This window comes from Xanthomonas sp. 3058 (genome assembly GCF_014199765.1).
GTDB lineage: Bacteria > Pseudomonadota > Gammaproteobacteria > Xanthomonadales > Xanthomonadaceae > Xanthomonas > Xanthomonas campestris_B.
In genome coordinates, this window is sequence record NZ_JACHOF010000013.1 from 1 (window position 1) to 57,671 (window position 57,671).

General features: G+C 64.0%; 48 protein-coding genes (1 of these 48 running past the window's edge). 27 read left to right on the forward strand and 21 right to left on the reverse strand.

Annotation, left to right across the window (positions count from 1 at the left end; genetic code table 11):
- Positions 1–156: 156 nt before the first annotated feature.
- Together GGR61_RS14975 and GGR61_RS14980 are read right to left on the reverse strand one after the other, a co-directional pair.
- Positions 157–2,661, reverse strand: coding sequence for a prolyl oligopeptidase family serine peptidase (locus GGR61_RS14975; protein WP_184622354.1), 2,505 nt, complete (start codon positions 2,659–2,661; stop codon positions 157–159).
- 113 nt (positions 2,662–2,774) lie between these two features.
- Positions 2,775–3,662, reverse strand: coding sequence for an alpha/beta hydrolase (locus tag GGR61_RS14980; protein ID WP_326520635.1), 888 nt, complete (start codon positions 3,660–3,662; stop codon positions 2,775–2,777).
- A gap of 393 nt (positions 3,663–4,055) precedes the next feature.
- Here GGR61_RS14980 and GGR61_RS14985 point away from each other — a divergent pair, with 393 nt between their 5' ends.
- The 11 genes from GGR61_RS14985 to GGR61_RS15035 all read left to right on the forward strand — a co-directional run bounded on the left by GGR61_RS14985 (position 4,056) and on the right by GGR61_RS15035 (position 16,174).
- A complete protein-coding gene (locus GGR61_RS14985; RefSeq protein ID WP_184622467.1) occupies positions 4,056–4,946 on the forward strand; it encodes a LysR family transcriptional regulator in 891 nt (296 codons plus the stop codon).
- Between the two features lie 578 nt (positions 4,947–5,524).
- A complete protein-coding gene (locus GGR61_RS14990) occupies positions 5,525–6,796 on the forward strand; it encodes an allantoate amidohydrolase (RefSeq protein WP_184622358.1) in 1,272 nt (423 codons plus the stop codon).
- Positions 6,786–8,042 carry an alanine--glyoxylate aminotransferase family protein gene (locus tag GGR61_RS14995; RefSeq protein WP_184622360.1) on the forward strand — a complete coding sequence of 419 codons (1,257 nt, stop codon included), beginning with the start codon at positions 6,786–6,788 and terminating at the stop codon, positions 8,040–8,042. The genes GGR61_RS14990 and GGR61_RS14995 overlap by 11 nt, the downstream gene beginning before the upstream one ends.
- Positions 8,039–8,929 (forward strand): allantoinase PuuE, encoded by an 891-nt coding sequence (gene puuE, locus GGR61_RS15000; protein WP_184622362.1) that lies wholly within the window; start codon positions 8,039–8,041, stop codon positions 8,927–8,929. Before GGR61_RS14995 ends, puuE begins: the two co-directional genes overlap by 4 nt.
- On the forward strand, positions 8,926–9,321 hold the full coding sequence (hpxZ, locus tag GGR61_RS15005; RefSeq protein WP_184622364.1) for an oxalurate catabolism protein HpxZ: 396 nt from the start codon (positions 8,926–8,928) through the stop codon (positions 9,319–9,321). Before puuE ends, hpxZ begins: the two co-directional genes overlap by 4 nt.
- Positions 9,318–9,809: a 2-oxo-4-hydroxy-4-carboxy-5-ureidoimidazoline decarboxylase gene (gene uraD / locus GGR61_RS15010; RefSeq protein ID WP_184409477.1), complete on the forward strand. Its 492-nt coding sequence runs from the start codon at positions 9,318–9,320 to the stop codon at positions 9,807–9,809. The genes hpxZ and uraD overlap by 4 nt, the downstream gene beginning before the upstream one ends.
- A complete protein-coding gene (gene hpyO / locus GGR61_RS15015) occupies positions 9,806–11,227 on the forward strand; it encodes an FAD-dependent urate hydroxylase HpyO (protein ID WP_184622366.1) in 1,422 nt (473 codons plus the stop codon). The genes uraD and hpyO overlap by 4 nt, the downstream gene beginning before the upstream one ends.
- Positions 11,197–11,556: a hydroxyisourate hydrolase gene (gene uraH, locus GGR61_RS15020; RefSeq protein WP_326520636.1), complete on the forward strand. Its 360-nt coding sequence runs from the start codon at positions 11,197–11,199 to the stop codon at positions 11,554–11,556. The genes hpyO and uraH overlap by 31 nt, the downstream gene beginning before the upstream one ends.
- 104 nt (positions 11,557–11,660) lie before the next feature.
- Positions 11,661–12,134, forward strand: coding sequence for a DUF1456 family protein (locus GGR61_RS15025; RefSeq protein WP_184409474.1), 474 nt, complete (start codon positions 11,661–11,663; stop codon positions 12,132–12,134).
- Between the two features lie 642 nt (positions 12,135–12,776).
- Positions 12,777–15,278, forward strand: a complete 2,502-nt coding sequence (hrpB, locus tag GGR61_RS15030) for an ATP-dependent helicase HrpB (protein ID WP_184622370.1) — start codon at positions 12,777–12,779, stop codon at positions 15,276–15,278.
- Between the two features lie 464 nt (positions 15,279–15,742).
- On the forward strand, positions 15,743–16,174 hold the full coding sequence (locus tag GGR61_RS15035) for a hypothetical protein (RefSeq protein ID WP_184409472.1): 432 nt from the start codon (positions 15,743–15,745) through the stop codon (positions 16,172–16,174).
- A 355-nt stretch (positions 16,175–16,529) separates the two neighbouring features.
- Here the strand turns inward: GGR61_RS15035 and GGR61_RS15040 are convergent, their stop codons facing one another.
- Complete coding sequence (locus GGR61_RS15040; protein ID WP_184622372.1) at positions 16,530–17,102, reverse strand: pseudouridine synthase; 573 nt, start codon at positions 17,100–17,102, stop codon at positions 16,530–16,532.
- A gap of 325 nt (positions 17,103–17,427) precedes the next feature.
- Positions 17,428–18,282: a class I SAM-dependent methyltransferase gene (locus GGR61_RS15045; RefSeq protein ID WP_184622374.1), complete on the reverse strand. Its 855-nt coding sequence runs from the start codon at positions 18,280–18,282 to the stop codon at positions 17,428–17,430.
- Positions 18,283–18,514: 232 nt separating this feature from the next.
- On the opposite strand from GGR61_RS15045, the gene GGR61_RS15050 reads away from it, so the two are divergent.
- The 4 genes from GGR61_RS15050 to GGR61_RS15065 all read left to right on the forward strand — a co-directional run bounded on the left by GGR61_RS15050 (position 18,515) and on the right by GGR61_RS15065 (position 21,964).
- Positions 18,515–19,486, forward strand: a complete 972-nt coding sequence (locus GGR61_RS15050; RefSeq protein ID WP_184622376.1) for an aldo/keto reductase — start codon at positions 18,515–18,517, stop codon at positions 19,484–19,486.
- Positions 19,487–19,603: 117 nt separating this feature from the next.
- Entirely contained in the window at positions 19,604–20,632 is a 1,029-nt protein-coding gene (locus GGR61_RS15055; RefSeq protein ID WP_184409468.1) for an NADP-dependent oxidoreductase, read from the forward strand.
- Positions 20,633–20,704: 72 nt separating this feature from the next.
- Entirely contained in the window at positions 20,705–21,508 is an 804-nt protein-coding gene (dkgB, locus tag GGR61_RS15060) for a 2,5-didehydrogluconate reductase DkgB (protein WP_184622378.1), read from the forward strand.
- A 153-nt stretch (positions 21,509–21,661) separates the two neighbouring features.
- Positions 21,662–21,964 carry a hypothetical protein gene (locus GGR61_RS15065; protein ID WP_184409466.1) on the forward strand — a complete coding sequence of 101 codons (303 nt, stop codon included), beginning with the start codon at positions 21,662–21,664 and terminating at the stop codon, positions 21,962–21,964.
- 186 nt (positions 21,965–22,150) lie between these two features.
- Here GGR61_RS15065 and GGR61_RS15070 read toward each other — a convergent pair whose 3' ends face one another.
- The 7 genes from GGR61_RS15070 to GGR61_RS15100 all read right to left on the reverse strand — a co-directional run bounded on the left by GGR61_RS15070 (position 22,151) and on the right by GGR61_RS15100 (position 29,751).
- Positions 22,151–22,567 (reverse strand): hypothetical protein, encoded by a 417-nt coding sequence (locus tag GGR61_RS15070; RefSeq protein ID WP_184409465.1) that lies wholly within the window; start codon positions 22,565–22,567, stop codon positions 22,151–22,153.
- 179 nt (positions 22,568–22,746) lie between these two features.
- Entirely contained in the window at positions 22,747–23,853 is a 1,107-nt protein-coding gene (locus tag GGR61_RS15075) for an SAVED domain-containing protein (protein ID WP_184622380.1), read from the reverse strand.
- Positions 23,854–24,629: 776 nt separating this feature from the next.
- Positions 24,630–25,796 (reverse strand): nucleotidyltransferase, encoded by a 1,167-nt coding sequence (locus GGR61_RS15080; protein WP_184622382.1) that lies wholly within the window; start codon positions 25,794–25,796, stop codon positions 24,630–24,632.
- A gap of 440 nt (positions 25,797–26,236) precedes the next feature.
- Entirely contained in the window at positions 26,237–26,665 is a 429-nt protein-coding gene (locus GGR61_RS15085; protein ID WP_102580170.1) for an organic hydroperoxide resistance protein, read from the reverse strand.
- Between the two features lie 105 nt (positions 26,666–26,770).
- Positions 26,771–27,232, reverse strand: a complete 462-nt coding sequence (locus GGR61_RS15090; protein WP_184409464.1) for a MarR family transcriptional regulator — start codon at positions 27,230–27,232, stop codon at positions 26,771–26,773.
- Between the two features lie 682 nt (positions 27,233–27,914).
- Positions 27,915–29,009 carry a cell division protein ZapE gene (gene zapE / locus GGR61_RS15095; protein WP_184622384.1) on the reverse strand — a complete coding sequence of 365 codons (1,095 nt, stop codon included), beginning with the start codon at positions 29,007–29,009 and terminating at the stop codon, positions 27,915–27,917.
- A gap of 79 nt (positions 29,010–29,088) precedes the next feature.
- Positions 29,089–29,751 carry an alpha/beta hydrolase gene (locus GGR61_RS15100; protein ID WP_184622386.1) on the reverse strand — a complete coding sequence of 221 codons (663 nt, stop codon included), beginning with the start codon at positions 29,749–29,751 and terminating at the stop codon, positions 29,089–29,091.
- 66 nt (positions 29,752–29,817) lie between these two features.
- On the opposite strand from GGR61_RS15100, the gene GGR61_RS15105 reads away from it, so the two are divergent.
- Complete coding sequence (locus GGR61_RS15105) at positions 29,818–30,699, forward strand: EamA family transporter (protein WP_184622389.1); 882 nt, start codon at positions 29,818–29,820, stop codon at positions 30,697–30,699.
- A gap of 75 nt (positions 30,700–30,774) precedes the next feature.
- Here the strand turns inward: GGR61_RS15105 and GGR61_RS15110 are convergent, their stop codons facing one another.
- On the reverse strand, positions 30,775–32,100 hold the full coding sequence (locus GGR61_RS15110) for a GTP-binding protein (protein WP_184409459.1): 1,326 nt from the start codon (positions 32,098–32,100) through the stop codon (positions 30,775–30,777).
- A 60-nt stretch (positions 32,101–32,160) separates the two neighbouring features.
- Between GGR61_RS15110 and GGR61_RS15115 the strand changes: the two genes are divergently transcribed.
- Positions 32,161–32,538 carry a MerC family mercury resistance protein gene (locus GGR61_RS15115; RefSeq protein ID WP_184622391.1) on the forward strand — a complete coding sequence of 126 codons (378 nt, stop codon included), beginning with the start codon at positions 32,161–32,163 and terminating at the stop codon, positions 32,536–32,538.
- Positions 32,539–33,216: 678 nt separating this feature from the next.
- Here GGR61_RS15115 and GGR61_RS15125 read toward each other — a convergent pair.
- The gene (locus tag GGR61_RS15125) at positions 33,217–34,935 is read right to left on the reverse strand and encodes an ExeM/NucH family extracellular endonuclease (RefSeq protein WP_184622395.1); all 1,719 of its coding nucleotides are present in this window, start codon (positions 34,933–34,935) and stop codon (positions 33,217–33,219) included.
- A gap of 276 nt (positions 34,936–35,211) precedes the next feature.
- Positions 35,212–35,730: a c-type cytochrome gene (locus tag GGR61_RS15130; RefSeq protein WP_184409455.1), complete on the reverse strand. Its 519-nt coding sequence runs from the start codon at positions 35,728–35,730 to the stop codon at positions 35,212–35,214.
- 279 nt (positions 35,731–36,009) lie between these two features.
- Here GGR61_RS15130 and GGR61_RS15135 point away from each other — a divergent pair, with 279 nt between their 5' ends.
- The 4 genes from GGR61_RS15135 to GGR61_RS15150 are packed head-to-tail and all read left to right on the forward strand — an operon-like array spanning position 36,010 to position 38,936.
- The gene (locus tag GGR61_RS15135; protein WP_184409454.1) at positions 36,010–36,654 is read left to right on the forward strand and encodes a DUF4198 domain-containing protein; all 645 of its coding nucleotides are present in this window, start codon (positions 36,010–36,012) and stop codon (positions 36,652–36,654) included.
- A 25-nt stretch (positions 36,655–36,679) separates the two neighbouring features.
- On the forward strand, positions 36,680–36,991 hold the full coding sequence (locus GGR61_RS15140; RefSeq protein WP_184409453.1) for a DUF3649 domain-containing protein: 312 nt from the start codon (positions 36,680–36,682) through the stop codon (positions 36,989–36,991).
- On the forward strand, positions 36,988–38,604 hold the full coding sequence (locus tag GGR61_RS15145; protein WP_184409452.1) for a PepSY-associated TM helix domain-containing protein: 1,617 nt from the start codon (positions 36,988–36,990) through the stop codon (positions 38,602–38,604). Before GGR61_RS15140 ends, GGR61_RS15145 begins: the two co-directional genes overlap by 4 nt.
- On the forward strand, positions 38,601–38,936 hold the full coding sequence (locus GGR61_RS15150; protein WP_184409451.1) for a DUF3325 domain-containing protein: 336 nt from the start codon (positions 38,601–38,603) through the stop codon (positions 38,934–38,936). The genes GGR61_RS15145 and GGR61_RS15150 overlap by 4 nt, the downstream gene beginning before the upstream one ends.
- Before the next feature lie 419 nt (positions 38,937–39,355).
- On the opposite strand, the gene GGR61_RS15155 is transcribed toward GGR61_RS15150, so the two are convergent.
- Entirely contained in the window at positions 39,356–39,976 is a 621-nt protein-coding gene (locus GGR61_RS15155; RefSeq protein ID WP_184622397.1) for a TetR/AcrR family transcriptional regulator, read from the reverse strand.
- 128 nt (positions 39,977–40,104) lie between these two features.
- On the opposite strand from GGR61_RS15155, the gene GGR61_RS15160 reads away from it, so the two are divergent.
- From GGR61_RS15160 to GGR61_RS15175, 4 genes are all read left to right on the forward strand, one after another.
- Complete coding sequence (locus GGR61_RS15160; RefSeq protein WP_184409449.1) at positions 40,105–41,268, forward strand: isovaleryl-CoA dehydrogenase; 1,164 nt, start codon at positions 40,105–40,107, stop codon at positions 41,266–41,268.
- A 10-nt stretch (positions 41,269–41,278) separates the two neighbouring features.
- Positions 41,279–42,889, forward strand: coding sequence for a carboxyl transferase domain-containing protein (locus tag GGR61_RS15165; protein ID WP_184409448.1), 1,611 nt, complete (start codon positions 41,279–41,281; stop codon positions 42,887–42,889).
- A 251-nt stretch (positions 42,890–43,140) separates the two neighbouring features.
- A complete protein-coding gene (locus GGR61_RS15170; RefSeq protein WP_184622399.1) occupies positions 43,141–45,168 on the forward strand; it encodes an acetyl/propionyl/methylcrotonyl-CoA carboxylase subunit alpha in 2,028 nt (675 codons plus the stop codon).
- 102 nt (positions 45,169–45,270) lie between these two features.
- Positions 45,271–47,355: a S9 family peptidase gene (locus GGR61_RS15175; protein WP_184622401.1), complete on the forward strand. Its 2,085-nt coding sequence runs from the start codon at positions 45,271–45,273 to the stop codon at positions 47,353–47,355.
- A 255-nt stretch (positions 47,356–47,610) separates the two neighbouring features.
- On the opposite strand, the gene GGR61_RS15180 is transcribed toward GGR61_RS15175, so the two are convergent.
- Entirely contained in the window at positions 47,611–48,777 is a 1,167-nt protein-coding gene (locus GGR61_RS15180) for a putative peptide maturation dehydrogenase (protein ID WP_260288017.1), read from the reverse strand.
- Positions 48,778–49,194: 417 nt separating this feature from the next.
- Between GGR61_RS15180 and GGR61_RS15185 the strand changes: the two genes are divergently transcribed.
- A complete protein-coding gene (locus tag GGR61_RS15185) occupies positions 49,195–49,560 on the forward strand; it encodes an NHLP-related RiPP peptide (protein ID WP_184622403.1) in 366 nt (121 codons plus the stop codon).
- A 538-nt stretch (positions 49,561–50,098) separates the two neighbouring features.
- On the opposite strand, the gene GGR61_RS15190 is transcribed toward GGR61_RS15185, so the two are convergent.
- A complete protein-coding gene (locus tag GGR61_RS15190; protein ID WP_184622471.1) occupies positions 50,099–51,283 on the reverse strand; it encodes a putative peptide maturation dehydrogenase in 1,185 nt (394 codons plus the stop codon).
- Positions 51,284–51,440: 157 nt separating this feature from the next.
- Between GGR61_RS15190 and GGR61_RS15195 the strand changes: the two genes are divergently transcribed.
- A complete protein-coding gene (locus GGR61_RS15195) occupies positions 51,441–51,746 on the forward strand; it encodes an NHLP-related RiPP peptide (protein WP_184622405.1) in 306 nt (101 codons plus the stop codon).
- Positions 51,747–51,779: 33 nt separating this feature from the next.
- Here the strand turns inward: GGR61_RS15195 and GGR61_RS15200 are convergent, their stop codons facing one another.
- The 4 genes from GGR61_RS15200 to aceB form a co-directional block, all read right to left on the reverse strand.
- A complete protein-coding gene (locus GGR61_RS15200; RefSeq protein ID WP_184622407.1) occupies positions 51,780–54,293 on the reverse strand; it encodes a putative peptide modification system cyclase in 2,514 nt (837 codons plus the stop codon).
- Between the two features lie 3 nt (positions 54,294–54,296).
- A complete protein-coding gene (locus GGR61_RS15205) occupies positions 54,297–55,361 on the reverse strand; it encodes a GGDEF domain-containing protein (RefSeq protein WP_184409442.1) in 1,065 nt (354 codons plus the stop codon).
- 303 nt (positions 55,362–55,664) lie between these two features.
- Complete coding sequence (gene aceA, locus GGR61_RS15210; protein ID WP_184622409.1) at positions 55,665–56,960, reverse strand: isocitrate lyase; 1,296 nt, start codon at positions 56,958–56,960, stop codon at positions 55,665–55,667.
- A gap of 192 nt (positions 56,961–57,152) precedes the next feature.
- A protein-coding gene (aceB, locus tag GGR61_RS15215) for a malate synthase A (protein ID WP_184622411.1) crosses the window boundary here: on the reverse strand, positions 57,153–57,671 show its 3' portion. The gene runs 1,098 nt beyond the window's last position; only the last 519 of its 1,617 coding nucleotides appear in the window; the start codon falls outside the window, past its right edge; its stop codon occupies positions 57,153–57,155.

A 57,671-nucleotide genomic window follows, 5' to 3' on the forward strand; every position in this document is an offset into this window, starting at 1 on the left:
GCGCATTCGACCCACTCAGTGTTTGATCTGGACTTCTGACGGCATCCACCAAGATACGGCCGACAAAACCACTGCACTCACTGACAGGCGCTCGCCAGGTTTTGTTGGCTGCTCTGAGCCCGGCAAGCTCGGCTTTGGTGTGAGGTGCTTGTCATCTCACATTTTCTGCTTGCCGCCCGCATCGCGCGGCGGTGCGTTTTTTACGTAACGGTCGAACCAGTCCAGCATCTCGGCGACCACGTCTTCGGTGGATTCGCGTGCGGTGTACCAATGCGGTTCGAACGGCAGCAATACCAGCCGCGCAGTGCCGCCGTTGCCACGGATCGCCTGGAACAACCGTGGTGCCTGGGTAGTTTCGGTCCCGGGGTTGGCGTCGTCCATGCCGTGCACGATCAACAATGGTTCGTTGATCTTGTCGGCGTGGAAGAACGCAGACGCCTGCGCATAGACCTGCGGCGCGGCCCAGAACGAACGGCGCTCGTTCTGGAAACCGAATGGCGTCAGCGTCTTGTTGTAGCTGCCGCTGGTGGCGGCACCGGCGCGGAACAGGTCGGTCTGTGCCAACAGGTTGGCCGTCATCAGCGCGCCGTGGCTGTGCCCGGTGACGCCGATGCGTTGGCGATCGACCACGCCCAGTTCAACCGCCTTGTCCACCGCAGCGGTGGCGTCGTCCACCAACTGCTGCAGGTAGGTGTCGTAAGCGGTCTTGGGGTCTCCCACAATGGGGAAGGCGGCATCGTCGATAATCGCGTAACCGGCCAGCAACAGCACCTGGTAGTAGCTTAGGCGGGTGAAGTCGCGCTCGCTGGCGCCGCTGACCTGGCCGGCCTTGGAAGGGTCGGCGTAGTCGAGAGGATAGGCATACAGGATCGCCGGCACGCGCGTGCCTTCTTTGTAGCCGGGCGGCGTGTACAGGGTGAACGACAGCTCCACGCCGTCCTTGCGCTTGTAGGTGACCAGCCGCTTCTTGATCTGCCGCACCAGCGGAGTCGGATCCGCAAAGTGGGTAAGCGGCGTGGCGGTCGAGGCAAGGGCTGCCTCGCCGGTAGCCGCCGTCGGCAGCGGCTGGCCAAGCGTGCGCACATACACGTTGGGCGGGTCGGTCAGCGACTGGTGCCAGGTCAACAGACGCGACACATCGTCGCCCGCAAAACCGAAGAACAGCTCGTCCACGCTGGCATCGCTGCGGAACAGCCGCTGGGTCTTGCCACTGGTCAGCTCATAGCGATCCAGAAACGGCCGGTCGCCCGCCGGCGAGGCGCCTTGGCCGCTCAGGAACAACGCACCCTGCTCTTCGCGCAGTACGGCTTGGCCGTTGGACAGCACACGCATCTTCGGCAGGCCCGGATCTGCGTACAGGTCGTCGGTGGACAGGTCGAACAACACACGTCCGGCAGTGCCGGGGCGGTCGGCATTCAACAAAGTGGTGCGACGCCAGTGGCGGTTTTCGTCGTACTCGTCCAACAGCGCTTGGCCGCCTGCAGCAAACCAGGACAAGCCGGCATACCGCTGCTGCACGCGCGTGAGTTCACGCGGTTTGGCAGTGAACGGTGCAGCCAGCGTCATCAACTTGTCGCGTGCGGGCACGCTGGTTTTCCAATCGCCACCATCCAGCGCTTCGGCCCAGACCAGCGTGGCTGGTTGGTTGGCGCGCCAGGAATACGCACGCGGGCCAATCGACACACCTTGCACCGGCACCCGGTCGGCAACCGGCAGATCGGCCAGCATGCGCTCGCTGCCATTGGCCATATCCAACACCGCCACAGTGTGAGCGAAACGTGCGTAGGTAGTGACGTAGGAGTACGGCTGCTTCAACCGTTCCACCAACACGTGGCGGCCATCGGGCGCGCCATCCACGTTGCTGTAGACCGCAGGCGTACCGAGCTTGCGCTGGCTGCCGTTGGCCACATCCACCGTGAGCAGCTGGGAGGTGGCGTAGTAGGTAAATAAGGCCTCGTCTTCGGGGCTGGAGAGCGTATCGCGCGCTTCATAGGTGCTGCTTTCGCCCTTGCCCTGGATGGTTTCCTTGACCTCCGGGCCAGGCGGCACCGCGGCCTTGCGCGGGGCGGCGCCCAGGTCTTGCGGTACCGTCTTCAGCAGCAGGGTGTCGCTGCCGCCCAGCCACTGGATCTCGCCACCCAGCACTGGATTGAGCTGCACACCGTCGATCCTGCGCACGTTGCCAGTGGCCACCTCGCCCACCCATAGCTCGACGCGGTCCGCGGCTGTGTTGTTGAAGGCGAAGCGGCGCCCGTCCGGCGACCACACCGGCGATGCCGGACAGGCACCAGCCGGCAGGCGCACGGCGGTCTGCTTGCCGCTTGCAACATCCACCAGGCTGAAGCCTTCCAGGCAGGAACGAATGCCGTAGCCGTTGGACATGTCGTGGCGGCTATGCGTGCGCGGCTCCACACGTACACCGGCCAGCTTCAGATACGGCTCGGCAACGCGTGCGATCGGCGGGTACTGGGTGCGCTGCACCAGCAACAAGGTCTTGCCGGTGGGGTCCAGGCGCGGCGATGGATTGAGCGGAGCGCGTAACACGCTCAGCAATGGCTCCGGTGGCTGCCGGTAACCGCCATCGGGCGTACCGGCAACCGCAGACACCGGCAAAAGGCTGGCAAGCACCAGTAACCCGCTCCATCGGTACGCGCTGAGCATCTCGGCATTTCTCGGGGAATGATCCCAGTAACCTAGCACGCCGACACAACGACTCAGATGCGCGCGGACGCAGCCCTGTCGCCGCGTCCGCAGTCCGCGTGCAAACGACGCAGTTACGCCGATGACTTGAGCGTGCGCGACAGGAAGTCGTGGATGTAATCCGCAATCTCCACCGCATGCGTTTCCAGCGCGAAGTGACCGGCATCCAGCAGATGCACTTCGGCAGCCGGCAGGTCCTTGCGATACGCCTGCGCACCCGGCGGAATGAAGGCGGGATCGTGCTTGCCCCACACCGCCAACAGCGGCGGCTGATGCTTGCGGAAGTACGCGTGGAAGGCCGGATAGGCCGCGACATTGCTGCGGTAGTCGAGAATCAGGTCGAGCTGGATCTCTTCGGCGCCCGGGCGGGCCATGTATGCGATGTCCAGGGTGTAGCCATCCGGCGACAGCCTGCTCGGGTCGGCACCGGTACCGTACTGCCAGTCGCGAATGGCCTGCGGCAGCAGCGAGGCACGGCATGCATCGCGGTTGGCTGCGGTTGGCTCACGCCAGTAGGCCTGCCACGGCCCCCATTGGTCGCTGAAGCCTTCCAGATAGGCGTTGCCGTTCTGGCTGATGATGGCGCTCACCTTGTGCGGGTTTGCCGCCGCCAGGCGAAAGCCGACCGGCGCGCCGTAATCGAAGACGTACAAACTGTAGCTGGTCAGCCCCAGTGCTTCGGTAAAGCCTTCGATGACCTTGTAGAGGTGTTCGAACGTGTAGTCGAAGCGTCCACGCGGTGGCGCGGTGGTGTTGCCGAATCCCGGCAAGTCGGGCGCGATCAAGCGGTACTGGCTTGCCAGCAGTGGCAGCAGATCGCGGAACATGTGGCTGGCGCTCGGAAAGCCGTGCAACAGCAACAGCACCGGCGCATCTTTGCGTCCTGCTTCACGGTAGAACACATTGACCTCGCCGACCTGTTGGGTTTTGTAGGCCACGTGCAGGGTGTCATCGTTCGACATGGTGTCTCCTTTGCTCGACGTCTTCTGATTGGAAGGCCCGCTTGCACCGACAGCGCCCGCGCCCAAGGCGACTGCGGTACCCACGCATGAGGCGAGCAATATCCTGCGGCGACTCGGGTCTGCTGCCGCGTTGCGGGCGTTGGCCGCGTTGGGTGAATCGGGGTGGGCCATGACAAATCCAGTAGGAGATCAGTGACCGGCAATGCTAGGTGGCGAGCGGCATCACCAGAACCACCAGCCGGCTCAATTCACCATTGCTGTCGCTGCAATGCTGCACGCCTTGCCGGATAGCGCCAACGCGAGCAAAGGGTGGAAGTCGCGTGGCTGCGACAGTCGGACTGCTACTCTCGCACCACACTTGATCGTGAGACGTCCGTGGATCGCATCCAGGAAATGACGCTGTTCGCCGCGCTGGCAGAGCAAGCAAGCTTTGCCGGGGTTGCACGGCGTCTGGGCATTTCCACCGCAACGGTCACCCGCGCCATCGCGCAGCTGGAAAACCGCCTGGGCGTGCTGCTGGTCGTGCGCACCACACGCAACATGCGGCTCACCGAGGCCGGGCAGCAGTACGCCATCGACTGCCGACGCCTGCTTGCCGATCTGGACGATGTCGAACACAGAGCGGCAGGGTTGCATGCGCTTCCCAGCGGCTTGCTGACGGTGACGGCGCCGCAGATGTTCGGCGCGCTGCATGTCACGCCGGTATTGACCAGCTTTCTCGGTCGCTATCCGTCGATGACCGCGCGCGCCATCCTGGTCGATCGCGTCGTGCCGCTGCTGGACGAAGGCATCGATGTGGCGGTACGCATCGGCGCACTGCCGGACTCATCACTGACTGCCATCCCGGTCGGCAGCGTGCGCCGCATGGTCTGCGCCTCGCCCGGCTATCTGGCAGAACACGGTGCGCCGCAGCAGCCGGACGATCTCCCGCAGCACGCCACCATCTCGACCTCATCGGCCGAACGCTCGCACAAATGGCCGTTCCGCATCGGTGGGCGCGAGCATCTGGTCGAAGTGGCATCTCGCCTCCACGTGACCTCGTTCAATGCCGCCATCACCGCCGCAGTGCAGGGCTGGGGACTGACGCAGGTGCCGTCCTACCAGATCCGCGAACACCTTCAGGGCGGCAAGCTCGCTTGCGTACTTGAGCCCTTCGAGATCGCGCCAGAACCGGTGCATGTCGTCTATGTGCAGGGCCGCCGGGGTTCTGCCAAGGTGCGTACGTTTGTCGACTATTGCGTGGACGCACTGCGACAGGACCTGGATGTCGACAGCAGCGTTTGAGCTGGCGACTCGAAGGCCACCTGCCCATCAAAAGCAGCGCTCGGGATTGATCGTGTGTTGCGATGACATGCGATGCATGAGCATCCATGTTGCCTGCGAGGCTCGGCAGCAACGGCGACGAACGGGAGATACGCAGGCATAGGGCGCTTTGGCGACGCGCAACCGACCACACACGCCTTTGCTACGCCTGCACCGCAAGCGCGGTCCGGGCACGGAGCGTGGGTTGGGGCAAGGGCTGCGGCCACTCAGTAGTCTCGACCCAGCCACTCTCGTCCACCTCTGCCGGTCACCTTCTCCCGGCGGGAGAAGGAACCAAAAGCGCAGCCACCGGCTGCCCCGTCGCATTTTTTGCAACGCACGACCCTAAAAAAACTGCTTTGGGGTGACGGGGGCGATTCGTATAGTCGATTCAACGCCGCCGTCCCCTGCGCACGTGCGTGTCGCCCCCTTCACCGGGAAACCCGTCGCCCGGCGTTGCCTCACCCTTTCCACACCGCCTGCGGAGGCTCCATGCACCAGTCCCTGTGGCATCGCGGTCCTGGCGGCACCGGCAGAACAGAACATCCACCCGGCGCTACATGCTGAGCGCGCAGCGTCCCTCACCCGCCACCGCCTCGGGCGCACGCGCAGTCGCGCGCTGCGATGCGTTGGGCCTTTCGCCCTACAGCGACGGGCCCAGCGGGCTGTTCCGCGCCTGGCTCAGCCCGGCGCATCGCGCCGCCACCGCGCAGGTGAGCGCGTGGATGCGCGAGGCCGGCATGCAGGTGCGACTGGACGCGGCGGCCAATCTGATCGGTCGCTACGAAGGCGCACGCGCCAACGCACCGGTGCTGCTGATCGGCAGCCATCTGGACAGCGTGCGCGATGCCGGCCGCTATGACGGCCCGCTCGGCATCCTGCTCGGTATCGAATGCGTCGCCGCGCTGCATGCGTTGGGGCGGTGCCTGCCGTTCGCCATCGAGGTGATCGCCTTTGGCGACGAGGAAGGCTCACGCTTCCCCACCTCGATGTTCTGCAGCCGTGCGGTCGCTGGCACGCTCGACCCGGCCACGCTGGCCGTCACCGATGCCACCGGCACCGACGTGGCCACCGCGCTCGCCGACTGGGGCCTGGAGATCGCGCACATCCAGCAAGCCGCACGCGCGCCCGGCAGCGTGCTGGCCTATCTGGAAACCCATATCGAACAAGGCCCGGTACTCGAGGCCAACGGCATGCCGGTCGGCGTCGTCACCGCGATTGCCGCGCAGCGACGCTTCGCCCTGCGCTTCGACGGGCGCGCCTGCCACGCCGGCACCACCACCATGACGCTGCGCCGCGATGCATTGAGCGCAGCCGCCGAAGCGCTATTGGCGATCGAACGCATCGCACGCGCCGGCAGCGCCGGTCTGGTCGCCACCGTTGGCAAGCTGCAGGTCGCACCCGGCGCCACCAATGTGGTGCCGGGCCGGGTGGACTGCACGCTGGATGTCCGCGCCGGCGATGACGCCAGCCGCGATGCGGCGGTGCTGGAGATCGAGCACGCGCTCGCACAGATCGGCGCACGCCGCGGCATCGCCATCGCCATCGACCCGTTGCAGACACTCGCTGCCAGCCCTTGCGCACCGGCATTGGTGACGCGTCTGGAACACGCCATCGCCGCACAAGGCATCGCGCCACGCCAACTGGTTTCCGGCGCCGGCCACGACGCGATGGTGATGGCCGCGCTGTGCCCCACCGCGATGCTGTTCGTGCGCTGTGCCGGCGGCATCAGCCATCATCCGGACGAACACGTCGACCCGGCCGACGCCGAGGTCGCCCTGGCGGTCATGCGCCACTTCATCGAACACCTGGGAGACCCCCTTGTCACCTGATCTGCGCCACCTGCACACCTTCGGCGAACTCGACCCGCCACAGCGCCTGTTGATGGGCCCCGGCCCGGTCAATGCGCACCCGCGCGTACTGCGCGCGATGGCGGCCGATCTGCTGGGCCAGTTCGACCCGGAAATGACCACCTACATGAACGAGGTGATGGCGCTGTACCGGCCGTTGTTCGGCACCGAAAACCGCTGGACCTTCCTGATCGATGGCACCGCGCGCGCCGGCATCGAAGCGGCGCTGGTATCGCTGGTGCAGCCGGGCGACCGCGTGCTGGTGATCAACTTCGGCCGCTTCGGGCTGTTGCTCACCGAAATCCTGCAACGCCTGGGTGCCGACGTGCACAGCGTGGATGCGCCCTGGGGCGAGGTGGTGCCGCTGAGCGCGATTGCCGACGCCATCGAGCGCGTGGCACCCAGGCTGGTGGCCACCGTGCATGGCGACACCTCCACCACCATGGCGCAACCGCTGGATGGCCTGGGTGCGCTGTGCCGCGCGGCCGGCGCGCTGAGCTACGTGGATGCCACCGCCAGCATCGGCGGCATGCCGATCGCCAGCGACCGCTGGGGCGTGGACGTGGTCACCGCCGGCCTGCAGAAATGCCTGGGCGGTCCGTCCGGCTCGGCGCCTATCACCATCTCCAAGGCAGCGGCCGAGGCGATCTTCGCGCGCCGCCATGTCGAACGCGGCATCGTGCGCGAGGACATCGTCAATGGCAGCGGCCCACGCATCGCGTCGAATTATTTCGACCTGGCGATGATCATGGATTACTGGTCGGACAAACGCCTGAACCACCACACCGAAGCCACCACCATGCTCTACGGCGCACGCGAATGCGCACGCGTGGCGTTGCAGGAAGGCCTGGACGCCCGCTTCGCCCGCCATGCCGCCGCCGGGCGTGCGGTGTGCGCCGGCATCCGCGCGTTGGGGCTGGAGGTCTTCGGCGACGATGTGCAGCGCATGACCAACGTCACCGGCGTGGTGATTCCGCACGGCATCGACGGCGATGCGGTGCGGCGGCGCATGCGCGAGGATTTCGAGATCGAGATCGGCACCGCGTTCGGGCCGTTGCAAGGCAGGATCTGGCGCATCGGCGCGATGGGCTACAACGCGATGAAGCACAAGGTGCTGATCACCCTGGCCGCGCTGGAAGCGGTGCTGCGCGCCGAAGGCTACGCCTGCACACCGGGCCTGGCGGTGGAAGCCGCATTGGCCGCCTGGCATGCGGAGCCACATGCATGAGCACAGCGCGCGACCTGGTCGGCTATGGCGCCACCCCGCCTGCGGCGCAGTGGCCCGGTGGCGCACGTGTCGCGGTGCAGTTCGTCATCAACTACGAAGAGGGCGCGGAACACTGCGTGCTCAACGGCGATGCCGGCTCGGAAGCCTTTTTGTCGGAAATGGTCGGCACGCAATCGCAACCCGGCGCACGCGCCATGGCGATGGAAAGCCTGTACGAATACGGCAGCCGCGCCGGCTTCTGGCGGCTGCATCGGCTGTTCGCCACGCGCAACGTGCCGGTGACCGTATTCGGCGTGGCGCAGGCACTGGCCTCCAATCCAGACGCGGTGGCCGCGATGCAGGCCGCCGGCTGGGAAATCGCCAGCCATGGGCTGCGTTGGATCGACTATCAACACGTGGATGAGACCGCCGAGCGCGCGCATATCTCAGAAGCCATCGCGGTGCACACCCGCGTCACCGGCAGCCGCCCGCTGGGCTGGTACCAGGGCCGCACCAGCCCCAATACCGCACGCCTGGTTGCCGAAGAAGGCGGCTTTGTCTACGACGCCGACAGCTATGCCGACGATGTGCCGTACTACGACCATCGCCACGGCCGCGCGCAGTTGATCGTGCCGTACACCCTGGACGCCAATGACATGAAATTCGTCGCCTACAACGGCTTTGCCGATGGCGAGCCGTTCTTCCGCTATCTGCGTGACAGCTTCGAGCAACTGCGCAGCGAAGGCGGCCGCATGCTCTCGATCGGCCTGCACGGGCGCATCGTCGGCAAGCCGGCGCGCGCGGCGGCGTTGGCACGGTTTGTCGATCACGTGCTGGCCAGCGGCGATGCCTGGATTGCGCGCCGCATCGATATCGCACGGCATTGGCAGCAGGTGCACCCGGCATGAGTATCGCCATAGCCGACATCGATCTGCCCGAGGTGATCGCGCAAGTGACCGCCGCCTTCCACGCCTACGAGAGTGCGCTCATGCGCGACGACATCGCCGCGATGGACGCGCTGTTCCACGCTGCGCCCAGCACGGTGCGCTACGGCGTGGGCGAAGTGCTGTACGGCATCGAAGCGATCCGCGCGTTTCGCAGCGGCCTCGGCGGCTCGCCGCAACGCCAGCTCATGCACGTGGAAGTACACAGCTACGGCCACGACTGCGCCACCACGCATGCCGAATTCATGCGCGAGGGCAGCAGCGCACGCGGCCGTCAAAGCCAGAGCTGGGTGCGCTTTGCCGATGGCTGGAAAGTGGTGGCCGCGCACGTGTCGCTGCAAGGCACGCACGCATGAGCGTGATCGATGCCAATGTGCTGGACGATGCCGCCTTCGTGGCGCGTTACCACGCGCTGTTCGAACATTCGCCGTGGGTGGTCGAGCGTGCCGCGCAACGGCGTCCGTTCGCCGAGGTGTATCGCGGGCTGATGCAGGTGGTGCTGGATGCCTCGCCGGAGGAGCAGCTCGCCTTGATCTGCGCCCACCCGGAGCTGGCCGGCAAGGCGGCGATCGACCGCACGCTCACCGCCGCATCGGCGGCCGAGCAGGCCTCGGCCGGATTGGACCGGCTCAGCGAAGACGAGTTCCAGCGCTTCCACGCGCTCAATCGCGCCTATCGCCACCGGTTCGGATTTCCATTCGTCATCTGCGTGCGGCTGCACGACAAGGCCGGCATTCTGGCCGCGCTGGAACGCCGGCTGGCGGCCTCGCGCAGCGAAGAGATTGCCACCGCCCTCGCCGAGATCGGCAAGATCGTGCACCTGCGCCTGGAGGCACTGCCATGAGCCTGGCCCAACTCGAACGCGAGCTCCACCACGATCTGCAGCGCCTGGCCCATGGCGGCGATGCGTGGACGCAGCCGCGCGTGCAGCCGGCAGGCCATGTGTACGACGTGGTGATTGTCGGCGCCGGCCAGAGCGGCCTGGGCGCGGCGTTCGCGCTGCAACGCGAGCGCGTGCACAACGTGCTGGTCATCGATGAAAACGCCGCGGGGCAGGAAGGGCCGTGGGTGACCTACGCGCGCATGCAGACCTTGCGCACGCCCAAGCAGATCACATCGATCGACCTGGGCGTGCCGTCTTTGACCTTCCGTGCCTGGTGGGAAGCGCAGCACGGCGTCGCCGGCTGGGACGCACTCGACAAGATTCCGCGCGGCAGCTGGATGGACTATCTGCGCTGGTACCGTGCAGTGCTGCGCCTGCCGGTGCGCAATGCCACGCAGCTGGCACGCGTGGAGCCGGACGTGGCGCCGGGCATCCACCGCCTGCATCTGGCAATGGGCGCACCGCTGCTGACGCGCAAGCTGATCCTGGCAACCGGCATCCAGGGCGGCGGCCAATGGATGGTGCCGGACTGGATCAGCCGCGCCCTGCCCGCGCAGCGCTATGCGCACACCTCCGGCCCGATCGACTTCGCCGCATTGGCCGGCAAGCGCGTGGGCATTCTCGGCGGCGGCGCGTCCGCGTTCGACAACGCCTGTTTCGCGCTGGACCAAGGCGTCGCCAGTGCCGACGTGTTCGTCCGCCGCAGCGCATTGCCGCGTATCAATCCATTCCGGCACATGGAACAGGCCGGCATCATTCCGCGCTTTCCAGCACTGCCCGATGCGGACAAGTACCGGATGATGGCCAGCTTCTTCGCGCACAACCAGCCGCCGACCAACGACACCTTCCAGCGCGCCTGCGCGCACGCCGGCTTCGCGCTGCACCTGGGCGCTCCGTGGCTGGAGGTGGCCGAACGCGAGGGCGCCGTGGTGGTGCGCACGCCGCAGGGCGAGCACCGTTTCGATTTTCTGGCGGTGGCCACCGGCCTGGTCACCGACCCGCAGCTGCGCCCGGAACTGGCCGCGCTGTCCGGGCGCATCGCCTGCTGGGCCGACCGCTATCAGCCACCGCCGGGCCAGGCCAATCCGGTGCTGGATGCGCACCCGTATCTGGGGCCGGGCTTCGAGCTGCTGCCGCGCACGCCCGACGACGCCGCGCTGTTGCACGGCTTGTTCGCGTTCAACTATTCGGCGCTGATCAACCACGGCCCCTCGGCGGCGGCGCTGTCCGGGCTCAAGGTCGCACTGCCACGGCTGGCCCGCGCAGTGGCCGATCAACTGTTCCTGGACGACCGCCAGGCCATCGTCGACAGCTATCTGGCCTACGACCAGCCCGAATTCGTCGGCCAGTGGCCGCAACCGACCCAGGCGGTGGCATGAGCACCCTATCCACGCACGTGCTGGATACCGCCAGCGGCCGCCCCGCCGCAGGCATCGCAGTGCGCCTGTTCGCCGGCACCACCCTGCACTTCGACGGCGTCACCAACCAGGACGGGCGCTGCCCCGCACTGGCCGCACTCACGCTGCAAACGGGACGCTACCGGCTGGAATTCGAGGTGGCCGGCTATTGGCGTGCAGCCGGCCTGGCGCTGACCGACCCACCGTTCCTGGAACAGGTGCCAATCGCCTTCGGCATCGCCGATGACGGCCATTACCACGTGCCGCTGCTGCTCTCGCCGTACGGATATTCCACCTATCGCGGCAGCTGAGCGGCCGCCGGTTCGGCAACGGATCGGCCCTGCAAACGCCGCGTTGCGCATCGCCCCCGTAGAATGGCGCCTTTCCGGCGACCGGCCGGGGCCCCGGAATTGCCATGATCCACAACGATGTACTGCGCAGCATCCGCTACATGCTCGACCTCAGCGACGACAAGGTGGTGGAAATCGTCCACCTGGCCGACCCGGAGTTCGCGCTCGACAAGCCGCAGGTACAGACCTGGCTGAAGAAGGAAGACGAGCCCGGTTTCGAGCCCTGCACCGATGCGATGCTGGCGCGCTTTCTCGACGGCCTGGTGTTGCGTTTCCGTGGCCGCGACGAAAGCCAGCCGGTGCGCCCGCTGGAAACCCGCGTCGGCAACAACCTGGTGTTGAAGAAACTGCGCGTGGCTTTCGAGCTGAAGGACGTGGACATGCACGCCATCTTCGCCAGCGCCGGCTTCCCGCTGTCCAAGCCGGAACTGTCCGCGCTGTTCCGCCAGCCCGGCCACAAGAATTTCCGCCCCTGCGGCGACCAGCTGCTGCGCGCCTTTCTCAAAGGCCTGACCGCCCGGATGCGCGAAGCGGGGTGATGGTGAGATTGGCTTAGAGCAGCTAACAAAACCTGGCGAGCGAGCGCCTGTCAGTGAGTGCAGTGGTTTTGTCGGCCGTATCTTGGTGGATGCCGTCAGAAGTCCAGATCAAACACGGAGTGGGTCGAATGCGCGGTGCCCTCACCGCTGGCGGGACACGCCGTGAACCCGTCCCTGGGGACTCGGTGGCGGCATCCATGCCGCCACACGGTCCCGCAAGCGGCGAGGACACCGCACCAGAGACTCCGCTGGTTGCTGTGTTTAAACCCATGCATGCCGACCATCTCGACTGGCCCTTGCCCGCCCAGCCAGGCCGCAGATGGCCGGCCTGCAGTAGGCTGACGCGAAGTCGTTTTGTTAGCCGCTCTTAGCCGTCTAACGACGCGGCGAGTGGAAGTCTCGGTTGTTTGGTCTCTTGAAATGGGTGGTCCGTGCGGATAGCCCCGTCGTAGAGCGGTTGATCCGGTGTTTGGTTGCAGGGTGCTTGCCGCTTGCGGGACCCTGCGGCGGCATGAATGCCGCAACGGAGACTCCAGGGACGAATTTCCTGCATGTCCTGTGAGCGGCGAGGGCACCGAGCCCTCGACACACCACGCTTCTGTCGGTCGCACCGCTTGCATGGGAACCGTATCCTTCCCGCGCATGACCGAGCCCGTTTTTCCGATTTCCCCGTTGTTGCCGCAGATCCGCGACAGCCTGGCCGCGCATCCGCGGCTGGTGCTGGAAGCCCCGCCCGGCGCCGGCAAGACCACCCAGGTGCCATTGGCGCTGCTGGATGCGCCGTGGCTGGCCGGTCGCAAGATCGTGATGCTCGAACCGCGCCGCGTGGCCGCCCGCAGCGCCGCCGTGTTCATGGCCCGCCAGCTCGGCGAGCCGGTCGGCGAGACGGTGGGCTACCGCATCCGCTTCGAGAACAAGACCTCCGCACGCACCCGCATCGAGGTCGTCACCGAAGGCATCCTGACCCGGCTGATCCAGGACGACCCGATGCTGGAAACCATCGGCGCGCTGCTGTTCGACGAATTCCACGAACGTCATCTGGCCGGCGACCTCGGCCTGGCGCTGGCGCTGGACGTGCAGGCGCAGGTGCGCGAGGACCTGCGCATCGTGGCGATGTCGGCCACGCTCGATGGCGAAAGGCTGGCCGGCTTTCTCGACGCGCCGCGCCTGAGCAGCGCAGGGCGCAGTTTTCCGGTGGACGTCACGCATTTCCCCGCACGCCGCGACGAAGCTCTGGAACCGCAAACGCGGCGTGCGGTGGAACAGGCCTTGGCCACGCATCCGGGCGATGTGCTGGTGTTCCTGCCCGGCCAGCGCGAGATCGCACGCGTGCACAGCGCGCTGCAGGACGTGCTGGATCCGGCGGTGCAGGTGCTGCCGCTGCATGGCGAGCTGGCGGTCGAAGCGCAGAGCCAGGTGCTGCAGCCCGATCCGCAGGGACGCCGCCGCGTGGTGCTGGCCACCAATGTCGCCGAATCCTCGGTCACCCTGCCTGGCGTGCGCGTGGTCATCGACAGCGGGCTGGCGCGCGAGCCGCACTACGACCCCAACAGCGGCTTTTCGCGGCTGGATATCGCCACCATTGCGCAGGCTTCGGCCGACCAGCGCGCCGGCCGCGCCGGGCGCGTGGCCAGCGGCTGGGCGTACCGGTTGTGGCCGCAATCGCAACGACTGGAGCCGCAGCGCCGCGCCGAAATCACCCAGGTGGAGCTGACCGGCCTGGCGCTGGAACTGGCTGCCTGGGGCAGTACCGCACTGCGTTTTGTCGATGCGCCGCCGGCCGGCGCACTGGCCGCCGCACATGAGCTGCTGCAACGGCTGGGCGCGCTGACCGAGCGCGGCGGCATCACCGCGCTGGGCCGGCGCATGCTCGCGCTCGGCACCCATCCGCGCCTGGCCGCGATGCTGGCGCTGGCCGGCGATGCAACCCGCGTGGCGCTGGCCTGCGATCTGGCCGCACTGCTCGAAGCGCGCGACCCGCTGCGTCAGGGCGGCGATGGACTGGCCGCACGCTGGCGCGCACTGGCTGCGTTCCGGCAAGGCCGCAGCGCGCATGACGCCAACCGCAGCGGACTGGCGGCGATCGACAGCGCCGCCAAACAATGGCGACGCCGGCTGCGCTGCGACAGCGCCGCGCCGGCCAGCGTGGAAGCGCACGCGCTCGGCGATCTGCTCTCGCACGCCTTTCCCGATCGCATCGCCGCACGCCATCCCACCGATCCGTTGCGCTACCTGCTCGCCAAAGGCCGCAGCGCACGCCTGTTCGACCACAGCGATCTGCGCGGCGAGCCGTGGCTGGTCGCCAGCGAATTGCGTTACGAACCCAAGGACGCGCTGCTGCTGCGCGCCGCTCCGGTGGACGAAGGCTATCTGCGCCGCAGCGTGCCCGAGCGCTTCGTGCAGCAGGATCTGGTGCAGTGGGACCCCGACAAACGCGCCCTGGTCGCGCGCCGGCAATCCAGCTTCGACCGCATCGTGCTCGACAGCCGCCCGGCCGGCCGCGTCGATCCGGCGCAGGCGGCCGGCGCACTGACCGAGGCAGTGCGTCAGCTGGGCCTGGATGCCTTGCCCTGGACCGACGGCCTGCGCCAATGGCGCGCACGCCTGCAATCGCTGCGCGCCTGGATGCCGGAGCTTGCGCTGCCCGACCTGTCCGATACCGCGTTGCTGGACACGCTGGACACCTGGCTGCGCCCGGCCTTCGCCGGCAAGACCCGCCTGGACACGCTGGACGAAGCCAGCCTGGGCGACGCGCTCAAGGCCGCCTTGCCGTGGGACCGGCGCCAGCTGATCGACCGCCACGCGCCCACCCGCATCAGCGTGCCCTCGGGCATGGAGCGACAGATCGTCTACGCCCTGGACCATGCCGAGCAGCCGTTGCCGCCGGTGCTGGCGGTCAAACTGCAGGAACTGTTCGGCCTGGCCGACACCCCGCGCATCGCCGACGGCCGCATTCCGCTGACCCTGCATCTTCTCTCGCCGGGTGGGCGCCCGTTGCAGGTCACACAGGACCTGAAGAGCTTCTGGGCGACCACCTATCCAGACGTGAGGAAGGAAATGAAAGGGCGATATCCCCGGCATCCGTGGCCAGATGACCCGTGGACGGCGACGGCGACGCACAGGGCGAAACCGCGCGGCACCTGATCGTTTTTGGCCGCAGCGGCGGCGAACCATGGCAGGTGCTCAACGGCTTGTGCGGCGCCGCCCAACCATCCATGGGACAGCGACGGCACAGGACGCAACCACGTGGCACTGGCAGCCTCTTGCTGCCGGGCGACAAGGCGCCGCTTGCGCGCCACTGGCAGGCGCGCCGTTGACGCCCGCGCTGTCAGCGCGGACCGCGACGCGTGAGGGGACGCAGCCGAGCCACTCAGCACTGCACGACACGAGGTTTCGCTCGCCCCTGATCCGCGCCTTTGGACACTTTCTTCCAAGGGGGGAAGGCACAGCCGCAGCCGAGATCGTCGCCGTGCCCCATGCGCTCACCATCGAAGCGGGCCTGCATTGCTTCCTAACCGCAAGCCAAACAAGTCCCGGCGCCGCTAACACCGTCTATACGCACCAGACCACACACTGCAGCCCACGTACTCGGAAAGGAAACGCCTCCAATGAGCAAGCTGACTGTGATCACCGAACGCGCCCTGGAGCGTGCCCTGGAGCTGGCGGGCAATGCGGGCGACCATCTGCGTCACGCTGCCTCCAATGCAGGCGACCAGGCCCGCAACGCCGGCAGCAGCCTGCGTCATCTGCGCCCGGGCGCCGGCGACTGGCTGAAGACCGGTGCTGCGCTGGGCGCCGTGCGCAGCGGCGGCAAGGCCGCCAGCAAGCTGGTCAAGCGCAATCCTGCGATCACCGTGGCGGCTGCCGTCGCAGGTCTCGGCCTGATCGGTTATGCGGTCTATCGCAAGCGCCAGCGTGACCAGCAGGTGCTCGGCGGCAACGTCCATCGTCTGGACCGCGAACACGCCGGCAACGCCAATGCACGCCGCGCGGCCTATCAGCGTCGCGGTGCGGTGACCCCGAGCGACGGCATCGAATAAGCCGCCGGTCTGACGGAAAAAACCAACAACGCCACGGCCCCGCGCCGTGGCGTTGTCGTCTGTGGATGGCGCCCGGTCACCCGGCAAATCACAACGGCATCGGTGCGGACGTGCGTGGCCGAACGATGTGGCGCGGCCCCGCGCGCGTGGCGGGCCACCATCGATCAAGTGTCATCGCCGCTATCCACTGTGGCGTCACTGCGATCACCACGCATCGCAGAACGCGCGGCTGGATACGCATCGCTGGGTGGCCGGGCGATCCAGGCACGCACGGGCTGCGGCGCTCTGCGTAACGGATCCCCGCGTGATGTCCGTGCACTGCAGTGAAGCGACGCAGGTACCGAATGCATCGGGCTCAGCGCCGCGTCCGACTCGGGCGCGCGCCATGGGTGTCTTCCCTGCGCCACTGACCGGGTGCGAGCGTGTCCAGTCTCCAGTCGCCGATGGCCACGCGCACCAGGCGCAAGGTCGGCAAACCCACCGATGCGGTCATGCGCCGTACCTGGCGATTGCGGCCTTCGGTGATTTGCAGTTCCAGCCAGGCATCGGGCACGGTCTTGCGCACGCGTACCGGCGGATCGCGCGGCCAGAGGTCCGGCGCCGGGTCGAGCATGCGCGCCTTGGCGGGACGGGTCGGGCCGTCATTCAGCAGCACGCCATCGCGCAAGGCCTGCAGGTGTGCCGGCTCCGGCGCGCCTTCCACTTGCACCCAGTAGGTCTTGGGTTGCTTGTGGCGCGGGTCGGTCAACCGGTGCGCCAGTGCACCGTCGTCGGTGAGCAACAGCAAGCCTTCACTGTCGTGGTCCAGACGGCCCGCCGCATACACGTCGGCAGGCAAGCCGAATTCGGCCAGTGTGCGCCTGGGCGGCTGCGAGCGGTCGCTGAATTGCGACAGCACGCCATAAGGTTTGTTCAACAGCACCAACATGCGAATCCTGTAGCGCGAGTTCACGGACACGCACGACAGCTGCGCATGGCCTCGTGCGGATGATGGATGCGGCGGACCGATAACGGAGCGAGGCGCGCAGCGCATTCGCTCGGCGGTTGCACTCTTGCGTGGTCAGCGGAGATCGCAGGCGCACCTGCGCATTGGATGCAGGCGATCGGCACCAGCTGCGATGGATGCACCCTCCACGACGCACGCGCCTGGATGGCGCGCGCGCGCGCATGCGGCCATCATCGTTTGCCCGGCACCACACTGTGGCCCCTGCATGCCGGACGCGCCGTGTGCGCGCCGGCATGCAGGCAATCGATCACCGTTTGACGAACTTCAAGGTCATGCGGTCGCTCTCGCCGATGGCCTTGTACTTGGCATCGTCGGCGGCCTCGTGCTTGTTGCTCGGCGGCAACGTCCACACGCCACCGGGGTAATCCTTGGTGTCGCGCGGGTTGGCATTGAGCTCGCTCTTGCCGGCCAGGGTGAAGCCGGCAGCTTCGGCCATCGCAATCACCTGCGCCTGACCCACATAGCCGCTCTTGTCGTCGGCCGGCACATCGGTCTTGGCGCGATGCTCGACCACGCCGAGCACGCCGCCGGGCTTGAGCACCTTGTAGAAGCCGGCAAACATCGCTTCGGCATTGCCGGCCATGCGCCAGTTGTGCACGTTGCGGAAGGTCAGCACCAGATCGGCAGAATTGTCCACGCCGAACGACGGCGTCTTCGGCACATAGGACACGATCGACGGCTTGCCGTAGATCGCCGGGTTGGCTTCCAGCTTCTTCTCCAGCTCGTCGCGCGCGCTCTGCGCATAGTCGCGGCTGCGACCCTCCGGCGCCGATGCCGGGTCGACCACGGCTGCGACGTACTTGCCCTTCTGGCGCAGATACGGCGCCAGGATTTCCGAATACCAGCCGCCGCCCGGGGTGATTTCGATGACGGTCTGGGTGGGCTTGATGCCGAAAAACGCCAGCGTCTGGCCGGGGTGGCGATAGACATCGCGCTGCACGTACACCCGATCGCGCCAGCTGCCATTGATGGCCGCCTGCAGCGCCTTATCCGGTGCCGGCAGGGTTGCGCTATCTGCCGGTTTCATCGCCATCGCCAGCGGCGCGCTCATCGCCACCACCAGACTCATCACACACGCACAGGCCAGCTTGTTGCGGATCATTGCAGTGCCCCTCTTCCGGGAAAAGTAGCGCGAGCCTAGCATGCGGTCCGGGGACTGCCATGTGCCCGCGTCGGCCACGCATGACACCGTGCGCCACTCGACACGTGGCGACATGTTCAGATCCTGTGATCCGATGAGGGCGATCGGCAGAACGCAGAATCCACATCGATGTCACACGCAACATCGGTGCGGATGACTATCCTGTGGGCAGTTCGAATCAGGAACATCCGCGATGACTCAAGCCCGTGCGTTAGGCCGCTCCGGCCTGCAGATTCAACCGATCGTGTTCGGTGGCAATGTGTTCGGCTGGAGCGCCGATGAGGCGACCTCGTTCGCATTGCTCGACGCCTTTGTCGATGCCGGCTTCAATCTGATCGACACCGCCGATACGTACTCGGGTTGGGTGCCGGGCAACCACGGTGGCGAATCGGAAACCATCATCGGGCGTTGGCTCACGCGCAGCGGCAAGCGCGACAAGGTATTGATCGCCACCAAGGTGGCCAAGTGGAGCGAGCATCCAGGCCTGTCGCCGGACAACATCGCAGCGGCGGTGGAAGATTCGCTGAGCCGTCTGCAGACCGATGTGATCGATCTGTATCAGGCCCACGAGGACGACGAATCGATTCCGCTGGAAGCCACGTTGGCCGCGTTCGGTCGGTTGATCGAACAAGGCAAGGTGCGCGCGATCGGCGCCTCCAACTACAGCGCCACGCGCCTGCGCGATGCGCTGGATATTTCCGAGCAATACAAGCTGCCGCGTTACGAAAGCCTGCAGCCCGAATACAACCTCTACGATCGCGCCGGCTACGAAACCGAGCTGGAGCCGTTGGTGCGCGAACGCGGGCTCGGCGTCATCAGCTATTACTCGCTGGCCAGCGGTTTTCTGACCGGCAAATACCGCAGTGCCGCCGACGCCGGCAAGAGCAGTGCGCGCGGCGCCTCGGTGGTCAAGCAATACGTCAATCCACGCGGCCTGCGCATTGTTCAGGCATTGGATGATCTGGCTGCCACCCATCACGCCACGCCCGCACAGATTGCATTGGCCTGGTTGATCGCGCGGCCGAGTGTGACCGCCCCGATCGTCAGCGCCACCAGCGTGCGCCAGTTGCACGACGTACTGGCCGCGGCACGCGTGTCGCTCAGTGCCGATCAGGTTGCGCAGCTGGATGCGGCAAGCGCGCCTGAGCCATCCGACGCCGCCTGACGCCGCCTGCCTGCAACCCGGGCGAACGCGCGTCGCGTCCCCGCACACCCTCGCGCAGCCGCCATCGCGGCTGTGCTTTCCGACCCCACGCGCGGTTTTTTCCGCGAGGAATCTCCCATGACATCCATCACCAACCGCCGCATCGTGCTGGCCTCGCGTCCGCATGGCGAACCCACGGCAGACAACTTCCGTCTCGAAGACGTCGCCTTGCCGCCGACCGGCCACGACCAGATCCTTGTGCGTAACCGCTTCCTGTCGCTGGACCCGTACATGCGTGGACGCATGAACGACGGTCCCTCCTACGCCGCACCGGTCGAGATCGATGCGGTGATGGAAGGCGGCACGGTGGGCGAAGTCATCGAATCGCATCATCCCGACTATCGCCCCGGTGAGTTGCTGGTGCTGTCGGGCGGCTGGCAGACGCATACCCTGCTTACCCCGGAGACACCCTTGCGCAAGCTGCCCAAGGACGACGGCTTACCACCGAGCACAGCGCTTGGCGTGTACGGCATGCCGGGCTTCACCGCGTATGCGGGCCTGCACGAGATCGGCAAGCCGCAGCCGGGCGAAACCCTGGTGGTGGCGGCCGCCAGTGGCCCGGTCGGTGCAACCGTGGCGCAACTTGCGCGCCTGCAAGGGTTGCGCGTGGTCGCCATTGCCGGTGGCCAGGAGAAAGTGCGTTACCTGCGCGACACCCTGCGCGTGGATGCGGCCCTGGACCACCGCGCCGACGACTTTGCCGACCAGTTGCGTGCCGCCACCCCGGACGGCATCGACATCTACTTCGAGAACGTCGGCGGCAAGGTCTTCGATGCGGTCGTGCCGCAATTGAACGCCTTTGCGCGCATCCCGGTGTGCGGCGTGGTCGCCACCTACAACAGCCGCGGCGAGGCGCTGCCAGGGCCGGATCGCCTGCCCGATTTCATGGGCCAGGTGCTGCGCAAGCGGCTCACCGTGCGCGGCTTCATCCAGCACGACTTCCTGCGCCTGATGCCCGCCTTCCTGCGCGAAATGGGCCAATGGCTGCGCGAAGACAAGATCCACTACCGCGAGCATGTATTGCACGGCCTGGACAGCGCCCCGCAAGGCCTGATCAGCCTGCTGCGCGGCGAAAACTTCGGCAAGGCCGTGGTCGCACTCGACTGACACCGCGCCCGCCATGCAAACCGTCCGCTTTTATTGATCCCTACTCCCCAATCCCGTCACTCAAGGAAACCAATGACTGTCCCCGCATTCGGCCTCGGCACCTTTCGTCTCAAGGACCAGGTCGTCATCGACTCGGTACGCAACGCACTGGAGCTGGGCTATCGCGCGGTCGATACCGCGCAGATCTACGACAACGAAGAACAGGTCGGGCAAGCCATCGCCGCATCCGGCGTGCCGCGCGATCAGCTGTATCTGACCACCAAGATCTGGGTCGACAAATTCGAGCGTCATGCCTTGCTGCCCAGCCTGCAGGAAAGCCTGCGCAAGCTGGGCACCGACGACGTCGATCTGACCTTGATCCACTGGCCTTCGCCAAAGGATCAGGTACCGATGCGCGAGTATCTGGAAGCCTTGAACGAGGCCAGGCAACAGGGCCTGACGCGCGCGATCGGCGTGTCCAATTTCACCATTGCATTGATCAGGCAGGCCATCGAGATCCTGGGGGCCGACGCCATCGCCACCAATCAGATCGAGGTGCATCCGTACCTGCAGAACCGCAGCTTGATCGCGTTCCTGCGCGAGCAAGGCATCCATGTCACCTCGTACATGACCCTGGCGGTGGGCGAGGTGTTGAAGGATCCGGTGATCCAGGCCATTGCCGCGCGTCACCACGCCACCCCGGCGCAGGTCACGCTGGCCTGGGCATTGCAGCAGGGGTATTCGGTGATCCCGTCCTCGACCAAGCGCGAGAATCTTGAAAGCAACCTCAAGGCGCAGACGCTGCAACTGAGCGCGCAGGACATGGCCGAGATCGCCACGCTCGACCGTGGTCAGCGCCTGGCCAACCCGAAGGCCATCGCCCCCGACTGGGATTGAGATTGAGGTCGCGGTTTTGGCGACGGATCGCCAACGCTCGGCCCGTGGCAGCGCAGCCGCGACGACCGCTTGTCGTCGCGCGCTGGTTGCATGCGGCAGGCGCTGCTACGGTGCGATGCACAGGGGGGTAGTCTCGACAACGGAGTCCTGCCCATGCACACCGCATCCGTGTTGACCGGCCGCGTCGTCAATCTCGACGCAGAGATCGCCTACTGGCGCGATCTGCATGCCGAAGGCCATCTGGGTGGTTACGATTTCGCCGATTATGCGCGGCTGCTCACGCTTGGCTACGACATCTATCTGGCCTATCCACGCGCCACCGAAGCGCAGCTGTATCGCGTGTTGCAGGACGGGTATTACCACTACCAACCGATGCTGTCGGTGCCCTGGGATCAGGCGCGCTGGCTCGTGCGACACGCCTGGCGGCATCTGGAAGAGGCGGCCGTTCGGCATTGAGGCGCCCATCGACCCAGTGGCCAGCCGCCCGGCGCTTGGATAAAACGCTGGGCGGCCAATGAGGCAGCAAGCAGCGATCAGAAAGGGATAGACCCGCGACGCAATGCAGCGCCTGACTGGCGGCACCTGCCATTCCGGACACCGGCGCGCCCACCGGACGATCAGCGCAGTCGTCAGTCGACTGCTTTAGTTCAATTGCCCCGATGCCATCGCCTGGCGATCGATGCGGTGTTTCTCGGCCAGCGCCTGCATGCCTTGCAGCGTGGCGGCGATCAGGCTGGCATAGCGCACACGCCACAGATTGGCGCGGTCGTTGTCGTCGCGCGTATTGCCCAGGCCATCGAGCACCTGCGGCAGACGCCGATCGGCCAGGGCGGAAGCCGCCAGATAGGGCTTTTCCGGGGCGATCACGTCCACCGGTGCGCGCCAGTCGTTGGCGACCTGCTGGGCGATACCGGCCAGGTGCGAAAGCTGGTGCATGCCGATCAGCGTCTCATGCAGCATCTCGCGGCACGCCCATTGCCAGAGCGCCACCTTTTCCGATGGGTCCTTGGCAATCTGGGTAAGGGCCAGATCGACCTTTTCGATGCGTGAGTCGCGCATTACTGAGCTCCGATGCTGCTGTGCAACATAATTCACACCATACGCTGTGAGAATCAAGTGAGCCAGTCGTTGGAAAAATGTCTCCGTTAATGCTGGACCCGGCTCACGCTTTGCACTTCAGCGCTTGATCAGTCGCATCGGAAGGGTGGTAGCTACAGCTGTAATCGCCACGCAGGGTATCAGCGCACGAACCCATCATGTGTCGTGAGAACGATGCGCGTGCCGGCGGGCTCGATCAGCACAGACCACGGGTATGCAGGCGCGGATGTACGCTCGTACTGGTAACAGGCGATTTCCGGCATGTTCCTCCGGTCGTAGGCGCGCCCAATACGAATAACCAGACTGCTGGGCGCCGCCAGAATCAATGAGACTCGCCGAACACCTCGATTGCCGAGGCTTGCAACAGTCGAAACGAACTGCGCGGCTAGGGCATCCTGTTTCGCACCCGACCAAAGCGTGTCTGGTAGAGGATTGGACAGCGAGAGAGATACCACCGGCACGCCCCCAAAGGTTGTCTGGATGGCCGAGTGGTCGGTGCGGTAGGACGCGGACACGGAAAGCACGACGTGCGAAGAGCCCGCGGATAGTTCATCAATCCCATTGGTGGCAAAGCGCTCTCCATCATCCGGTTCATCAAGCCGTCGCCATGCGCTTGTCGCCCGATGCCAGTCGAGCGGTGTCAGCCGTCCTTCGTCGTCGAGCAGTACACCGGCGAGAAAGAGCAACGGCACCTGAAGCACGCCCGCCACCACCAATTGAACCTGGCCCAGCTCGCGGGAACCACGCAGGCGTTGGATCAAATCAGGAATACCAAGGATCTTTCGCAACGCATGGTCAATCGCGCCCGCCTGAACCGATTCTCGAACATCGATCAGCGCGTCGAGCCGCTGTCCTATCAGCTCACGAGGCACAGACTTCAGGAGCGGATGATCAGATGTGTCGACGAGGCCCCTGAGTTCCATCGCAATCACTGCACTGCGACCTGCGGCCCTTCTGGCAGAAAGCCAATCGCTCAACGACATCCAGGTGCCTAAAGCCAAAAGAGTCAATCCCGAGATGAGCGCGATGATCAGCCAAAGCCGGGGAAGGCCATCACTCGTCGTGACAAAACCCAGGAAATGAAGTGCACCTGCGGAACCACGCACCCCAACCGTCCAACCGCCGGCGAGGGTTGCAAGAACGATCGGCGCGCCCGCCATCAACAGTGCGCGACTTGCGTGGCGGCGACGGGTGACCCACTTGACCAGTGTGGACACCCATTCTTGCGCTTTCGTGTTCCAGCTCATTCCAACCTCAAGTTAAGCAACTCACCGGGCCGAGCAACCAAGAGTGACATGTCGCGTATGGGCAGTGCCTTCAAACGATGGCGCGGCGCACGTGGGGAAGAGGTGTCGTCAAGCTACCACCCGGAGAACCACCGCAGCCTGTTTTACGTAAAAGGACCGAGGAGCCAAACGACGAAACGACGCTAGCCGTGCATGGGTCGTGCACTTCACCAGGCGACGTCCGCAGCCGCACGGACACGGCATCTTGTTCGCCACGCGCTTTCGCTTGCCAAGTAGAAACAGAGCCCTCGCGACTTGGTACGGACCCACAACAGAGAATAGGCTCTCATAGTCGGCCACGAGCCCTGGGGCGCCATGCGCAAGCTCATCGAACGGAAAGCCGGGCAAGCCCTGTTCTCGCCATGACGCTGCGTATAGAAACGGCACGACACACTTTTCGACGAACGCGACGAGCGTCGGGTTAGGTCCGAGGGTCTGCAAAATTCTGAGCGGAGATCCCAAGCATAGGTCGCCACCAGGATTTACATGGTGATCGCCGACAGCCGGGATCCGCCCTCCTTCTTCGAACGCCTTGGGTAGCGCAGACGACGAGTCAAGGGAGACCTCGAGTCGAATTCGATACTCGTCGGCGATGGCCGGCTTGCCGGACGACGATGCCTCGAAGAGGATGAACCCTGCAACGACGGCGCCCCCCCGCTGGCGGGTCGGGCGCCGCCGCAATCGCGGGAAGGCGTCGAGCAGCTCGTCGATATCCGCTTCGGTGAAGTGCATCGGCCTCAGCCGAGCCACGGCGCCGGCGGCGCCTCGATGGCCACCTGGCGCGCCCTTGGCGCCGTTGCCGCGCTACCCGTGAGCGCTCGAGCAGCATCGGCTCCGAGTGAAACTGCAAAATCGTCGCTGGCGACCTCAACGAGCCGCTGGGGCACATCGAGCGTACGCCAAGCCTCGAACGCGCGCAGCGACGCATCAATCCAGCGGAAGAAGTTGTACCGCAGAGGGCAGTTCGGTCCGGTCCACCGATCCGCGAAGTTCTCGTGCGGGTTGATCGGATTGAGAATGCGTGCGGCCTGGCTGTCACGCACCTCGTGCAGGAGCTCAAGCGTGCGCCTCAAGGTGACTTCGAGCGGCTCTCCGGGAATGCAAGCCAATCCGGCGATTGTCGTTATCAAGATAGAGGCCGGCTTCATGTCCGGCTGGTCAGCGAACATCACGTCCCGATGCCGCTTCAGGAGCTGCACCGTCTGCTGAAGGGGCTGGCGTGCACGAAATACGGGGACGGGATCAACTTGTGCTTTCTCGACCAAGGCGCGGGACTGCCGACTCTCCATGCGAGACAGGAACCACTTCTGGTAACCACCGGGGTTGCTGGATGGCCAGTCATGCGTCAACTCGTCGAAGTCGGGGCGCTGATCGTCGGTGATCCAGAGGGCGCGACGAGCGATCTCCGCGGCCAACGGCCGGTCCAAACCGGCGGTCGCCATGCGTTCGGTGAGTACGGCTCGGCGCTGGTCATCGGCGCGAAGCCCCGGGACGACATCCATATGGAACGCGAGGTCATCCTGGTAGCTCAGTCGCCAGCAACGGTGCTTCGGTTCGAGCTGGCTCTGGATGCCTCGAGCCTTCCGATAGGCCTCGAGCTCGACGCGAATCATCTCCTTTAGGTCGGACTGCGAGTGCGAGTCGCGGGAAACGCCGGTGCGCAGTTTGCAACTGAAATCGAGGTCATACTCCTCGTCGGGATTGACGGGCTTGATGGCCGTTCCCAACGCGAACGATCCTTGCACGAAGATATGGGCATCGAACGGCGCGAGCGTGGAGCCATCCCTAGAAATCCACCTCGCGAGGTCCTGGTATCGCCGTTCGGCACGCTCGTACGCGCCGTCCGGCAAGTCGATGTCCTTCAACAATACTTCAAGCCGCGACTTCGGATTCAAGCTGTCCATCGAACGCTCCCATGATTGTCCCGCGGCTCGGCGTACTGCTGGGCGACGTGCGCGTCGACCGCCCTGCCTCGTTACCGTCGCTGGTGCAGCCACCATCGACTTGCCCAATTAAAACAAGCGGCATTAGAAATGTGGACGGTGCCACATTTTAACAAGGCGCGATCTTTAGTGCCCTGAGTCTCACAGACTGAGACTCGGAGGTCGCGCCCTAGATGTTCCGACGAACGGTCAAAGTGGGCAACCGAACGGCTCTTGGTCCAATAGTTTCGTACAACCTGCTATTGGCCCATGGCTACAAGTGCCAGGCAGCGCTGGCACATCGGTGCGGGGTGGCTGCCGTTGTTGCGGAACCGCACACCTGCAACAAGAACGGCCCGACGCATGCGCCGGGCCGTTGCTGACGTCACCGCGCGTCGTGCGCGCGGCGGTGCTGGCGTGGATCAGGCCAGGGTCAAGGTGACGTCGATGTTGCCACGGGTCGCGTTGGAGTACGGGCAGACCTGGTGGGCCTTGTCGACCAGCGCCTGCAGTTCGGTCTGGTCCATGCCCGGCACCGCGATGCGCAGTTCGACCGCAATCCCGAATCCGCCCGGAATCTGGCCGATGCCGACGCTGCTGTCGATGCTCACTTCGCCCGGCAGCTTGAGCTTGTCTTGCGCCGCGACAGCCTTCATCGCGCCGATGAAACAGGCCGCGTAGCCGGCAGCGAACAACTGCTCCGGGTTGGTGCCGTCGCCGCCAGCGCCGCCCAGCTCGCGCGGGGTGGACAGCTTGGCATCCAGCGCCTTGTCGGAAGACACGGCGCGGCCTTCGCGGCCGCCCGTGGCGGTGGCATGGGCGGTGTAGAGGACTTTTTCAGGTGAGGCCATGGTGGTTCTCCAGAGTGAGCGCTGTCAGCGCGTGGTGTAGTTGAATAGTTGGCGATTGAATCGTGTACGACTTGTTGAAGAGGCTGCAGGTGCGCAGGGATGCGCTCACGCGTTACCGAGGTTGGAGCGTAGCGTTTCCAGTTGCTGTTTGAGTTGACGCAGTTCGTCCAGCGAGCATGCCGAGGCGCAAAACACCTGCTCGGGCACCGCGCCAGCCTTGGCGCGCAGAGCGTGGCCGGCATCGGTCAGTTCAATGATCACCTGCCGCTCGTCTTTGGCGGCGCGGGTGCGGGTGACCAGGCCGGCAGCCTGCAGGCGCTTGAGCAGCGGGGTCAGCGTGGCCGAATCCAGATAGAGGCGCTCACCGATCTCCGACACGCTGCGGCCATCGGTTTCCCACAGCACCAGCAGCACCAGGTACTGCGGATAGGTCAGGTCCAAGGCCTTCAGCAGCCCACGGTAGAGCTTGTGCATCGCCAGGTTGGCCGAATACAGCGCAAAGCACAGCTGATGGTCGAGCTGCAGCAGGGCGTCGGTCCGGGCGGTGGTGGCAGTGGCGGTGTTCATGCCTGCAAATTACATCGCGCGCTATTTAATTTCAAGCGATCTTTACCGCCGTGCCGGAAGTGCGTGGCGAGATGCATTAGCCGGCCCTGAGCAATATGCACATCAGGATTACGCAGCGTGTAGATCAGCACAGACGCATCGCAGGCATGCACAACGATGCCGCGTGTTTGCGTTTTCGACAGATCGCACGCGCACTGCCGTGTCAGCGATGCCGGTCCGCTGACACGCCAGCAAGCATGTGATTGCAGCCAGCGAAGCTGCAGGCCAGCGAATACATCGCCACGACATGCGCGTGTGCTGGACGCTGCGCGCGGACGACGCCAGCGTCGCGTACCGCGCCGGTTGCATGGAAGCAGCCGGCCAAGACACTGCAGACAGGCAGGACCAGCGGATCCACGGGAAGGGCCAGGCCTCTTGATCCCTTGATGACATCGCACAGGCGTGCAGCCAGGAACCGATCCAGCGCCCGCGTGCGCCGGGACATGCATGCCGACCTATCGCCGACCAATCGCCGCTTTCCCGACGGCGATGCCGAAGTCCTCGACGTTGTCGCGCGCCGCAGCAAGTGGGAAATCCCCTGACCGCCACGCTACGCAACGATGACGTGGCTGCATCCGCGAGATCAACCGGCCAGCGACGCAATCCATGCGGGACGGTCGCCCTCGCATGTCCTGCAACTCATTCACGCCCGATGCGCAGTGGCCAGGTAGTCGGCGCTCTGCATCTCGATCAGGCGCGAGGCGGTGCGCTCGAAGGCGCCTGCCAGGCGCTGGCCGCTGTACAACCCCGGCGGTGCATCCTGCGCGGTGCAGACCAGGTTGACGTGGCGGTCGTACAGCTCGTCGATCAGATTGACGAAGCGGCGCGCCGCGTCCTCGTTCATGCGGTCGAAGTGCGGGATGCCGCCCAGCAACACCGTCGTGAACTCGCGCGCGATCTCGATGTAGTCGCCCGGCCCACGCGGGCCTTCGCACAGCGCTGCAAAGTCGAACCAGGCAATGCTCTTGCCGCGTGCGCGCACCGCAATCTTGCGCGATTCGATGTCGATCGTGCCGCTGCGTGCCTCGGCATTGCCGCTCAATTCGCTCCAGCGCTGCAGCAGCCAGTCGTCGGCCTGCGCATCCAGCGGCGCGCGATACACCGGCGAGCGCGTCAACGCGCGCATGCGGTAATCCTCGGTGCCTTCGGCATACAACTCCACGCAGAACTTCTGCAGCAAGCCGATCGCCGGCATGAAGCTGTCGCGCTGCAGGCCGTTGGCGTAGAGATTTTCCGGTGCGGTGTTGGAGGTGGTCACCAGGGTCACGCCTTCGGCGAACAGGCGTTCCAGCAAGCGCGCCAGCAGCATCGCATCGCCGATGTCGGTGACGAAGAATTCGTCCAGCACCAGCACGCGCAGATTTTCGCGCCACTGCTGCGCGATCCTGGCCAGCGGATCGCTCTGCCCGGCATGCTCGCGCAACTGCTCGTGCACACCGCGCATGAAACGGTGGAAATGCGTGCGGTATTTCTGCTTGATCGGCAGGCCGTCGTAGAACAGGTCGACCAGAAAGGTCTTGCCACGCCCCACGCCACCCCAGAAATACAGGCCACGCACCGGCTCGGGCTTTTTCCAGAACGCCGACAGCCGATCCAGCCAGCCATCCTGCGCGCTGTCCACCAGTGCTTCGTGGATACGGTCCAGCTGGGCCAACGCGGCTTGCTGCGCGGGGTCGGCGCGCCAGTCGCCGCGTTGTACGCCGGCAGCGTAGCGCTGCGACGGGGTCATCTCACTCATCGTAGTTCTCCGCAGGCCGGCTGCTGCCTTGCCCGCTCAACGGCGCATCGCAAGACGATACGCGTGGACCGAGCCGCAGTCAGACGGCGGCCGGTAGCCAGCGCCGGACACCATGCTGGATCGCACCGCGCAGGTCGATCAATTTGCGGTGGAAGAAGTGGCTGGTATCGGGCATGCGCACCAGTTCGGGCTGCTGCTCCAAGGTCTCCAGCCAGTCGTACACCGCTTGCGGATCAACGATCTCGTCGGCGTCGCCCTGGATCACCAACCACTGTTGCGGCGGCTGCATGTCGCTGAAATCCCAGCGCCCGGCCGGTGGCGCGATGGAGATCAACGCCTGCGGTTCGAGCGATCCGGCAGCACGCAACGCCACATAGGCGCCGAAGCTGAAACCGGCCAACCACAGCGTGTCGCCCGGGCGCTGGCTGCGCACCCAGGCGGCCACGGCGCGCAGATCGTCCTGCTCGCCATCGCCATGATCGAAACTGCCGGCCGAGTTGCCGACACTGCGGAAATTGAAGCGCACCACCGTGATGCCCAGCTCGCGCAGCGCGCGTGCGGCCATGGTGACAACCTTGTTGTGCATGCTGCCGCCCTCGGTGGAGAGCGGGTGGCAGACGATGGCGGTAACCGCTTGCGCAGCGACATCGGGCTCGGGCAGATCGACCGCGACATCGAGCGGACCGACCGGCCCCTCCAATGTCAACGCGGCCGATTCGGTGGGGAATGGGGGATTGGACATGCGCTCATAATAGCCGTCCCGCCGGCCGCGTTCATCGCCCTGCCTGCACACCTCGTTGCGTTGCCCATGCATTTTCTACTGTTTGCCGTCGTTTGCAGTGTCCTGGTGTCGGTGCTGTTGAAGCTGGCGCCGCGTCGGGATATCGACGTGTTCCAGGCCATTACCTGGAATTACGCCACCGCCAGCGTGTTGGCCGTGGCACTGCTGCACCCTGCATTTTCCAGCCTGAGCGCGGCGAACACGCCGTGGCTGGCGCTGCTGGGCCTTGCGGTTGCACTGCCGAGTATTTTTCTGCTGCTGGCGCGCTCGGTGCGCGTGGCCGGCATCGTGCGCAGCGACGTGGCGCAGCGGCTGTCGCTGCTGTTGTCGCTGGCGGCGGCATTTACCGTCTTCGGCGAAGCTGCCGGGCCCTGGAAGCTGGCCGGCCTGGGCGTTGGATTGCTGGCCATCGTCGGCATCGTGCAGCGCGCGCACGCTCCATCGGCGGTCGCGCCTGCATCGACGACCGGCGCGCCGGCACGCGCGTGGCCCTGGCTGCTCGGGGTGTGGGTGGGCTTTGCGCTGATCGATATCCTGCTCAAGACGATTGCGCTGTCGGGCACGTCCTCGCTCACTGCGTTGACGCTGTGCTTTGCCATCGCGTTCGGGTTGCTGCTGTGTGTGCAGTTGGTGCGCATGCAGCGTGGGCATCGGCTGCATCCGCGCAGCATTGCCGCCGGTCTGCTACTGGGCGTGCTCAACTTCGGCAACATCCTGTTTTACGTGCGCGCCCACCAGAGCCTGCCGCATAGCCCTGCCACGGTCTTTGCAACGATGAACATCGGTGTGGTGGCGCTCGGTGCGTTGGCCGGCATCACGCTGTTCGGCGAACGCACTACGCGTTGGACGCGCGTGGGCCTGGCATTGGCGGTGCTGGCGATTGCGCTGATTGCGTGGGGATCGCGCTGAGGCGCCCGCTGGTTGGCCACGCCATGCCGTCATGCGTGCGCAACCGGCGCGCATGCATGACGGCGTGCGAAGACCTCAACGTTCCCAGTGCGGGAACGGATCGTCCAGCAGTTGCCACTGCGCCGGGCCCTGGCGCAATTCCTGATCGCTCAGCAGGCAGGCATCCAGCGCAGCGCGCGTGCGCGGCGCATCCATGTCCACACCGATCACCGCCAGCTCCTGGCGACGGTCGCCCCACAACGGGTGCCAGAGCCGCTGCATGGCCGCGTATTCGCTGGCATCGCCCACTTCGTGCAATTGCGGCAGCGGTGCGGTCCAGCATTGGGTCTGCTGACGCTGCCAGCCGATGTCGGTATACGGCAGCGGGGTGATGCTGGTCTGCAGCGGCTCGCCGATCGCGTGCGCATCCACGCGATGGCGTGCGGCGAACCAGAAGCCGGCCGCATTGGTCTGCGTGGCTCCGCCGACGCTGGACAGTTCGCCGACCCAATCCATACGGCTGGCCAGCCAGAAAAAGCCCTTGCTGCGAATCACCTGCGGCAGCCCGCTTTGCACCATGCGCGCAAAACGCTGCGGGTGAAACGGCCGACGCGCACGATAGACGAAGCTGCTGATGCCGTATTCCTCGGTCTCCGGCGTGTGCTGACCGCGCAGTTCCTGCATCCAGCCCGGCGCCAGTTGCGCACGGATGAAGTCGAAGCGGCCGGTGTCGAGCAACTGACGCAGCGGCACCTCGCCATGCACGGCGTCCACCAGCGCCGCTTCGCGGTTGAGCGCACGCAGCACGGCGCGCAGGCGTTGCAACTGCTGTGCGTCGATCTGATCGCACTTGCTGATCACCAGCACGTCGGCGAACTCCACCTGCTCGCCCAGCAACTGCACCAGCCCACGGGTGTCGTCCGGCCCGGCCTGCTGCCCCAGCTCGGCCAGCGTGGCTGCCGAGCCGAAATCCTGCAGGAAGCGAGTGCCGTCCACGACCGTGACCATGGTGTCGAGCCGGGCGATGTCCGACAGGCTGAAGCCGTCGGCATCGCGCACCGCAAAGGTGGCCGCCACCGGCATCGGCTCGGCGATGCCGGTCGATTCGATCAGCAGATAGTCGTAGCGTTTCTGTTCGGCCAACCGCCGTACTTCCTGCAGCAGATCGTCGCGCAGCGTGCAGCAGATGCAGCCATTGCTGAACTCCACCAGCGTTTCCTCGGTGCGTCGCAAGGCCGCACCGCCGTCGCGCACCAGCTGCGCGTCGATGTTGACGTCGCTCATGTCGTTGACGATCACCGCCACGCGCAAGCCGTCGCGGTTGTGCAGGATGCGGTTGAGCAAGGTGGTCTTGCCGGCGCCGAGAAAGCCGGACAACACGGTGACGGGAAGACGCGGATCGCGGGCGATGGACACGGACATCCGGAAAACCTCGTGGAAGGAAGTGTTACTGTATAACATTACTTCGACAAGGCACCCCCGATGCGCGCGACCGCTTCTCTACTGGACAGCTCGGCCATCGCCCTATCGAGCCTGTGCCTGCTGCATTGCCTGGCGCTGCCGCTGCTGGCGGCCGCACTGCCGCTGCTGGGCGCCTGGAGCCGGGCCGAATGGGTGCATGTGGTGTTCGCCACTGCGGCAGTCCCACTGAGCGGCTATGCGCTATGGAGCACGCACCGGCAGCGGCCGCTGCCGGCAGCGGTGTGGGCATTGGCGATCGCCGGACTGACCGGACTGGTGCTGGGAGCAAGCGGGTTGGTCGGCGCTGCGCTGGAAGCGCCGATCACGGTCGCCGGCAGCCTGCTGCTGGCCAGCACCCATCTGGTCAATTTGCGGCTGCGTCGCAACGCGCACTGCTAGACCTGGCAATCAACTCTATACAAATGCATAACGCCTGAATCAGGAAGACCCAAGAAGCAGGTTCGGCTTGAATGAATTCTTAGCCTTGCACTCAGTTGCCCACGCGTTTCTTCTTCTCGGCATCGTACTCGGCCGGCGTAATCGCACCAGCATCAAGCAGGGCTTTGAGTTTTGCGAGATTCTCATACCTCACCGCGCTATCTGAAACTGATGCTACGGGCTCAGGTGCATCACACTGAAAGTAGATGGTTCCCGTTGCTCCGCGAGCGACCTGCCTTAGAGAGGCTAACAAAACGACTTCGCGTCAGCCTACTGCAGGCCGGCTGATCTGCGGCCTGGCTGCAGGGCCCTTGCCCGCCCAGCGTCGCGGGACACGCTGCAAGGACGTCCTTGTAAGCTCTTACGCGGCATCCATGCCGCGTAAGGTCCCGCGACGCTGGGTGGGCAAGGACCAGTCGAGATGGTCGGCATGCATGGTTCTAAACAAAGCAACCAGCGGAGTCTCTGGTGCGGTGTCCTCGCCGCTTGCGGGACCGTGTGGCGGCATGGATGCCGCCACCGAGCCCCCAGGGACGGGTTCACGGCGTGTCCCGCGAGCGGTGAGGGCACCGCGCCCTCGACCCACTCAGCGTTTGAGCTGGGCTTCTGACTGTATCCACCAAGACGCACCAGATCGTGCTACAGCGAAAAGCCCAGCAGCACCGGGTCATGGTCGGAACTGCGCCACGGCCCGGGCAGGTCGCGTTTGGCGTATCCGGCATCGTCCATGAGATCGGCGTTGATATGCCATTCGGCCGCGCCACGTAGCTGCTTGGCCATCGCCGGACTGAGCAGCGCGTGGTCCAAGCGCCCGCTCATGCCGTTGTACACGTAGCTATAAGGCTGCTTCACGCCAGCCACTGCGAAGGCATCCTGCCAGCCGCTGGCGCGCAGGCTACGCATCGGGGTTTCCATTGCGTAGGCATTGAAGTCGCCCAGCAACACGGCCAGCTTGGTCTGCGCGCCGGTGGGGTCGGTCTGCAGCCACTGGTGCAGGCGCTTGGCCGACTCGCTGCGGGTCGCGTTCCAGCACGCCTGGCCGTCCTGCTGGTCGGCATCGGCGCCGCTGGCGGTGCCGCAGCCCTTGGACTTGAAGTGATTGGCGACCACCACGAAGGTGGCGCCACGGGCGCTGCGAAACGCCTGCGCCAACGGCACGCGGCTATGACTGTCGAACGGCCCACCGGTCAGCGTCGCCGGCTTGCCGACCGGAGTGACCTGCGAACTGCGATACACGATGCCGACCCGGATCGCGTCGTCGCCCGGACCGCTGCCGGTGTCGACGAACTGCCAGTCCTTGTCCTTGCCAGCGCCATTGAGCGCGACCACCAGTTGCGCCACCGCCGCATCGGCATCATTGCCATCGTTTTCCAGCTCCATCAGCGCAGCCACATCGGCCCGCAACGGCATGATCGTGGCGACCAACTTGGTCAATTGCGCCTGGAACTGCTCGGGAGTCCGCGCGCCGCGCTTGGTCGGAAAACCGCCGCCACGGCCATTGCCGTTGAAGAAGTTTTCCAGGTTGAACGCCGCGATACGCAGATCGCCTCCCACCTGCGGGGCGACCGCAGTCGGCAGCGCCGGCAGCGTCAGCGGATTGAGCACCTGGATGCGGTAATTGCCGTCGTAGCGCTGGTCGACAATGCCGTCCACCGATTTGAGCAGGCTGCCCGTGCGCAGCACCGGATCGGCCGGCAGATAGGACACCGTCTTGGGGCTGCGCCCATTGCGCGCATCGTCCAGCAGCACGCGGCGGCGCGCGTTGTCGGCCTCCACCTGTGCGAAGGCCGGAGTGCCGGCAGCGGCCACTTCGCTCGGCTGCCACAGGCGTCCACCGAAGGCGGCGACCAGTTCGCCGTAGGTATCCAGGCGGTCGCTGCCGTTGAGCGTGAGCGCGGCGATGCGCACGTGTTCGCCTTCCAGCGCTTCCCAGTTGGCCGGCGGGCCGCTGAGCATGCGCAGCGGCACCGGCTGGCCGCTGGCGAGTCGCTCGATGCTGCTGGCATCCACCGTGGTCAGGCTCGCCTCACCGCCTGCGGACACTTCGCGCACCGTGCCGACGATGCGTACCCGGTCGCCCACCGCCACCTCGGCAGCGCCGGCACCGGTGACGAACAACCCGTGGGAGCGGCGCGGCTCAAAGCCGGGCTGCTGCACGAACAGGCCAGCCAGGCCGGCGCGGGTATCGGCAGTGACGATGCCTTCCACCTCCACCACGCGGCCGTCGTAGGGGCTGCGGGTGTCCTCCCCCTGCACATCGGCGATCGACAGACGTTGCGGTGCGCCATCGGCAGCGCTGCCGAGCAATGGCGCCAGCAGACCGAACAGACCGAGCACAACAAGCGGGCAACGCGACATCGACACTCTCCCTAATGAGCTGGACCAAATACAAACGCCGCCCGGAAGGCGGCGCGTAGCGACGAGGCGCAGCGGCAGGCTAACAAAAGGCGGTCAGCAGCTGCCAGCCGATAGACGAACGAGACGGCCGATGCGACCGCCGGCAGCGTCACCGCTCCCGCTTGGCACGCACGGCGCACGTGCCGAGGCAAACAAACCGAGATGGCGCCTCGACCGGATGCGTCTGCCGTCTGTCAGACGTACGCCAGGCATAACCGTGTGGCGGCGCGCGGACCGCTATTTCAGATTGGCCAGCATCCAATCCACCGTCGCGCGCACCTGTTCTTCGGTCAGCGACGGGTTGCCGCCCTTGGCCGGCATGATGCCGCCATCAGGGCCGGTGTAGCCCTCGATCGCGTGCTTGTACAAGGTGTCCTTGCCCTGGGCGATGCGCGCGTCCCAATGCGAGTGGTCCAGCGTCGGCGCCTTGCCCACGCCGTTGGTGTGGCAGGCGGTGCACAGGTTGTCGAAGATGACCTTGCCGTCGGTGGTACCGCCATAGGCGGACTGCGAAGCCGCCTTGGCCAGTGCCGCCGCCTGGGCAGCGGCTTGTGCGGATGCGCCAGTCGTGCCGGCATACACCGCGCCAGCCGGTGCGATGCGTTGCTGCACGCGCTTGGCCGCTGTCGGTGAGACTTCGTCGGGAACGGCGCGTTGCAAATAGGCTGCCAGGGCGATCAGGCCCAGGGTGATCACCACCAGTAGTCCGATCACCATCGAGAATTTTTTCAGGAACTCGAGGTCGTAATTCCGCACGCGCTCACCCCTGGCTGTTGGTCGAAGACCTCTGCTAGCGCCGGAGTATAGAGCACAGTTCGCGCCAGTCTGACCACTGTGCATGACACTTTTCGCAGCGGTGCGCGCTTCGCCCCCGCGCGCTATGACTCTTGTCCGCGCATACGCTTGCGCCCGCCAGTGAATTGCCGCAATGCCGCATGGCGCGTTGGTGTGGCTCGCCGAATTGCGTATCATTCCCAACAACCCAGGGTGACGCGGTTCTCGCCTCGCCCTGTCCGCCTACGAGGAGTCGCCGCGATGAAATCCTTCCTGCTGTCCTGCCTGGCCTTGGCCAGCCTCAGTCTGTCTGCCCAGGCCCACGAGATCTGGATCGAACGCGACGGCAGCGGCCCGGTGCGCATTTTCTTCGGCGAACCGGCGCAGGAAACGCTCGATCACGGCGAAGACGAGATCAAGCGCGTGGTCAAGCCAACCGTGTTCGGCACGGCGGGCAAGGCCGGCGCACTGCAGCGCGGCAGCGAGTTCCTGACTGCACCACTGTCGGGCACTGGCGATGCCTGGCTGAGCGACGACAGCGTGTTCGAGCCGTGGAAGGGCGAAGCCGGCACCTTCGAGACAGTGAGCTACTACGCGCGCGCCGGACGCACCACGCCATCGGCCAAGCTGGATTTCGAACTGGTGCCGACCGCCGCCAACGCCAACACCCTGACGGTGCTCTACCGCAACAAGCCGCTGCCCAAGACCGAAGTCACCCTGATCGACCCGCAGAAGTGGCAGAAGACGCTGACCTCCGATGCCAAGGGTCAGGTGACGCTGCCCACGCTGCGCACCGGCCGCCACATCATGGTGATGACCAACAAGGAGCCGGTGAAGCGTGAGATTGGCGGCAAGCAGGTCACGATGATCCACCACATCAGCACGCTGACCTTCCTGGCCCAGTAAGTCGACCGCGCGCGTCGTTGATCCGATGTCCATCGCACCGTCCATCCCGCTTCCCTGGTTCAGGCGTCCCTGGCTGGGCGTGCTTGCGCGTACGCTGGCAGCGATGTTTGGCGGCTATGCGCTCGCCAGCGCCACCAATCTGCTGCTGGCGCTGGTCTTGCCGATGCCACGCAGCGAGGCGGTGTTGACCAGCATGCTGGTCGGCATCGTGGTGTGCGCCTGCGCGCCGCTGTGGGCGTTTGCCACCGCCAGCGTGTGGCGGGCATGGGCCGGCATTGCCGTGCCGGCGGCGCTGATGTTCGCACTGGCCGCATGGCTGCAACGGAGTGCGGCATGAAACAGGGATTCCGCCAGTCGATGGCGTGGCTGCATACCTGGACCGGCCTGCTGGTCGGCTGGGTATTGCTGCTGATCTTCATGGGCGGCACGGCGAGTTATTACCGCGATGAAATCAGCCGCTGGATGCGTCCGGAGCTGCCCACCACCACGGTGAGCAGCGAAACCGCATTACGCAGCGCCGAGCGCTATCTGCAAACGCATGCGGCCGACGCGCAGAGTTGGAACATCACCTTGCCGGACACGCGCAATCCGGTGGTGAGCATGTACTGGCAAAATCCCGCGCCGGCGGCGGGCAAACCGGCCGGTCGTCGCCAGATGTACGGCAGCGCCATCATCGACCCGGCCACCGGCAAGGAGATCGCCGCACGCGATACCCTGGGCGGAGAATTTTTCTACCGCCTGCATTTCGATCTGCATTATCTGCCGGTGCTGTGGGCGCGCTACATCGTCGGCTTCTGCGCGATGTTCATGCTGGTGGCGATCATCAGCGGCGTCATCACCCACAAGAAGATCTTCAAGGACTTCTTCACCTTCCGCCCCGGCAAGGGACTGCGGTCGTGGCTGGATTTCCACAATGTCAGCGCCGTGACCGCGTTGCCGTACCACGCGATGATTACCTACACCGGCATCGTGACCTTGATGTTCATGTACCTGCCGTGGGGCATCAAGGCACGCTACGCCGACAACGAAATGCGCTTTTACGATGAGGCGGCCAATCGCGTGGCCGATACCCGGCAAGCGGCCGGCACACCGGCGAACATGCTGCCACTGGAGCAGTTCGTGGCGCGTGCGCGTAGCCAATGGCGCGGCGGCGATGTGGGCAATGTGGCGGTGTCGCTTCCCAACGATGCGCATGCCGCCGTGGGCGTGACCCAACTGGCCAATGCCTTGTCCACCGATGCGCCATCCATCCTGTTTGATGCGGTCAGTGGCCAGCGCCTGCAGCGCAGCGGGCCGCCGGGTGGCGCCAGTCAGACGCGCGGTGTGATGGTGGGTCTGCATATCGCCCACTTCGCCGGGCCGTGGCTGCGCGCGCTGTTCTTCGGCTCGGGCTTGCTCGGCTGTTTGATGGTGGCCAGCGGGGTGGTGATGTGGGCGGTGAAGGAACGGCCCAGGCATCTGAAGGCCGGGCGCATCGGCGTTGGTCTGCGCCTGGTCGATGCGCTCAACATCGGCACGGTGGCCGGACTGCAGATCGCCTTCGCCAGCTTCTTCTGGGCCAACCGGCTGCTGCCGGTGACGCTGGAGGCACGCGCGGCGATGGAAGCCAATGTGTTCTTCGCTGCCTGGGTCGCGGCGCTGTTGGCGGCGTTCGTGTGGCCGCGTCGCGCGATGTGGAGCTGGCAGCTGACTCTGGGCGCGGCGTTGTTCGCGTTGGTGCCGGTGGTCAATGCGATCACCACCGAGGTGCATCTGGGCGCGACGTTGCCGGCCGGGCAATGGGCGTTGGCGGGGGTCGATCTGGTCTGCCTGGGCCTGGGCGTCTGCCTGGGCATCGCGGCGTGGCGCCTGCAGCGCTGGAAGGCACCGCAACCCGCGTCGGCACGACGTGCACGCGCCACAGCCGCCGCGCCTGCGCAGGACACCGCAGCGATGCAGGAAAGCGCATGAACGTGCTGCTGTTGCTGGCGCTGAATTTCTCCGGATGTGCCGCGTTATGCCTGGCGATGGACAAGCATCAGCACGAGGTCCGCGGCCGCGTGCTGGGCGCCGCGCGCTCACGCCAGTTGCGTGCGCTGGGCTGGCTGTTGTTGCTGCTCAGCGGTGGGCTGGCGGTGCACGCACAAGGTTGGGGCATCGGCCCGGTGCTATGGCTGGGCACGTTGACCGGCGCGGCGGCCCTGCTGTCGCTGTGGTTGCTGCCGTATCGGCGCGGCTTGATTTTGCCGACGGCGGTGGCGGCACCGGTGCTGACCGGCGTGATGCAGTTGCTGGTGGGGTGAGGGGTGAATGTCTGCGCGATCCAGTGCGCGGCGTGTTGAGTAAGCCACCGCGTGAGTCGCAGTGCTGCATGCTGCGATTGCGCCACTGATGCTGGTATGGCGTGGCGCATTCTCGGCATCGGCCTGCCGTCGCGTCGAGTGCGGCGTCATGCATCGCATGCGCAGGTCGCTACGTCACCACCAGCGGATCGCCCAACACCGTCGGTCGTTCGTGCGGCGGGCGGCGAGCACGCACTGCTTGCCCGGACTGCGGCATGCCCGGCAAACCACGACAGGATGATGCGCCAGGTCAGCGCCATGCGCGTCAACTCACATGGGCTCGCACCACATCGGCAAATGCGTGCGTAGACATGTACTTGCACAGCCTCCCTTGCCGAGCGCGGCCTCTCAGTAGGGTTGGCGCCTTGCTCGGCGCACTGTCAACCCGCCGCCTGCCGTGCGCCCACCGCGCGCAGGCAAAAGCCGCAGATCGCTTCGACCAACTGCTCGCCCTGTTGTGGGTCGCCCCGGCTGGGCGCGATCGGTCCCACCAGCGCCTCGGTGAAGGCCCCGACGATGCAGGCGGCCGCTGCATCCAGCGACTGCTCGGGGAACTCGCCCGCTGCCACACCTTCGGCCAGCAGCTGGCGAAAGACCTCGCCGAACAGGCGTCGGCCACGGATGCGCTCGGCATCCACCTCGCTTTCCACCGGTTCGGCGATGAAGGCGTAGGCCAACCCGGGACCGGCCAGGGCACGCCGCACGAACGTGGCGATCGCGCTGCGCAGGCGCTCGGCAGCGCTGGCCTGGGTGATGGCGATGGCGCGCAGGATGGTCATCTCGCGCTGCACGGCTTCATTGAGAACTTCCACGAAAAGCTCGGCTTTGGACGGGAAGTGTCGGTAAATCTGCCCGGTTGACACGCCAGCGGCGGCGGCGACGGCGGTCACCGGCGCGTTGCGGTAGCCGCCGGCGGCGATCAGGGCGCGGGCCGCGTGCAGGATGCGTTCGCGGTTGCCGGCCAGGCGTTCTTCCATCAGGGCGGAGCGTCGATAAGCCATGGTGTGATTCTGGGTTCAATAGTTGAATTTTAGTTCACTTTTTCACTGCGGACCGTTAGTCTGGCCACACACGCCGCGCGGTCCGCCCGCTCCCACCCGGCACATCCCGATCCTTGTGGAGTCGTTTCATGCATGTGCCGTCGTTGAATTTTGCGCTTGGCGAAGAGATCGATCTGCTGCGCGAAAGCGTGGCGGCCTTCGCCAGCCACCATATTGCCCCGCTCGCGGCCACCGCCGACCAGGACAATGTTTTCCCCGCGCAACTCTGGCGCCTGTTCGGTGAGCAGGGCCTGCTCGGGTTGACCGTGGAAGAAGACTACGGCGGCAGCGGCATGGGCTACCTGGCGCACGTGGTGGCGATGGAAGAGATCTCGCGGGCCGGCGGGGCGATCGGCTTGTCGTACGGCGCGCACTCCAACCTGTGCCTCAACCAGCTGCGCAAGAACGCCACACCGGAGCAGAAGCAGCGCTACCTGCCCAAGCTGTGCAGCGGCGAACATGTCGGCGCGCTGGCGATGAGCGAAGCTGGCTCGGGCTCGGACGTGGTGTCGATGAGGCTGCGCGCCGACGCACGCGGCGACCGCTTCGTGCTCAACGGCAGCAAGATGTGGATCACCAATGGCCCCGATGCCGATGTGCTGGTGGTGTACGCAAAGACCGATCCGGACGCCGGCTCGCGCGGCATCACCGCCTTCATCGTCGAAAAGGGCATGCCCGGGTTCTCCACCGCGCAGAAACTCGACAAGCTGGGCATGCGCGGCTCCAACACCTGCGAGCTGGTGTTCACCGATTGCGAGGTGCCGGCCGAGAACGTGCTGGGCACGCTCAACGGTGGCGTGCGCGTGCTGATGTCGGGGCTGGATTTCGAACGCGTGGTGCTGGCCGGCGGCCCACTCGGGTTGATGGCCGCAGCGATGGATGTGGTGCTGCCGTATGTGCACGAGCGCAAGCAGTTCGGCGAGCCGATCGGCACCTTCCAGTTGATGCAGGCCAAGCTGGCCGACATGTATGTCGGGCTCAACGCCTGCCGCGCCTACGTGTATGCGGTGGCGCGCGCCTGCGATGCGGGGCAGACCACACGCCAGGATGCGGCCGGCGCGATCCTGTATGCCGCCGAAAAAGCGACCTGGCTCACCGGCCAGGCGATCCAGGTGCTGGGTGGCAACGGCTACATCAACGACTATCCCACCGGCCGCTTGTGGCGCGATGCCAAACTGTACGAAATTGGTGCAGGCACCTCGGAGATCCGACGCATGCTGATCGGCCGCGAGCTGTTCGACCGTACCGCCTGACGGAGCCAACATGAGCGTGATCACCAGCCAGCTGCAGGTCAGCGGCGAGAGCTTCCAACACAACGCCGCCGCACTGCGGCGCGTGGTCGATGATCTGCGCAGCACGCTGGCGCGCACTGCGTTGGGCGGCACCGAGGCTGCGCGTGCAAAACACACCGCACGCGGCAAGCTGCTGGTGCGTGATCGCATCGATGCCTTGCTGGACCCGGGCAGTGCGTTGCTGGAGATCGCACCGCTGGCCGCGCATGGCCTGTACGACGATCAGGTGCCCTGCGCTGGTGTGGTTGCGGGCATTGGCCGCGTGTCCGGGGTCGAATGCGTGATCGTGGCCAACGATGCCACCGTCAAGGGCGGCACCTATTACCCGATGACGGTGAAGAAACATCTGCGCGCGCAGGAAATCGCGCAGCAGAACCGTCTGCCATGCATCTATCTGGTCGATTCCGGCGGCGCGTTCCTGCCACTGCAGGATGAGGTGTTTCCCGATCGGGATCACTTCGGGCGCATTTTCTACAACCAGGCCAATCTGTCGGCCAACGGCATCCCGCAGATCGCCTGCGTGATGGGTTCGTGCACCGCTGGCGGCGCGTACGTGCCGGCGATGAGCGATGAAACCGTGATCGTGCGCGAGCAAGGCACCATCTTTCTCGGCGGCCCGCCGCTGGTCAAGGCGGCCACCGGCGAAGAAGTCAGTGCCGAAGAACTCGGCGGTGCGGATGTGCATACGCGCATCTCCGGCGTGGCCGACCACTTCGCCGACAACGACCTGCAGGCCCTGGCACGCGTGCGCGCCATCATCGCGCAGCTCAATTGGCGCAAGCCGGCCGCCTCATTGGCACTGCAGGCACCGCTGCCGCCGCGCTACGCCGCCGACGAACTGTACGGCGTGATTCCCGCCGATACGCGCAAGCCCTTCGATGTGCGCGAGGTGATCGCCCGTATCGTCGACGACTCGCAGTTGGACGAATTCAAGCCACGTTACGGCAGCACCCTGGTTACCGGCTTTGCGCATCTGCACGGCTACCCGGTCGGCATCATCGCCAACAATGGCATCCTGTTTTCCGAGTCCGCGCTCAAGGGCGCGCACTTCATCGAGCTGTGCACGCAGCGCGGCATTCCGCTGATCTTTCTGCAGAACATCACCGGCTTCATGGTCGGGCGCAAATACGAACACGGTGGCATCGCCAAGGACGGCGCCAAGCTGGTGATGGCGGTGGCCTGCGCCAAGGTGCCGAAGTTCACCGTGGTGATCGGCGGCTCGTTCGGTGCCGGCAACTACGGCATGTGCGGCCGCGCGTATTCGCCCAACTTCCTGTGGATGTGGCCGAATGCGCGCATCGGGGTGATGGGCGGCGAGCAGGCGGCCAGCGTGTTGGCGACGGTGCGTCGCGACGGTATCGAGGCCAAGGGCGGCGCGTGGTCGGGTGAAGAAGAGGACGCGTTCAAGGCGCCGATCCGCGCGCAGTTCGAGCAGCAGGGCCATCCGTACTACGCCAGCGCACGGCTCTGGGACGACGGCATCATCGATCCGGCCGATACCCGTCGCGTGCTCGGGCTGGGATTGTCTGCGGCATTGAATGCGCCGATCGCGCCGACACGCTTCGGCGTGTTCCGGATGTGAGGCGGTGATCTGCGCCTGTCCTTGCGTTGCTGCATCGTCCGATGGCCGGTGTGCCCGTGCATGCGCGTCGCTGCACACCGCACGGTGCGCTGCATGAAGACAACCCTGGGAACCTGCAGTATCGATCTCCGCGGTAAGCCGTGTGCCGCTTCTGTATCACCTGGCGCCATCGTCGCTGGCTTGCCGCCAACGCAATCGTTTTTTCAACGCCGCACCAGCCGCCACCATGGCGACGTGCCCGGAGATCACCCATGACCCAGCGCGAACCCGTCGCCGCCGTAAAACTGCCATATTTCGACAAGATCCTGATCGCCAATCGGGGCGAGATCGCATGCCGCGTCATCGCAACCTGCCGCACGCTGGGCATCGCCACCGTGGCGGTGTATTCGGATGCCGACCGCGATGCGCGACACGTGCGCCTGGCCGATGAGGCGATCCATATCGGTGCGGCACCGGCGCAGCAAAGTTATCTGCGCAGCGACGCGATCCTGCAGGCGGCACGCGCGAGCGGCGCGCAGGCGATCCATCCCGGCTATGGTTTTCTGTCGGAAAACGCCGCGTTTGCCGATGCCTGCGCGCAGGCCGGCATCGTGTTTATCGGCCCGCCCGCAGCGGCCATCCGCGCGATGGGCGACAAGAGTGCGGCCAAGGCGCTGATGGAACGGGCTGGTGTACCGCTGACGCCGGGTTACCACGGCGACGAACAGGCGCCTGCCTTCCTGCGCGCGCAAGCCGATGCGATCGGCTACCCGGTGCTGGTCAAGGCCAGCGCCGGTGGCGGTGGCAAGGGCATGCGTCGGGTGGACGCCAGTGCCGCATTCGAAGAAGCGCTGGCCAGCTGCCAGCGCGAAGCGCAATCGGCGTTCGGCAACGCGCATGTGCTGGTGGAAAAGTACGTCGAGCGCCCGCGTCATATCGAGATACAGGTATTCGGCGATATGCACGGCGAGGTGGTGTATCTGTTCGAACGCGATTGTTCGGTGCAGCGCCGCCATCAAAAAGTGCTGGAAGAAGCGCCCGCTCCCGGCATGACCGAGCAACGCCGCGCCGCGATGGGCAAGGCCGCCGTGGATGCCGCGCGTGCGGTGGGCTACGTCGGCGCAGGCACGGTGGAATTCATCGCCGGCCCGGACGGCGATTTCTATTTCATGGAAATGAACACCCGACTGCAGGTCGAGCACCCGGTGACCGAACTGATCACCGGTACCGACCTGGTCGAATGGCAACTGCATGTTGCGGCGGGTGCGCCGCTGCCGCGTCGCCAACACGAACTGAGCATCCATGGACATGCGCTGGAAGCGCGCCTGTATGCCGAAGATGCCGAGCGCGGATTCCTGCCCTCCACCGGTACGCTGCGACAGCTGCAATTTCCCGCTGCCAGCGCGCATGTGCGCATCGATGCGGGCGTCGACCAAGGCGATACCATCGGCCCGTATTACGATCCGATGATTGCCAAGCTGATCGTGTGGGACGTCGATCGCCCCGCGGCACTGGCCCGCATGCGCGATGCGCTCGCTCAGTTCCATGCAGCCGGCGTCACCACCAATAGCGCATTCCTTGCGCGCCTGATCGGCACGCACGCATTTGCAACTGCCGATCTGGATACCGCATTGATCGAACGCGAACATGCGGCGCTGTTTCCGGAGGCTGCCGTGCCCGGCAACCGCTGGTGGTGTCTTGCTGCGGTGCTGGTTGCCGAATCGCGGCCGACGGCGGTTGCCGATCCGGCCGACCCGTTCTCGCCGTGGCAACAGGCAGACGGGTGGCGCGTCGGCGCGCATGCCGCGCACAGCGTCATCCTGGAGGCGGCTGGTGAGCGTCGCCAACTCGCTGTCCGCCCGCATGCCGATGGCTGGCAGGTAAGCATTGCAGGCGACACGCACGTATTGCGCTATCAGCGCCACGACACGGCATTGCGGGTGGAAATGGATGGCCGCCAATGGCGTGCGCACGCATTGCGTGATGCCAACGCACTGACCTTGATCGGTGCCATGCAGCGCGCCGTGTTCCATCACCACGATGCGCTGATCGAAGCCGATCAACCCGCACACGACACCGGCGGCCTGCTCGCTCCCATGCCTGGCCGCATCGTGGCGCTGGTGGCCCCGGTGGGGCAGCCGGTGGTGCGTGGGCAAGCCTTGGTGGTGCTCGAAGCGATGAAGATGGAACACACCCTGCACGCGCCCGGCGATGGCACGGTGCAGGCCTACCTGGTCGCGGAAGGCGATCTGGTCTCCGACGGTGCTGCGTTGGTGGAATTCGTGGCCGCGCCTGCGTAGTGTCGCAGGGCAGCGTGACCATCGGCACGTACGCACGCACCGGCATTGCCTCTAGCGTGGAGACAGCGGCCGGAGTGGCCGCGATCCCGCCCGGAGCCTTCCATGCAACGCCTGCTTCTTGTGTCCAGCATGCTGCTGGCGCTGTCTGCCTGCAGCGACAACACCGCACCCGCCACCGACACGGCCGCAACGCCCGCATCTGCTACGCCAGCACCAGCGGCGCCGCCCGAGCTCATCACACGCGATGCGTTGTTCGGCAATCCCGAGCGGTCGAACGTGAGCATCAGCCCTGACGGCAAGTACCTCAGCTGGGTGGCACCGCTGGATGGCGTACTCAATGTGTGGGTCGCATCGGTGGACGCACCGGATCAGGCCCGCGCGATCACCAAGGACACCGCACGCGGCATCCGCAGTTATTTCTGGACCCATCAACCCAATACGCTGCTGTATCTGCGCGACAACGGCGGCGATGAAGACTTCCATCTGTATGCGGTCAATCTGACCGATGGCAGCAGCAAGGACCTCACACCTTTCACGAAGACCAACGCCGAGGTGGCTGGGGTCAGCGCGCAACACCCCGACGCGATCATGGTCGGCATGAACGACCGCGACGCCAAATGGCATGACCTGTATCGGGTGGACCTGGCCACGGGAAAGCGCAGCCTGGTGCATAAAAACACCGAAAGCCTGGATTCCTATCTGCTCGATGGCAACTACCAGCTGCGCTACGCCACCCGTGCCACCGACGATGCCGGCATAGAGCTGCTGGTGCCCGATGGCAATCGCTGGAAGAGCGTGGACCGCATTCCATTCGAAGATGTCAGCAACACCTCGCCAGACGGGCTGACCGACGACGGCAAGACGCTCTACATGCAGGATTCGCGCAACCGCGACACCGCCGCGCTGTATGCCATCGACACCGCCAGCAACGCGCGTACGCTGCTGTTCGAAAACGCGCGCGCCGATGTCGGCGCCACCTTGAACGACCCCAAGACCGGCGTGGTGCAAGCGGTGTCCACCGACTACCTGCGCGAGGAATGGAAGGCGCTGGACAACGGCATTGCCGCCGATCTGCAGAAACTCAAATCACTTGGCGCCGGCGATGCCAACGTTACCGCACGCACGCTCGACGACCGCATCTGGATCGTTGCCTATTCGGCAGCAGAAACACCGCTGACCTACTACCGCTACGATCGCGCCGACGGTGGCAAGCTGACCAAACTGTTCTCTGCCCGCCCGGCGCTGGATGGCAAGCCGCTGGTCCCGATGTGGCCGCAGGAGCTCGCCGCACGCGACGGCCTCAAGCTGGTCAGCTATCTCACCCTGCCCGCCGAGGCAGATACCAACCATGACGGCAAGGCCGACAAGCCGGTACCGTTGGTGATGTTCGTACATGGCGGCCCGTGGGCGCGCGACAGCTATGGCTACGGACCGTACGAGCAATGGCTGGCCAATCGCGGCTATGCGGTGTTGTCGGTCAACTTCCGCGGCTCCACCGGCTTCGGCAAGGCGTTCACCAATGCCGGCAATGGCGAGTGGGGCGCCAAGATGCACGACGACCTGCTCGATGCGATGCAGTGGGCGGTCAAGCAGGGCGTGACCAAGCCCGACGACGTCGCGATCATGGGCGGCAGCTACGGCGGCTACGCCACGCTGGCAGGCCTGACCTTCACCCCGGACGCATTCAAGTGCGGCGTGGACATCGTCGGCCCGGCCAACCTCAATACCTTGCTCGGCACCGTGCCGCCGTACTGGGCCAGCTTCTACAAACAGTTGACCAAGCGCATGGGCGACCCGGCCACCGCCGCCGGCAAGCAGTGGCTGACCGAACGTTCACCGCTCACCCATGTCGACAAGATCAGCAAGCCGCTGCTGATCGGCCAGGGCGCCAACGATCCGCGCGTCAAACAGGCCGAGAGCGACCAGATCGTCAACGCGATGAAGGCCAAGAACATCCCGGTGACCTACGTCCTGTTCCCCGACGAAGGCCACGGCTTCAAGCGCCCGGAAAACAACAAAGCCTTCAACGCCGTGACCGAAAGTTTCCTCGGCCAATGCCTGGGCGGCCGCGTGCAACCGATCGGCGAGGACCTGGCCGGCTCCAGCATCACCGTACCGGAAGGCGCGGACAAGGTGAAAGGCCTGAGCGATGCGTTGAAGACGCATACGCAGGCGATTCGGCGCTAGCGGCAACTGCAAAAGTTGCTTGATTGCCTCAGGTAAGCGAGCACCCTTATAGCAGGACCCTTAGATGCAATATATGTGCACCTAAGGGTCACGCTGCAAAAATTTGCTTGGGGGCCTGACTATAACTACAACCTTCGGAAACGTCACTTCCTTAAAAATCTAAAATTTCGGCCTATATAATACGGCACATTAACGCACTCTCGAATTTATAGCGATATTAATTTCATAACAATAAATAAATAAAATATCAGTTTTCTAGCAACGAGACCAAATCTCGTTATTAGGATCAAGCTCCATTGTTCGCATCAGTTCACCACGCACGCCGAATCCACAGACCGCCAGCACACCTTCCATAACTGGCTCTAAACTGAATAAATTTTCTAATTGAATTTCATTAATCGCACAAGTTACGAAAGCCCCCAGACCTGCATCTGTCGCGGCCAAGTAAAGAGTTTGCGAGAAATGACCAGCCTCCAAGGCAAGGGCGCGGTAAGCCTTCGCATGCGTGCGATATTTCCAAAAATTGCGGAGATAACGCGGACATAACGCAACTATTACTTGCGCATTAGCGAACCAGTCCTGTCCAGCCAAAATTTGTAGCGCAATACGATTTATATCGCCATTATCTAATTGCAATCTCTCCAAAGCGTGATTGACAGGGAGATAGTGATAAATTCCGTCAATCAGGCCCGATACGTTTCTTATTAATAGGTAAGCATCTAAAGGGTGCAAGCCACCACCAGAAGGACTTGAGCGCTTAAGAAATGCGACATCTTCCCCAACTCTCAAGACGGCATTTGCAGCAAATGTACGCTCCATGACTCTTGCAAAAACGTCTATTCCAATCACGGCATCGCCGTCGAAGTTCCTGCATGTCGTCCTCCGCTGCAGTATTTCATCCAGATAAGCATTTGTTCCACGGGGCAATGGGATTTTCTCTGAAAATCCACGCAGACGCTGCTCCGGTGGTGGCGCTCCAAAATTCTCCGTTAATTCATCAGCAGTCTCAGCCCCTGCGTCCTTTGTTGCCTGGGCAGAATCAACATTATCCCAGCGGGTGAACGCATGATAAGTTGCAGCCAATGGGTGCCACTGACTTTCTCGCTGAGCATTATCGCGCTGATGAACCTGATCCAGATCTGCTTCCGCTTCTATCAATAGCCCCTTTGACAATAGCGATGTTATTCCTGCCATCTCATCGACCATGTCGATTTCATGCCAGTGGTTTGGGCTAAATCGTCCAAGGAGAAGAACTTCATCCTCAGTAATGCGACATTCCACACCCAAATGTGGCGCAAGCGCAACCCAGCCCGGAGTCCGCAAAGTACCCGCGCCCCCCATGCATAGATCTGCGAAGTCAATTTCCACAAATTCTCTTGACTCCAGATAAACAACAAAACAACGTCTTACCATCATAGTCATAATTCACCGCCAAAGTTTATTTTTGATAAATATTAATAAATTAAATTTACCATAGAAGCCGAGAATAACGCGCTAATATTATTTCAACCTTACTAAGTGACCATACTTATTTGGCACTTCGCCCTGTCCGGCAATGGCGCGGCTCACACACTATGCGAATTCAATTGCCGGCAGGTCAGTATAGGGCTCAGGCTAGAGGGTTAAAATCGATGGACGCGCGCTGATAGCCGCAAGATCATCGCCGCACCAGGCAACGTTTGACAACAGCTTAAAAATGTGCAATAAATAATTTTTAATTTCCGGCCATATATTAGTTATTTTTGACGCGATGTTCCGGAAGATCTGAATATATTTAATCGATAAGTCATAACTCCTTCAAGTCGCAGCTATTTTCAATAACTAATCTGGAGTATAAAGATGAAAAAAAATGCAGCCCACGTCAACCCTCTAAGTCCAGAAGTTGCAGATAAGCTCCTGGACCTCTTGGCGACAGATGATAATTTTCGTGATCTTTTCAAAAACTCGCCAAAAATAGCATTACTAAGGCTTGGTCACCCGTCTTCAGATATTGATCTCACTGCACCACATCTGAAGGTTGAGGCACTAGCTGACAAAGCTACCATCGCTAAAGCACGCGACGAGATTCACCGGAGCCTAATATCATCGGCTGCGATGCAGCCCATTCGACTAAATGTTTCGTTGGGATCCACCCCCCAACTCAAGAAAAAGGCTGACTTCTCATTCGGGATATTGGGAAATCAACAATGGCAGAAAGCATCGTGAGAATATATTCTTTCGTGTTTTAGATGCCTTTATTTGCCGCCGCCCATCGAAATTAGTGGAAATTTGATGCTGGTGGCGGCAACTAAGATATTGGCATGCACCTCTACCGACTCTCGGCAATTCAATGCCAGCTAAAACTAGAGGTCTGCGGGTGGTGTTGACCACGAAATTCGACTGGTGTTATCTCACCAGTCTGTCATGCGGTAACTGTCGTTGTAGTCTGTCGAGACCGGCGGCCGCTTGGTCGCCGGCCTTTACTTAAAAGCTGTCCTGATTAGCACTGAGCGTAAGCTATAGCAATTCCGTGACCTTCCCAATTCAGCCTAATTCAGCACGCCAATGGCATCCTCGCTGAAAAAATTTTGGCCAGCACTGCCGTCTCAGTAACACCGACAGCGTAACCCGTGGAAAAACCTTAGGACACGTGGCGCCGCCACCAGGCCGGTAGCGACAAGCAGGCTGACGGTCAGGGCTAATCAGGAAAGCTGCTCCGTCAAATGAGATGGTTAATTCAATAGCGTGACTCTTCTACACAGAGCTATTGGTGATCGAGTCGATTGGAGTCGCATTTTCCACTCCAAATCGTACTAGCTGGATCCAGTTCTGTTGTGACCATGGTTTGGGCACGCCAACCGAAGCCACAAACAGCTGAAACACCTTGCGATATCGGGTCCAGTCCCAAAGCGCGCTCGAGATGTTTTTCGTTGACCGCGCAGGTGATAAATGCGCCCAGGCCAAGATCCGTAGCCGCAAGATACAGTGTCTGCGAGAGGTGTCCGGCTTCCAATGCAACTACCCGATAACCTTTCGCGTGTTGACGGTATTTCCAAAAAGTTCTATCGAAGTGCGGAACCAGCGCAATCAAGACGTGAGCATCCGCAAACCAGTGTTGTTGCCCGACAGCCTGCATGACGAAATCATCGGAACATTCAACCCCTGCGACAGGCTCCAATGCATGAACATCTGCGCGATAGTGATAGATGCCTGCCGCCAGCCCGTCAACATGCCTTACCAGGATGTAAGCTTCGATTGGATGCAAGCCGCCACCAGACGGAACATTTTTTTTCAGGAAGACCAGATCCTTGCCGACTTCCACCTGAGCCTGCGCGCCAAAGACACGCTGCAGCATGTGGGAAAACATTTGAAGGGGGACCGCTCTGCCTTGATCGAAATTACGGCAGGTGACCCGACGTCCAAGCAAACCATCGAAATCGTTCGGGGACATCGCTGGCAGGCCGATCAATGTCTTGTTATCGAGGGTCCGCTGAACCTCAGGCGGCGCGGGGCCGAGGACACGACGCATTGCAACAGCCGTCTCAGTCCCAGAGTCTCGCGTGTTCTTGACCGCATCAACACCATCCCAGCGCGTAAAGGCGTGCAGTACCGCTGCGAGCGGATGCCAATGCGACGCTCTGAGTCGCTCATCGTTTTGGGCGACTAATGCGTACCGCGCTTGCTCATCTATTACCAGACCTTCGCCAATCAACCCCTCCAGTGTTTCAGGGTCGAAGTGCGATCTAGGTGTCCAGTGCGAAGGGCTGAGGCCACCCAATAACTGGCACTGATCTTCCGTCACTGCCACTGGCGCATCGAGATGGGGCGCTAGCGCAAACCACTCCATGACGTGCTGCAGTCCATTACCTCCCTGCAAAAGACTCTCCAACGTGTAGAACACGGTTTCCCGTGGCTCCAGCATGACAACTGCACAACGTCTGACCCGCATCAGCTTCTCCAGCGAAATGAAATACAACTTACGTGGCGTACCTGCGATAGTTATAGCGTCTCCCAGCTACCTAAACTTGAGTCCGTTGCACGACAGCCCTCAAGCCAGCAACGCTAGAGCCGCTATGTGATACTTCACCCACTTGAAGAACCCAAAGATGCCGACGCTGAAACTTGATCCTGCAGTTGCAAGCAAATTGATCGACCTGCTATCTACGGACGACACCTTCCGCACATTGTTCGTCTCAGATACGGTGACAGCGTTACAGCAGGTCGGGCACGTCGCTGCACCTGATGACGATATTGAGGCCTTCGTGCGCGATTGTACGAGCAGCATCCAGCTTGCCGACAAGGATGTGATCGCGAGCGCCCGTGAACAAATCAACACCATGCTGACGTCGGGAACCTCACATATCGTTCCTCAACTGGATGCCGGCTATGACGGCGATAGAACCCTTAAGTAATTCGACAGATGTAAGGCACAGGTAGCAGGGTTGTTAGCCCTGCGCCTCCGCAATCCAGGAAGCTTCTGCAGCTTTCAGATCTATAACGTTAAGCGCCTGCAAGCAGTATCCGCATTCGATTTCCGCATAGGCCAGTCCCCGGCGATGCCGCATCCAGTTGTTTTGGATGCGCGCATCTTCACTGCGCTGCGCTAGTCGTGCCGCGCGCATTGCTGTGGCGCGTGTCTGGAAGCGCGATGCCGAATCCAGATAGGGCGTGAGCGAGCGGAATGCATCGGCCGGTCTACGATTGACAAGCAGAATTTCGGCATCCACTACTGCGCCCAGTTCAACGATCAAGCGGTTGGCATAGGCCAGTGGCGTTGTTCTGACCCGTTCTAGAACCTTCGCCGCACTCGATGTGTCTCCCGCACGCACCATCACTAGCGCTGCGGCCAGAGCAGTAGACAGGTTATCGATGGTATCGATTGGTACGTCCTTACTTAGGTCGTGCAGCGCAAGCTGCGCACCTTCCTTGGCTACCTCTACAGCTTTAAGGCGCTGTCCCGACGCCAATAATGCAGTCGCCAAGGGAACGTAGTAATTGATGCGGTCGGTGCCTTGCTTGGCAAGGCCTGCATTCAAGCCAGCTTGGGCGTGCGCAACTGCACCACGCAGATCGCCTTCGTCAAGCGCGATGGTCGTTCGGGTGATGCCAGCATGAAAGTTGTTTGTCTCAACTTTTGCAAGCGCGGTACGTGCACCAGAAAAATCACGCTTGGCGGCAGCTACAGCGGCCTGGCGGAGCAGCGCGCCATTCCAACCCGCATTCACAGCTTGCGCCACTGCACGATCGGCCTGATCGTATTGACCTAGAGCAAGCAGGATGCGCCCATACATGTCTAGCGATATGCTGGAAAGATCGTACTTTCCCTGCGTCGACATGTGCGCGTAAGACAGGGCCTCAGTAAACCTGTTTGCAACGAATAGATCCATCGCTGCATTGGCTTGAGCAGGGGCATAGTCTGGATACAGCTCTGCCATCTGAACCCAGGAATCGGCGGCCTGTGCTGGGTCCAGAATCTGCACACCCCAACTCTTAACGTAAAGAGCTTCACGTGGTGGAAGCCTGGATTTGAACTTTTCGGCAACCCTAAGTTTTTCGGTTGCCCTTCTATAATCGACGTTGGCAAAGTGAGCACGTACTTGCCCTAGCCAGGCCAATGCGAAGTGAGGATCTATATCCACTGCTTTCTGGTAGAAATCCAGTGCAGCGGCATACTTTCCCTCGGAGTAGCGCTTTTGACCAAGCGCATATGCGCGCAGCGCGTCCAGACTGGATGTCGTAACATCTGGCAGCGGAGGACTATTTTTACGAATGCTATCTCGGTTTTCGCCGAGCTGGCTTCTCAAGTCACCGGTGACCTTATCAACTGCAGCAAGGATGGAAGGGCTGGAGCCCAGAGCTGTGCTCACTGCTACGGTCTGCTGTGTTTTTGGGTCGACGACTTCCACAACAAAACGCGTGCGTCCGCCTACGTAACCAACCGAAGGAAGCAATACCACACGCGCACCTGTACGCATTGCTACGTCGGAAGCATTCTTGCGATCCAGTGGCTCCTTGTAGGGATCTTTACGCATCAGCGCCAGCAGCTTCAGCGCTCTGTCCTCACTGAGCACGTTGACATAGCGCGACTGCTCCAGGCTGATCCGAAAAGCCTGATCCAGTGAGCTCTCCAGCATAACGTCGTCGGTAAGGTTGCGTACCGTCCCTACAACTACCCAATCCCGCTCGGCGAATGCAAGCGCCGGTTGCGGGCGCGCAAACACCCAAACGGCAAAAATGATTCCAAGCGCCACTCCTAACTCTGCGACCAACGCCGCCGGCCGCCGCCATAGCGGGATATCGCGCCACGCCTTGGCTGAGTTCTTCGGCAAGCGCAACGGCGTCAGACCGATTTCGCCAACCTCGTAAATCTCCATCGGCGTCGGCACGCCCTTGAAGCGCCAACGGCCGTGGGATTTCCAGAGGATGCGTTCGGCGCGGTTGCCCAGCTCGCGGGCGGCGCGGTGGGTCAGCGACTCGGCAACGGCCGAGACCAGAATCTGACCCGGCCGTGCCATCGACATCAGGCGCGCGGCGGTCGGCTTGGCCAGGCCTTCCACTTCCAGCGGCTTGGCGCCGATGCTGACCGCTTCGTCGCTGTTGCGCCAGGTCAGCACTTCGCCGACATGCAAGCCCTGGCGCGCACGCAGCGTCAGCGTGTGGGCCGCGCCCATCGCGCTGAGCCCGCGCGCGTAATCCAGTGCGAAGCCCAATCCATCGATGGGCCGATCGAACAACAGCAGCAGACCGTCGGAGCGGTCGATCAATCGGCCGCGCCAGTGCTGCTGCAGTTTGACCACCAGCCGATCGTGCTCGCGGAACAGGGCTGCTGCGGCGTTGTCGCCGATGCGTTCGACCAGGGCGGTGGAATCGCATAGATCGGTCAGCAGCAGGGTGCGCAGACGCGGTGCATTGATCGCCTCCGACGACGCGTCCTTGCGTGCGTGGGTGCGTGCGCTCATTGCTCAGCTACCGTCCGACGCGAACAGGTTGCCCGTGCCCGAGACGGGCGCTTCATGCATGCACAGCATATTGCCGCCCTGCCGCTTGGCATCGTATAGCGCGCTGTCGGCCAGCGTGTACCAGTCGTTCCAGGCCGCATCGGGATCGATCATGCACAAGCCCACGCTGACCGAGCAGCCTTGCTCGCTGGGCCCATTGCATAACCGCGCATCTACCGCGCGCACAAGGCATTCGCCGATGTGATGCACCAATTCTCTGGTGCCCTGCGCGACCAGCACGCAGAACTCGTCGCCACCCAGGCGACAGGCGAGATCGCCTTCGGCGATGACCGAACGCAGCGCGTGGGCGACGTTCTGCAGCATGCGGTCGCCGGCCAGATGCCCGAACTCATCGTTGATGCGCTTGAAACGGTCGCAGTCGATCAGGATCAGCGCCACGCCGGGCACGTTGCCTGCGCGCCGGCATTCCTGCAGATGCAGGGCCAGGCCACGCCGGTTGTGCAAGCCGGTGAGCTCGTCGGTCCGGCTGAGTTCTTCGGTGTGGTTGAGCTGGTGCGAGGTGACGTAGAGGTTGTCCAACGCCGCTTCCAGATCATGGTTGCGGCGGCGCAGTTGGCGGATCAGCAGTTGCTCGTTGTTGACCACGCGCACGATGGTGCGGCGCAGGAAGTGCGCCACCATCGACGGGTCGTGATCGACCAGACGCTGGAAATCGGCGTGCGCCAGTTCGATCAAGCGGCTGTCGGTCGCGGCGCTGGCACCGGCACTGCGGGCGTGGTCGCCGATCAGCAGGCCAAGCTCGCCAAAGAATTCGCCCGGACCCAGGTGCTTGAGCATCAGATCCTCGCCGAAATCCAGGTCGATCTGGCCACTGACCACGATGAACATCTGCGTGCCGACCGCACCGCGCTCGAACAACGCCTGGCCTGCGGCTAACGTACGGGCACGGCCAAAGCGGGCGAAAAACGCCAGTTCCTCGGCGCTCATCAGTGCATGCAGCCCGTCCGACAGCGTCTTTGCGATGCCCCCCGTCGGCTCGACTGCGCCCGCAGCATTGTGGCAAGTCATTCCGGTTTCCTTAGGCCGACATACAGCGTTAGCCCACGGACAAATCCTACAGGAGCGCCTTGTTCAGTACCAGGTCACATCGCTTCTCATTTATTGTGAGACAAGCTGTCGGGTATTGCAGTAAGAAGTAGGGCTGGGTTTCCCGAGCCCGTCGTGACGGCGTGGTGAACCATCGGGGCATGCTGCGGGCCCACGCTGCCGGCCCGCCTGCGGCAATACACAGATGCTTGAAACAACTGGCGCAGGCAGGATGCCTGCCATATGCGCGGCCAACGGTCGCGCCGCCGCGCATATGGCAGCTGCTCAGGCCGCTTTGTCCCCATGAAACTGCTCTTCCTCGGTGGAGCCACGCAGTGCCGTGGTGGACGACTGGCCCTGCTGAATTGCCTGCGTCACCGCATCGAAGTAACCGGTGCCTACCTCGCGTTGATGCTTGACTGCGGTGAACCCCATGTCCGCTGCGGCGAATTCCGCCTGCTGCAACTCGACGAAGGCGCTCATCTGACGGCGGGCATACCCGTGGGCCAGATGGAACATGCCGTAGTTCAGCGCGTGGAAGCCGGCCAGGGTGATGAACTGGAACTTGTAGCCATAGCTTGCCAACTCGGTCTGGAACTTGGCGATGGTGGCGTCGTCCAGGTGCTTCTTCCAGTTGAAGCTGGGCGAGCAGTTGTAGGCCAGCAATTTGCCGGGAAATTTTGCATGGATGGCCTGCGCAAACGCACGCGCGAATTCCAGGTCCGGCTTGCCGGTCTCGCACCAGACCAGATCTGCATACGGTGCGTAAGCCAGCCCGCGGCTGATCGCCTGATCCAGCCCGTTGCGGGTCTTGAAGAAGCCTTCGACGGTGCGCTCGCCGGTGGTGAACGGCTGATCGTTTGTATCGACATCGCTGGTGATGAGATCGGCCGCTTCGGCATCGGTGCGTGCAATCAGCAAGGTGGGCACGCCCAAGACGTCGGCGGCCAGACGTGCGGCATTCAACTTTTCGATCGCCTCGCGCGTGGGCACCAGCACCTTGCCGCCCATGTGGCCGCATTTTTTCACCGACGCCAGTTGGTCTTCGAAGTGCACGCCGGCCGCGCCGGCTTCGATCATCGCTTTCATCAGCTCGAAGGCATTGAGCACGCCGCCGAAGCCGGCTTCGGCATCGGCCACGATCGGCTGCAGGAAGTCGATATCGTCGTTGCCTTCGGCGTGATGCAGCTGGTCGGCACGCAACAAGGTGTTGTTGATGCGCTTGACCACCGCCGGCACCGAATCGGCCGGGTACAGCGATTGGTCCGGATACATCTGCCCGGCCAGATTGGCATCGGCCGCCACCTGCCAGCCGGACAGGTAGATCGCCTTGAGGCCGGCCTTCACCTGCTGCATCGCCTGGTTGCCGGTCAGTGCGCCCAGCGCATTGACGAACGGCGTGGCATGCAGCGCGGTCCACAACTTGTCCGCGCCCAGCCGCGCCAACGAATGCTCGACATGCACGGTACCGCGCAGGCGCACCACATCGGCGGCGGTGTAGTTGCGGGTGATGCCGGCCCAGCGCGGGTTGCTGGCCCACTCTTTCTGGATCTGTTCGGCGGTCTGCAGTGTGTTGCTCATGGTGCGTTCTCCTGACAGGAATACGGCGGATGCAACGAGGAAGGAATTGCGCGTTGAGGTGTGTTCAAGACATGGCAAGGCCGTCGTTGCACGTGGGCGCAATCGGGCGGTGTGCGGTGTTGACGTAGTGCGTTGCGTTGATGGGTTGCAGCGACAGCAAGCGTGCTGTGGCGTGTCGCTGCAGCGTGTCGATCAGTCGATCAAGCGATATGCCGGCACGGTGAGGAAATCGGCCAGTTCATCGGCGCGGCTGAGTGTTTCCAGCAAGGTAATGGCGTCGTCGATGCGCGCAGCGCCAGGCAGTGCGTTGGTCGCGCCCAGGCGTGCAGGCAGCGCACGCAACGCGGACTGCAATAACTGCTGATCGATGACAGTGCCGTCGTCCAGGTGCGTCCGGTGATGCAACCACTGCCAGAGTTGTGCGCGGCTGATTTCGGCAGTCGCGGCGTCTTCCATCAGGTGATGGATCGGCACACAGCCATTGCCGTCCAGCCAGGCGGCCAGGTACCGCACGCAGACTTCGACATTGCCCTCGAAACCGGCGCGGGTAACGGTGCCCGGCGAAGGTGCAATCAGCATATCGCGCGTCACCTGCACATCGTTGCGCAACACATGCTGCTGATGGGCGGTGGGCATATGTTCGTCGAACAGGGCCATCGCCACCGGAATCAAGGCCGGATGCGCCACCCAGGTGCCATCGTGGCCAGCGGT

Excerpts from the sequence above, each read along its gene's own strand:
- GGR61_RS14975 (WP_184622354.1), bottom strand. The coding sequence starts at position 2,661 with ATGCTCAGCGCGTACCGATGGAGCGGGTTACTGGTGCTTGCCAGCCTT.
- GGR61_RS15085 (WP_102580170.1), bottom strand. The coding sequence starts at position 26,665 with ATGGCCTCACCTGAAAAAGTCCTCTACACCGCCCATGCCACCGCCACG.
- GGR61_RS15180 (WP_260288017.1), bottom strand. The coding sequence starts at position 48,777 with ATGACTATGATGGTAAGACGTTGTTTTGTTGTTTATCTGGAGTCAAGA.
- GGR61_RS15055 (WP_184409468.1), top strand. The coding sequence starts at position 19,604 with ATGACATCCATCACCAACCGCCGCATCGTGCTGGCCTCGCGTCCGCAT.
- GGR61_RS15190 (WP_184622471.1), bottom strand. The coding sequence starts at position 51,283 with ATGCGGGTCAGACGTTGTGCAGTTGTCATGCTGGAGCCACGGGAAACC.
- GGR61_RS15035 (WP_184409472.1), top strand. The coding sequence starts at position 15,743 with ATGAGCAAGCTGACTGTGATCACCGAACGCGCCCTGGAGCGTGCCCTG.
- GGR61_RS15100 (WP_184622386.1), bottom strand. The coding sequence starts at position 29,751 with ATGTCCAATCCCCCATTCCCCACCGAATCGGCCGCGTTGACATTGGAG.
- GGR61_RS15185 (WP_184622403.1), top strand. The coding sequence starts at position 49,195 with ATGAAAAAAAATGCAGCCCACGTCAACCCTCTAAGTCCAGAAGTTGCA.
- aceA (WP_184622409.1), bottom strand. The coding sequence starts at position 56,960 with ATGAGCAACACACTGCAGACCGCCGAACAGATCCAGAAAGAGTGGGCC.
- GGR61_RS15110 (WP_184409459.1), bottom strand. The coding sequence starts at position 32,100 with ATGTCCGTGTCCATCGCCCGCGATCCGCGTCTTCCCGTCACCGTGTTG.
- puuE (WP_184622362.1), top strand. The coding sequence starts at position 8,039 with ATGAGCACAGCGCGCGACCTGGTCGGCTATGGCGCCACCCCGCCTGCG.
- dkgB (WP_184622378.1), top strand. The coding sequence starts at position 20,705 with ATGACTGTCCCCGCATTCGGCCTCGGCACCTTTCGTCTCAAGGACCAG.
- GGR61_RS15155 (WP_184622397.1), bottom strand. The coding sequence starts at position 39,976 with ATGGCTTATCGACGCTCCGCCCTGATGGAAGAACGCCTGGCCGGCAAC.
- GGR61_RS15170 (WP_184622399.1), top strand. The coding sequence starts at position 43,141 with ATGACCCAGCGCGAACCCGTCGCCGCCGTAAAACTGCCATATTTCGAC.
- GGR61_RS15150 (WP_184409451.1), top strand. The coding sequence starts at position 38,601 with ATGAACGTGCTGCTGTTGCTGGCGCTGAATTTCTCCGGATGTGCCGCG.
- GGR61_RS15195 (WP_184622405.1), top strand. The coding sequence starts at position 51,441 with ATGCCGACGCTGAAACTTGATCCTGCAGTTGCAAGCAAATTGATCGAC.
- uraD (WP_184409477.1), top strand. The coding sequence starts at position 9,318 with ATGAGCGTGATCGATGCCAATGTGCTGGACGATGCCGCCTTCGTGGCG.
- GGR61_RS15175 (WP_184622401.1), top strand. The coding sequence starts at position 45,271 with ATGCAACGCCTGCTTCTTGTGTCCAGCATGCTGCTGGCGCTGTCTGCC.
- GGR61_RS15135 (WP_184409454.1), top strand. The coding sequence starts at position 36,010 with ATGAAATCCTTCCTGCTGTCCTGCCTGGCCTTGGCCAGCCTCAGTCTG.
- hpxZ (WP_184622364.1), top strand. The coding sequence starts at position 8,926 with ATGAGTATCGCCATAGCCGACATCGATCTGCCCGAGGTGATCGCGCAA.
- GGR61_RS15145 (WP_184409452.1), top strand. The coding sequence starts at position 36,988 with ATGAAACAGGGATTCCGCCAGTCGATGGCGTGGCTGCATACCTGGACC.
- hpyO (WP_184622366.1), top strand. The coding sequence starts at position 9,806 with ATGAGCCTGGCCCAACTCGAACGCGAGCTCCACCACGATCTGCAGCGC.
- zapE (WP_184622384.1), bottom strand. The coding sequence starts at position 29,009 with ATGAGTGAGATGACCCCGTCGCAGCGCTACGCTGCCGGCGTACAACGC.
- GGR61_RS15025 (WP_184409474.1), top strand. The coding sequence starts at position 11,661 with ATGATCCACAACGATGTACTGCGCAGCATCCGCTACATGCTCGACCTC.
- GGR61_RS15140 (WP_184409453.1), top strand. The coding sequence starts at position 36,680 with ATGTCCATCGCACCGTCCATCCCGCTTCCCTGGTTCAGGCGTCCCTGG.
- GGR61_RS15205 (WP_184409442.1), bottom strand. The coding sequence starts at position 55,361 with ATGACTTGCCACAATGCTGCGGGCGCAGTCGAGCCGACGGGGGGCATC.
- hrpB (WP_184622370.1), top strand. The coding sequence starts at position 12,777 with ATGACCGAGCCCGTTTTTCCGATTTCCCCGTTGTTGCCGCAGATCCGC.
- GGR61_RS15045 (WP_184622374.1), bottom strand. The coding sequence starts at position 18,282 with ATGATCCGCAACAAGCTGGCCTGTGCGTGTGTGATGAGTCTGGTGGTG.
- GGR61_RS15065 (WP_184409466.1), top strand. The coding sequence starts at position 21,662 with ATGCACACCGCATCCGTGTTGACCGGCCGCGTCGTCAATCTCGACGCA.
- GGR61_RS15080 (WP_184622382.1), bottom strand. The coding sequence starts at position 25,796 with ATGGACAGCTTGAATCCGAAGTCGCGGCTTGAAGTATTGTTGAAGGAC.
- GGR61_RS15090 (WP_184409464.1), bottom strand. The coding sequence starts at position 27,232 with ATGAACACCGCCACTGCCACCACCGCCCGGACCGACGCCCTGCTGCAG.
- GGR61_RS15125 (WP_184622395.1), bottom strand. The coding sequence starts at position 34,935 with ATGTCGCGTTGCCCGCTTGTTGTGCTCGGTCTGTTCGGTCTGCTGGCG.
- GGR61_RS15165 (WP_184409448.1), top strand. The coding sequence starts at position 41,279 with ATGAGCGTGATCACCAGCCAGCTGCAGGTCAGCGGCGAGAGCTTCCAA.
- GGR61_RS15050 (WP_184622376.1), top strand. The coding sequence starts at position 18,515 with ATGACTCAAGCCCGTGCGTTAGGCCGCTCCGGCCTGCAGATTCAACCG.
- GGR61_RS15075 (WP_184622380.1), bottom strand. The coding sequence starts at position 23,853 with ATGAGCTGGAACACGAAAGCGCAAGAATGGGTGTCCACACTGGTCAAG.
- GGR61_RS15070 (WP_184409465.1), bottom strand. The coding sequence starts at position 22,567 with ATGCGCGACTCACGCATCGAAAAGGTCGATCTGGCCCTTACCCAGATT.
- GGR61_RS14980 (WP_326520635.1), bottom strand. The coding sequence starts at position 3,662 with ATGTCGAACGATGACACCCTGCACGTGGCCTACAAAACCCAACAGGTC.
- GGR61_RS15200 (WP_184622407.1), bottom strand. The coding sequence starts at position 54,293 with ATGAGCGCACGCACCCACGCACGCAAGGACGCGTCGTCGGAGGCGATC.
- GGR61_RS15040 (WP_184622372.1), bottom strand. The coding sequence starts at position 17,102 with ATGTTGGTGCTGTTGAACAAACCTTATGGCGTGCTGTCGCAATTCAGC.
- GGR61_RS14990 (WP_184622358.1), top strand. The coding sequence starts at position 5,525 with ATGCTGAGCGCGCAGCGTCCCTCACCCGCCACCGCCTCGGGCGCACGC.
- GGR61_RS15115 (WP_184622391.1), top strand. The coding sequence starts at position 32,161 with ATGCGCGCGACCGCTTCTCTACTGGACAGCTCGGCCATCGCCCTATCG.
- GGR61_RS14985 (WP_184622467.1), top strand. The coding sequence starts at position 4,056 with ATGACGCTGTTCGCCGCGCTGGCAGAGCAAGCAAGCTTTGCCGGGGTT.
- GGR61_RS15105 (WP_184622389.1), top strand. The coding sequence starts at position 29,818 with ATGCATTTTCTACTGTTTGCCGTCGTTTGCAGTGTCCTGGTGTCGGTG.
- GGR61_RS15160 (WP_184409449.1), top strand. The coding sequence starts at position 40,105 with ATGCATGTGCCGTCGTTGAATTTTGCGCTTGGCGAAGAGATCGATCTG.